The following is a 57,671-nucleotide window of genomic DNA, read 5'->3' on the forward strand; positions in this document are numbered from 1 at the left end:
AAATTCTCAATTTCTTCCTCTGTTGGACGTAAAAAAAGGTGATTGCAAAATAAGTTATGCCATGCTAAAGTATTGATAACGAGAATGTTTGTTCTGTGTTTTTCAGAAGCACAGGCATAAGCGTAACGAGCGTATAGTTTTTTGGTGGCGGCAAAATCAAGCATTTTTTTGTAGAGATTGTCAAATTTATCTGTTTCAAAAGCTTGATTGATTTCGCCCCAAGCTACGGTGTCGGCAGTTTTGTCGTCATAAACCACAAACTTGTCTTTGGGAGAACGCCCTGTGAATTTGCCTGTGTCGCACATGAATGCACCAGTATCGGTCAAGACACCTTCTCTGTTTTGCAAAGCTTCTTCTATCAAAGTTGAAACTCTTAGATTTAGATGAATATCAGCGTGTAAACTGAAGATTGGATGATTGATAATATTGTCCGCAGTTTTGCTTAGGTCGGTCATAAGAATGTCATGTTTCATCGTTTCATTATTTTAGTTTTTACAATTTTTACTGATAAGAAGCTCCTTTCTTGAATTCCTTATGCAAAGATATTGTTGCGTAATTATTAAATCAAGCGAAATTTCGCTAAATATAATATTTTCACAATATTCTTTGAAAAGTGCAAGTATTTGTGGGGTTTGACTGGTTTTGTAATTTTTCAAGAATAAAGAATAGGTTATCAATTGCACTATTTTAATACGCCATTTTTGCGTTTGACGTATAGAGGTTATTATCAATTGATAACAATTAATAACATAGATATTGGAGTATGGCGAACATTAATAAGTTGTTTTAACAACTTTTGTTAAATGGAGTGATGGATTTGAGTGTGTTTTTAGTAGATAAATGATGCTTGAAAAAAATGACAACCTAATAACTTGCGAGTGTCTGCAATTTTCAACGTCAGTACGATTTGTGTTTGAAGGATGCGTATGCTCTTGATATATTTATATTAACACAAAAAAATTTAGGAATTAAACAAGAAAACTGTCTTGATAAATTAATGTTTTTCATTTTGATAATGATAAAAAACCTAAATAATACGTGTTTATTTAACACATTTATTTCAAAACACATAAACGTGGATGTCTTCGTCCGTCCTTAAATTGTATGAATAATTTTACTAAAAATGTCGGCTTAACGTTACTTTTTTTCTTAGTAACCTTTGCTTCTTTTTCACAAGCAAAAATTACAGGTCTTATTACTGATGCTGGTACTGGAGATGCCTTAGTAGGTGTCAATATTACTATTAAAGGAAAAGTGACTGGAACAACCACTAATTTTAATGGTACTTTTACGCTATATACTAATGTTGAGTTACCTTTTAAACTGGCGATTTCGTACGTAGGTTACAAAACACAAGAAATCAGTATTACTAAACCACAAGCCGAAATCAAGATTGCTTTGATAGAACAGGTTACACAAAGTGAAGAAGTTGTGGTGGCGGCAGCTCGTATTGAAGAAAATGTGATGAATTCGCCCGTTTCAATTGAGAAAATTGATAGCCGTGCCATTCAAGCGAACCCTTCGTTCAACTTTTTGGAAAGCCTAAAATATCTAAAAGGGGTAGATTTTAGTACGCAATCAATCACTTTTACGTCTATCAATTCACGTGGTTTTAATGCCAGTGGAAATAACCGCTTGGTACAATTGGTAGATGGGATTGATAATCAGGCTCCAGGTTTAAATTTTTCTATTGGAACAATTGGGGCGACTTCTGATATTGATATGGAAAGTGCCGAATTTTTACCTGGAACGTCTTCAGCTTTATATGGTCCAAATGCGGTAAATGGTATTCTTTTGATGAATACGAAAAGTCCTTTTTTATTCAAAGGCTTGAGTGCAAATCTTAAAACAGGGATGACTCATGAAGAAAATCGTAGTCGTGTCAATTCACCTTTTTATGATTTTAGTATTCGTTGGGCTCAGTCATTTAATGATAAGTTTGGGGTAAAAATTAACTTCTCTTATATGAAGGCTCAAAACGATTGGGCGGCTACCAATTATGGAGATGGCAACAAGAATTTTTTGGCAGGAAGTTCACAACAAAATAATCCTGCTTATAATGGTGTCAATAATTATGGTGACCAAACGGTGCAAGATTTACGTTTGGTGGCTGAACAAATGATTGGTTTAAATTTATTGCCAGCAACGGCTCTGAATTTTATCCCACAAGGTACTTATGTTACTCGTACTCCTTATTCAGAATCTGATTTGATTGCTCCAGAAGCCAAAACGATTAAAGGAAACGTTGCTCTTCATTATCGTTTATCTGAAAACATTGAGGCAATTGGCGTTTTTATGTATGGAACAGGTACAACGGCTTATTTAGGAAATGACCGTTATTCTTTCAATAATTTTACAGGAATGCAAAGTAAATTAGAATTGAGAGGCTCTAATTTCTTTATTAGGGGTTATAAAACGCAAGAAAATTCGGGAGATTCTTTTGCTACCAGTTTGGCAGGACAGTTACTTAATGAACGATGGGGAGGAGGAAGCAGAGTTTGGTATCCTACTTATTTGACATCGTATCTGAAAGCATTACAGACAGGCGTTACGGGTATTGCAGCTCATAATGTTGCTCGTGGAGTGGCAGATACAAATAGACCTTTGCCTAATTCTCAGGCATTTAATGATGCTTTGAATAGTGTTAAAACGCTAAATGTAGGTGATGTTTCTAATCCTTTATATCCTTTTGGTGGGGCTCACTTGCAAGATAATACCAGTTTGTACCAATTTGAAGGAATGTATAATTTCAAAAACCAAGTGAAATTTGCGGAGATAATTATGGGAGGAAATTACCGTATTTATCAACTAAATTCGGGAGGAACTTTTTACCCAGACAAAAATGGTCGTGAAATTTCTGTGAAAGAATGGGGAAGTTATTTACAAGTATCAAAAACATTACTGGATGGTGGTTTGAAGGTGGTAGCGTCGGGACGTTATGATAAAAATGAAAATTTTGAAGGACAATTTTCGCCAAGATTAGCCTTAGTCGTTTCTCCTTGGGATAATCACCATATTCGTACTTCTTTCCAAACTGGTTTTAGAATTCCTCCTGTTCAAAACCAATATATTGACATCAAAACTAATCAGGCTACGTTAATTGGCGGTTTGTCTGAATTTATCACCAAATATAATTTAAGTCCAGACGGAACAAATCCTGCTTATTCGCCTGCCAATGTTGCTGCTTTTGGAGAAGAGGTAAAAACACGTGCAACGGCGGCTGCTCCTGCAATTGCGGTAGGCTTACAAACTGAAGCACAGACGAATCCACAGGCGTTTGCAGTAAAATATGGCGTTGCTCCGACGGCAGCAAATATTGCAACTTTAGTAAGTACATTGTCAACACAACAAGGAATTAAAACGGCTTTAACTTCGGGAGTTTTAAAACCATATCAATTCAAAAAATTCCGTCCAGAATCAGTACAATCGTATGAAATTGGGTATCGTGGATTGATTGGTGATAGATTATTCATTGATGGAAGTTATTTTTATAGCAAATACAAAAACTTTGTGTATTCTGAAATTTTGATTCAATCAACGACTAATAATCCTGCGGGAATTTTGTCAGCAAATACTCGTCAAGTGTATCAATTGCCAGCTTCGTCTGAGGGTGAAACGATTACAGAAGGTTGGTCATTAGGGCTTGATTATCGACTTGGAAAAGGATATTTAATCGGTGGAAATGTATCGTACAATCAGTTGAAGCAATTTGACCAAAATATTATTGCCAATGGCGGAAGACCCGAGTTTAATACGCCTGCTTATAAATTTAATGCCAGTTTTAGTAATCGTAATGTAGCCAATACGGGTTTTGGTTTTAACGTAATTTTGCGTTATCAAGATGCTTTTGTTTGGCAGTCAGCTTTTACAGCAGGTTTTGATGCCAATAGTACAATTGTTCCTGCCTTTTCAACGTTAGATGCTCAGATTTCAAAGAAAATAACCTCTTTAAAATCTATCCTGAAAATTGGAGGAACTAACCTTGTGGGTAAATCTTATGTGACGGCTTTTGGTAATCCAAGTGTTGGTTCGATGTTTTATGTTTCATTGTCATTTGATGAATTGTTGAAATAAAAACGCAACTATACAGGGTTTGTTACAAGACAAACAATAGACCACAGATAGAACGGATTATACTGATTTTCGCTGATTATTATTATTTATTTTATAGACTGCGACATAACTTATGAGAAGTAAAATTTAACGGAATTATCTACTATTTGTCGCAAGACAAAATTAGACCACGGATAGAACAGATAAAACAGATTTGCACTGATTTTTCTTTAAATTTATCCGTGTAAATCAGTTGAATCAGTACAATCTGTGGTCTAAATTTGTCGCAGACAAATAGTTGATAGTGCCGAAATTTAATAATTTGGTTCAACTTCCCGAAAGTTTAACCCCTAACGGAATTATTTCGGGAAGTTCCAATTTCAATAAGTTATGTCATACTCTATATCTGTGTAAATCTGTAAAATCAGTTTAATCTGTGGTCTAAATTTGTCGCAGACAAATAGTTGTGCCGAATAATTATAATACAGACTGAAGTCTGTGTTACAAAAAAAACCTGCTCAATTTTTAGAGCAGGTTTTTGTATTATCCCCAAAACTAATTCTCTACTTATTATTAATGAAATTGTTCTTCTTCGGTCGAGCCTTTTAATGCTCCTGTTGACGATAAACCGCTTGTTACAGTATTCTGAATGGCATCAAAATAACCAGTTCCCACGAAGGCTTGGTGTTTGATGGCTTTGAATCCTTTTGATTGTAAGGCAAATTCTCTTTGTTGTAATTTCGAGAAACCTGCCATGCCATTTGCCACATAGTCAGCCGATAATTCAAACATTGCTGTATTTAAGGCATGGAAACCCGCTAAGGTGATAAATTGAAATTTATAGCCCATTGCCGCTAATTCTTCTCTGAAAGTTGCCATTTTCTCTTCGTCCATAAATTTTGCCCAATTGAAAGATGGCGAACAATTGTAAGCCAACATTTTCCCAGGGAATTTTGCGTGAATACCTTCAGCAAATGCACGAGCCATTTCTAAATCTGGATTTCCAGTTTCCATCCAAATTAAATCTGCATAAGGTGCATAACTTAATCCTCGGTCGATACCTTGTTGCAAACCATTTCTTACATGAAAGAAGCCTTCCGACGTTCTACCTTTTTCATAATCTACAAATGGCACGTCTCTTTCGTCCACGTCAGAGGTAATCAAATTGGCTGCTTCTGCATCAGTTCGGGCAATTACCAAAGTTGGAACGCCACAAACGTCAGCCGCCAAACGTGCCGCTACCAATTTATTGATGGCTTCTTGCGTAGGTACTAAAACTTTACCTCCTAAGTGTCCACATTTTTTAGCAGATGATAATTGGTCTTCAAAGTGAACACCCGATGCACCCGCTTCAATCATCCATTTCATCAATTCAAATGCGTTTAGATTTCCGCCAAAACCTGCTTCGGCATCGGCTACAATTGGCACCATCCAATGAATATCTTGGTCGCCACTAACCGACTGAATTTGGTCGGCACGTAACAAAGCGTTGTTGATTCTTTTTACCACATTCGGAACACTATCGGCAGGATACAAACTTTGGTCAGGATACATATTTCCTGATAAATTGGCATCAGCAGCTACTTGCCAACCACTCAAATAAATGGCTTTCATTCCTGCTTGTACTTCTTGTACGGCTTGATTTCCCGTTAACGCACCTAAGCCAGCCACCCATTCGTCGGTGTGCAATAAATTCCAAAGGCGTTCTGCACCCATGCGGGCAATGCTATAATCAAATTGATACGAACCTGCCAAACGAGCTACATCTTCGGCGGTGTATGGACGTTCTACGCCTTTCCAACGTGGATTTGTTGTCCAATCTGTAATTAATTGTTGAATGCGGTCTTCTTGTGAAATTTTCATGATTTTGTTTTGTTATAAATGCTTGATGTTAATTAGTTGTGAATTATATCTCCACCTCTTCGGTAGATAAAAGTGTTGAATATGCCTCAGTAGTTAGGAATAAATCAAATTTCTTTTGCGTAACCAATTTGTCAAATAGATTAATGGCATCGAAAAATCTACCATTGAAATAATTGTCTTCGCCCACCATATCTTTAATTTTTTGTATTTCATCTGCCAAAAAGAATTTGTACATCGAAATATCAATCGTTACACCATAATAGGTTTTAGCACGGTGATGAAGCCATTGCCAAAGTTGAGCTCTCGAAATTTCAGCGGTGGCAGCATCCTCCATCAAATTATGAATTGCTGCTGCCCCGATGCCTCTCAACCAAGATTCAATGTACAAAATACCCACTTGTATATTCATGCGTATGCCTGCTTCGGTAATGCAAGCATCTGGAATACTGAAATTTGTCAATTCTTCAGCCGTAATATTTTCGTTTTCTAATAATATGTGTTTTTGGTGCGGATTCTCTCTCAAAACCTTGTTGAATGGTTGTAAAGCCACTGGCACTAAGTCGGGGTGAGCAACCCAAGTACCATCAAAACCCGTTGATGCTTCCAATTCTTTGTCGGCATTTACCTTTTCAAAAGCTAATTTATTAATACTTTCGTCCTTACGACTTGGTATATACGCTGACATTCCTCCGATGGCATGAGCCTTGCGTTTGTGACAAGTTTTTACCAAAAGTTTGGCGTAAGCACGCATAAATGGTACGGACATCGTAACCTGTGAACGGTCGGGAAGAATACAATCCGAAAATCTATGAAATTTTTTGATGCACGAGAAAATATAATCCCAACGTCCTGCATTTAAGCCCGCAATGTGTTCACGCAATACGTATAAAATTTCATCCATTTCAAAAGCTGCCGTGATGGTTTCAATCAAAACAGTGGCTTTGATAGTTGCTCTTGGCATTTCTATGGCTTCCTGAGCGGCGATGAAAATGTCATTCCAAAGTTGTGCTTCAAGGTGACTTTCGATTTTTGGAAGATAGAAATAAGGGCCGCTTCCACGTTTTACCAATTCCCAAGCATTATGAAAGAAATACAAACCAAAGTCGAATATTGAAGCAGAAATGGGTGCCCCATCAATAAAAACGTGATTTTCTTCCATGTGCCAACCCCTTGGACGAACTTTCAAAACGGCTACAAATTCTTTCAAAGCATAATTTTTTCCATTATCAGCCGTAAAGTCAATTTGTTTTCTGATGGCATCACGCAGGTTAATTTGTCCGTCCAATAAATTATGCCACGATGGCGTATTGGCATCTTCAAAATCTGCCATAAAAACCTTCGCTCCAGAGTTTAACGCATTGATAACCATGCGTCTATCTACTGGCCCCGTGATTTCGGTACGTCTATCTTGTAAATCAGCAGGAATAGGAGCAACCACCCAATTAATATCACGAATAGCTGCTTTATTCTCAAGAAAATTTAATTTTTTACCTTGATTGATTTCTTCCTGTAAGTCTTTGCGTTTTTGCAAAAGTTGTTTGCGTTGCTTGTTGAACATTCGGTGTAAATCTCGAATGAAAACGATGGCATCTTCTGTCAAAATTTCTTCGTAATGCGGAGTTATTTCTCCTAATATCTCTACGCCGTGAATTGATTTTATCATGTCTTTATTTGCTTTGTTATGTATCCTTATTTATTCTGGAAGAAGTATTCTTGAAATCTTAACCTTGTTCTGATTTCTATGACAAACCTAATAAAGCGAAATTATAAAAACAAGCGAAATTTCGCTAAAAATAAAAATCAGCGAAATTTCTTTAAAAAGTCATACGTTTTTTGGAAAAAGTCTAAGTAATTTTGTTGAAAATAGGTCTTTTAAAGAAAACAACTCAAGCGAATATTCGCTGTTGGTGTTTTTGGGAAGAAAAGTTTAGCGATATTTCACTAATTTTGAAAAAAAATAAAATTATGAGCATTAATACCGACAAAGTAAAAATCATTTTTGGACTGAAAATTAGACAGCTTCGTCTTGATAAAAAATTATCATTAAGTGAAGTCGCTGAAAAATCTAATCTTTCGATTTCTTATCTGAATGAAATTGAGAAAGGAAAGAAATATCCCAAGACCGAAAAAATCATGGCTTTGGCGAGTGCTTTTGAGGTGGATTATGATTCGTTGGTGTCTTTAAAGCTCAATAAACAATTAGAACCCATCGCAGAATTGCTCAATTCTAATATTTTAACGGAACTGCCTTTGGAAATTTTTGGCATTGAACCTTCCGATTTTATTGAATTGATGTCGCAAGCACCCGCTAAAATATCGGCATTTATCAGTACCATTATTGAAATTAGTCGGAATTATGATATGCGAGTGGAGCAGTTTTACTTCTCCGTTTTGCGGTCGTACCAAGAAATGCACGATAATTATTTTGAAGATTTAGAAGAGTCGGCTCAAAAGTTTCGGACTTTATTTGAAATTACGCCTACGACTTCGCCCAACGAAAAACTTTTGAAAGATATTCTCGAAAACTTCTATCACTATCGCATTGAAGAGTTTACGCCTGAGCAATATCCCGATTTAATCACGGTTCGTTCGGTTTTTGACCCTAAAAATAATAAACTGCTTATCAATAAAACTTTGAGTACCGAGCAGAAGGCGTTTTCTTACGGTCGAGAAATTGGGTATCAATATTTACAACTCAAAAATCGCCCAATGATTTCTTCGGTTTTAGAAGTTGAATCGTTTGAGCAAGTCTTGAATAATTTTAGAGCTTCATATTTTGCGGGAGCAATTTTGGTGAATAAAGACATTCTGATTGGTCGTTTGACGTACTTTTTTGCTTCGCCAAAATGGGATGCTGCCATGCTTTTAAACATCATGCGTTTGTTCAGCGTAACGCCCGAAGTATTTATGCACCGTTTGTCGAATGTGATGACGAGCCATTTTAAAATTAAAAATCTATTTTTCCTTCGATTCAATAATCAAGTTGACCATAATTCATTTCATTTGACCAAGGAAATGCACCTGACCAAATTGCACACGCCACACGGAACCGCCATGAACGAACATTATTGTCGGAGGTGGTTGTCGTTAACCATTTTGAAAGATTTGGAAAATGAACAAAAAGCCAATGGATATGATGCTGAAGAGGTTATTTGTAAAGCTCAAATTTCGGAATATATTGATACTGAAAATAATTACTTAGTGATTTGTTTAGCAAAACCTTCACCACCAAACAAAATTGTGAACAGTAGTATTACTTTGGGTTTTGCGATTGATGATAATTTGAAAAGTAGTGTAAATTTTCTGAGTGATTCTGCTTTACTCCATAGAAAAGTCAATGAAACCTGTGAGCGTTGTAGTTTAATGGATTGTAAAGAGCGGGTTATTGAGCCTATAATCCTTCAAAAACGTCAGGCAAGAGAAAAACTGAAAGTAGCGGTGACAAAATTGATAAGTTAATCTTGGATAAATACAACACTTGATAGTGCTTGTTGTACAAAACGAATAATATTTGGCTATTTTTTGGTTTACAGAATTTTATTTTGAAAAATTCGTGTTAAACATACTTAAAGTGCCAATAAATTTTATTTCGAACAAATTTCATTTTGTTGCTTATTTAATATAGATTTGCTAAATGTACTATATCACATTATTTATATGAAAAATCCAAATTGTCCCCGTTGTGATGGTAATAATATAACAAAAAGTGGCGTTATCAATGAAAAACAACGCTTTAAATGCAAAGACTGTAATTATAACTTTACGGTTGAAAAAATGGGTAAAGGCATTTCAACTTATTACGTTATTAAAGCCCTACAATTGTATATAGAAGGTGTGAGTTATCGGGAAATTGAGCGACTTTTAGGCGTTTCTCACGTTTCTGTGATGAATTGGGTAAAGAAATATCAAATAAAAATTCCTAAAAATTCAGAGTATTACCCAACCTATAAAATCATGAATCACAGGGAATTAGTGGCTTTTTATAGCGAAAGAGAAAACCTTAGAGATGCTGGAATGATTGTGACGGAGCTTGGAGATAAATTTATGCTCATTAAATGGGAAAGATTAAAACATTAAGCAGATTATACAATCGTTAAATGTGCCTATTGGGTTATTTTAAAGGTTGTTTTGTTTGAAAAATAGTATAAAACTATACAAAAATAGCAAGAGTATATCATTGCTATTGACTGTATAGTTTTTTTTATGACCTTTGGCTCATCATTGTACAAAAAAATCATTTTTTAGTACAAAATATAACAAAACAAAACCATAAGAAACCATTAGTGTCATGAAGAAAGTAATACTCTGTCTGTTGGGCGGAGTGCTGGCTAATTGCCAGATTTTCGCCCAACAAACTCCAGCAACAACCAGTACAAGTACAACAACTGCTACGCCAGCTCCTGCTCCACCAGCAGAACAAAAAGTGACAGTTTACGGATTTTTGAGAAATGATGTTTATTATAATTCTCGCCGAAATCTGGATTTAAGAGACGGAGTTTTAGATGTTTATCCTTTGGATGCCACCAATCTTCCGACAAGAACTGGAACAACTTTGACGGCTAATCCCAATGATGATGCCAACGCAGTTCCGCAATTAGGGTATTCGGCAATTGTGACACGCTTGGGAGTAAGAATGGGTGGAATTTCTGCTTTTGGAGCAAAAATCTCTGGAACTTTAGAAACCGACTTTTTCGGAATTACCAACGGTACAGGAGGTTCTGGAAGTGGGACAGAGAATTTATTACGTCTTCGTCATGCTTTTGTGGCAATGGATTGGACGAAAAATCAATTAATGATTGGTCAATATTGGAATCCGAATTTTATTCCAAAATGTTTTCCAGGAACTGCCAATTTTAGTACAGGTATTCCTTTCAATCCTTTCTCATTCGTTCCACAAGTTCGTTTGACACACAAATTAGGAAAAGAAATGTCATTGATGGGAATGATTTTCGGTTATGATTTAGCAGGTTTTAGTCCCGCAGGAACATTTGCAGTAGGTTCTGGAGTAGATGCTCAGAAATATTCTACTACTCCAGCTTTTGCGGCTCAATTAGGATATGAAAACAAGAAGTTTTTGGCAACTGTTGGTTTTGAAGGAAATACTTTAACCCCAAAAATTACCGATACAAAAAATACTTCTACGGGAGTTTATGGCGGAACAGGAACAGGTAATGTGCAGAAAAATATCGGTAGTAGTTTGTTTACACTCAATTTGTTAGCGTTTGCAAAATTGACAACTGATAAAGTAACGATGAAATTTCATACTACTTATGGACAAAGTTACACACAGTACGTAGGTATGGGCGGTTTTGCAGAATATAGAGATGCCACAACTGGAGAATGGAAATATTCAGCACAAAATCAATTGAATATGTGGGGAGAATTTATTTCAACAAAATCTAAAAAAGTTCAACCAGCCGTTTTTGTAGGATATTTGCAGAATTTAGGTCTATCTAATGCTATTTCGAGTAGTAGTGTTAGAGCGGGAACTTTAGCATTTCAGGGAAGAGGCATCAGTACTGGTACTGGGCGTACTTTTGATAATTTGTTGAGAATTGCTCCAAGAATTGATTTCTATTCTGGCAAAATGAAATTAGCTCTTGAATACGAATTGTCAATCATGAAATGGGCAGATATTGATGGCAATGTGCCAAATGCAGATGGTTCTTTGCCAACATCTATTTCATTTAAGGCAAGTACAAGTTCATTAGGAAGAGCTTTCGATGCTACCAACGGTCGTGTTGCGGCAGTTATGGTTTATAATTTTTAAAGAAAAACACTCAAAATCACTCAAATAACCCCTTATTATCGTTATGTCAACACATACAGAAAAAACTTCGACTAAAGGATTAGCAGCCATTATTGGAGCATCCTCAGTTGGAACGCTCATCGAATGGTACGATTTTTACATTTTTGGTAGTTTAGCGACTATTATTTCCACTCAATTTTTCCCGAAAGATAACCCAACGGCGGCATTTCTTTCAACATTGGCCACTTTTGCTGCGGGTTTCGTGGTTCGTCCTTTTGGAGCATTATTTTTTGGTCGTCTTGGCGATTTGATTGGTAGAAAATACACTTTTATGGTTACGCTCGTATTGATGGGTGGTGCCACGTTTGCGATTGGTTTAGTTCCCAAATACGAAACAATTGGTTTCTTTGCTCCGCTGTTAGTATTGGTACTCAGACTTTTACAAGGTCTTGCCCTTGGTGGTGAATACGGTGGAGCCGCCACTTACGTAGCCGAACACTCGCCAGCAGGTCAGCGTGGTTTTTGGACTTCGTGGATTCAGATTACGGCAACGGCAGGTTTGTTTATTTCATTGGGAGTAATCTTGGTTACGAAAAACTCAATGGAAAAAGCTTCTTGGGAAGATTGGGGATGGAGAATTCCTTTCTTGGTATCAATCATCATGGTTTATGTGTCGGTTTTGATTCGTAAGAATATGTCGGAATCTCCACTTTTTGCCAAAGCAAAAGCCGAAGGTAAAACGTCTGTAAATCCTTTGAAAGAATCGTTTGGTAATAAATTGAACTTCAAATTTGTATTATTAGCCTTATTTGGAGCAACAATGGGGCAAGGTGTTATTTGGTACACAGGACAATTTTATGCTCAGACTTTCTTATTGAAAATCATGAATATTGACTTTGACCAAGCAAACACACTTTTGATTATTGCCTTGATGTTAGGAACACCGTTCTTCGTATTATTTGGATGGTTGTCGGATAAAATTGGTCGTAAAGGTATCATGTTGACAGGTATGTTATTGGGTGTATTATGTTACCGTCCGATTTACGAAAAAATGTACCAAACCACTAATTTAAAGAATAAAGAAGAAGTTACTGCCAATACGAAAGTTGAGGTGAAGAGAGAATTAGCTCCAAAATCAACAACAGATTCATTGATTACCACAACAACTAACAAATCTTACGTTGACGGAACAACTTACAAAGAAGTTAAAAAATTGACTATCGTAGCAGGAAAAGCAGAAGCTGACCAACCAAAAGCAGAAGTAACTAAAACGGTTAAAATCAATGATTCTGATAAATGGACTTTGATTATGATGGTATTTATTCAGTTGATATTTGTAACAATGGCTTACGGTCCAATTGCGGCATTCTTAGTAGAAATGTTCCCAGTGAAGATTCGCTACACATCAATGTCATTACCGTATCACATTGGTAACGGTGTATTCGGTGGATTGATGCCAGCTATCGCAACTTACTTAGTATCAACGGCTAAAGATGCCAATGATGTAGCTGAAAAAGCAGGACAAGCAATCGTAAATGCACAACCATACTTAGAAGGTTTGAAATACCCAATGATTGTGGCAGGAGTATGTTTTGTAATTGGTTTATTGTATATCAAAGAAGATAAGAGTATCAGAGACTAAAGGAAATTTAGTGATTAGTTACTGGTTATTGGTGATTAGTTACTGGTTACTGGTGGATTAGTTATTGGTGATTAGTTTTATTAGATAAATTAAAAATCTATTAATATCTCAAATCATTCATTCAAGTATTTTAAAATATTATTGTAAATTTTGAACTCAACTGTCTGAAAGTCAATTTCTTTAAAATCGAAAATCGAAAATCGAAAATCGAAAATCGAAAATCGAAAATCGAAAATCGAAAATCGAAAATCGAAAATCGAAAATCGAAAAGCCTTTCAGACAGTCAAAACATAAAAGAAACATGAACGGAATCAAAAAAATATTAGGAGTAGTTTGGATACTCTTAGGTTTAGCGACCGCATACTTTGGAATTACAGTTTTAGGTCTTCCAAAATTTGCTTCGGGCAAACAAGAAGATTTAGTGTTTGGTATTATCATCATGCTTGTGCTTACGCCAATCATTACGGGTGGATTGTTGATTTTTGGAAAATACGCTCTTTCGGGAGAGTACGATTCTGAAGATTAATTAAAGATACTAAAACATAGTTTTAGGGATAGATGTTTAAGTAAAATATGCCACAGAAATCTTTGAGTAATCTGGATTCTTGGCATATTTTCTTTTTAGCTATATTTTCTTAGCAAGTATAGCTGATTGTTTATTAGAATAGCCATAAAAATTAGTTAAATTGTTCAAGAATAGAAGGTGTGATTAAATGGAATCTTATGGTCTGGTCGAGCGGACTCCGTCTGACTATCGTCTGACTTCATAGAACATTACACGTAGTCGGACGATAGTCAGACGGGGTTATGAAGATAATTTATAAGTCTTATTTCTAAGAAATCTCAAAGTTTAAACAGATTTACTAATTCTTCATTAATGGAAACTCACAAAGACCAAAAATTATTAATAATAAGTTGTTTATTTCTGGTGCTTTTTACCTTTCCAGTTTTATCAATTTTTAATAGTGAAAGTAGCATCAACGGAATACCTGTGCTTTATTTGTATATTTTCGCTGTTTGGATTTTGTCTATTATTACCATATTTCGAGTAATCAAAAAGGAAAGTAAAGAAATCAAGAAAGATGAATAGTGTCGTATTAATAATGGTTTCGTTGCTTTATCTGGCATTTCTTTTTGGCGTTGCCTATTGGGCAGAAAAACAATCTGAAAAAGGGAAAAGCTTAGTTACCAATCCGTATATCTATGCACTTTCGCTGGCGGTTTATTGTACCGCTTGGACGTTCTTTGGGTCAGTCGGAAGAGCAGTAACAAACGGTATCGAATTTTTAGCCGTTTTTATTGGTCCAACCATTATGATGCCACTTTGGTGGGTTGTTTTACGGAAGATTATTAGAATTTGTAAAGTGCAGAGAATCACCTCAATAGCTGATTTTATTTCGTCCAGATATGGGAAAAGTGCCACTTTGGGCGTTTTAGTTACGTTGATTTGTATTTTGGGCGTTTTGCCTTACATCGCTATTCAGTTAAAAGCAATTTCGAGCAGTTTTTTGATTGTAGCACATTCTTCGGGTGACCAAAATGCGGATAATTTATTTTGGGGAGACTTAGCCTTTTACATTGCGGTAGTTTTGTCGGTTTTTACCATCATTTTTGGAACTCGTAAAATTGATTCAACCGAACGCCACGAAGGAATGGTAACTGCCATTGCAGCCGAGTCAATTATCAAATTAGCAGCATTTTTAGCAACGGGAATTTTTGTAACCTACATCGTTTTTGATGGTTTTGGAGATATTTTTCAGAGAGCCAGTTTAATACCAGAATTAAGAAAGACATTTGTTTTTAACAATGATTCGGATGCTTCGGGTTGGGTTTGGCATATTTTTTTGTCGATGGCGGCTATCATGTTTTTGCCACGCCAATTTCAAGTAGCAGTCGTTGAAAATGTCAATGAAAAACACCTCAATAAAGCCATGTGGTTGTTTCCTTTGTATTTGTTACTGATTAATATTTTTGTGATTCCGACGGCATTGGGTGGAGAATTACTTTTTACCAATAATACCGTCAATCCTGATAATTATGTATTGGCAATTCCTTTAAAGTTCAATCAGAAAATACTGACTCTATTTACCTACATTGGTGGTTTTTCGGCAGCAACAAGTATGATTATCGTTGAAACAATTGCTCTTAGTGTGATGGTTTCCAATAACTTAGTAATGCCTGTTGTCTTGAAAAGTAAAAAAATACAAGAACATTTTCAAGGAAATTTGAGTGGGTTGGTGAATAATATTCGTAGAACTTCCATTGTATTAATCTTGCTTTTGGCGTATTTATATTACAAAACAATAGCAGAACATTATTCTTTAGTTTCCATCGGAATGGTTTCATTTACTGCCGTTGCACAATTTACGCCAGCTATTATTGGCGGTATTTTTTGGAAAACAGGTAATCGCAAAGGAGCTTTAATTGGTTTAGTTTCAGGGGCAATCGTTTGGTTTTATACACTGGTGTTGCCTTCAATTGTGGGAGCAGGTTTTTTCCCTCAATCAATTATTGACTACGGTTTATTTGGAATGGAATTTCTGAAACCTTTTTCACTTTTTGGGTTGAAAGGAATGGATAATATCTCGCACGGATTATTTTGGAGTTTGATGATTAACGTTGGTTGTTATTTATACTTTTCAATTAATAGTCCTGTTTCCTCAATTGAGCATAATCAAGCGGTAATTTTTGTGGATATTTTTCAATATTCTGAACAATTAGAACCTTCTGCCATTTGGCGTGGAACTGCGTATGTGCATGATATAAAGATACTTTTGAGCAATTTTTTTGGTGAAAAACGCTCTGAAAAAGTATTAAGGCTTTTTGCTCAAAAGCACGGTTTGAATACTAAAAGTGAACGAGCTGACCCTAAATTGGTTGGATACGTCGAAAAACTTTTGGCAGGAGTAGTCGGAACGGCATCGGCTCGGATTATGATTTCATCGGTATCAAAAGAAGAGAAAATTTCTACCGAAGAAGTAATCAGTATTTTGAAATCTTCGCAAGAATTATTATCAGCCAATAAAAGCTTGAGAAAAAAATCAGTTGAGTTAGAAAAAGCGACTTCTGAACTAAAAGATGCCAACGAAATTTTGAAACGTACTGATAAACTGAAAGACGATTTCCTCTCAACAGTTGCCCACGAAATCAGAACACCACTGACTTCTATTCGTGCTTTATCTGAAATTGTTTTTGATAATCCAGATATGGAGCCTGATGAACGAGAGCATTTTTTAGGAACAGTCGTGAAAGAATCCGACCGTTTGGGAAGACTCATCAATCAGGTTTTAGATTTAGAAAAATACGAATCAGGGAAACAAAAATTAGACAAAGAAGAAGTTGATATTCAGGATATTATCAAAGATGTCATTGATACTTTACATCAACAAGTGAAGGAAAAGAGTATCAAATTGGTCTTTATTCCAGACCGTTTTGCCCCAAGATTTGAAGCAGACCGTGATAAATTGACACAAGTGGTAGTTAATTTGTTGTCGAATGCCATTAAATATTGTGAACCGCAAAAAGGTGAAATCATCATTGCAACACATTACGTAGAAGGTTGTATTTATACCAGTGTTCAGGATAATGGTGCTGGTATTGATAAGAAATTCCAACGGCTCATTTTCGATAAATTCTTCCAAGCAGAAGACCAAACCATTAAAAAACCAAAAGGTAGCGGACTCGGATTGGCGATTTCTAAGAAAATTATAGAATTACACAATGGGCAAATTTGGGTAGAAAGTGAAGTAGGCAGTGGATCAAAATTCACCTTTATGATTTCAGTAGTTTAAATTTCGATGCTTGATGTTTGTTATTTGATGTTCGTTTTCTCAAACATTGAAAATCAAACATCGACCATCAAAAATCAAACATCGAAATATCAAGCATCTAAAAAAATGAAAGAGTTAATAAAAGTTTTAATCGTTGACGACGAGCCAAGTATTTTGATGTCATTAGAATTTCTAATGAAAAAAGAAGGCTATCAAGTTTTTATTGCTCGTGACGGCTCAGAAGCGATGGATATTATTGAAAAAGAAGTGCCATCCATTATTTTGTTGGACATAATGATGCCTAATGTTGATGGTTATGAAGTTTGTTATCACGTCAAAAATAGTCTTCGCTTCGAGCATATAAAAGTAATTTTTCTGAGTGCCAAAAATAAAGAAATGGATATGGAAAAAGGATATTCAGTAGGGGCAGATTTGTACGTTACCAAACCTTTTTCAACACGTACTTTAGTGGCAAAAGTAAATGCCTTAGCCATCAATGTAGTTTCTGGCTCGGCTTCTTAAAACCAGTAATTGAGTGATTTTTAATAGTAGGAATGATTATAGGAATTATGAAAAATAATCTGATTTTTCATGAAATACCTAAAATCATTCAGGGAAATCTATTGCCTTTTTTGAAAAATCACTCTGTTAAATCCTTCTAAAATCATGAAATATCAAGAAAAATATAATCATAGTATTCATAATAAAGAGCAATTTTGGGCAGAGCAAGCTGATAAAATTGCATGGTTCAAAAAGCCAGAAACCATCCTGTCGCAAGATGAAGACGGTTTTTATCGTTGGTTTGAAGGTGGAAAACTCAATACTGCTTACTTAGCCCTCGATTATCACGTTGAAAATGGGAGAGGTGAGCAACACGCACTTATTTATGATTCGCCTGCAACCAACTCTGTAAAGAAATATACGTTTAGAGAATTGCGTGATGCCGTAGCAAAATTGGCAGGTGGACTAAAAAGTCTTGGCGTTGAAAAAGGTGATACCGTGGTCATTTATATGCCGATGGTACCCGAAGCAGCCATGGCGATGTTGGCTTGTGCAAGATTAGGGGCAATTCATTCCGTCGTTTTTGGCGGTTTTGCACCGAGCGAATTAGCCATTAGAATTGATGATGCCAAGCCCAAAGTTATCATCTCAGCTTCTTGCGGAATAGAGTTTGATAAAGTAATTCCATACAAACCGCTGTTAGATGATGCCATCGAAAAAGCTGAATTTAAACCAGAATATACCATTGTTTTGCAACGTCCACAAGCACTTGCCAGCATGATTGAGGGTCGTGATATTGACTTTAAAGCATTGCAGAATAATGCTCAATCCGCTGATTGTGTGGAAGTTGATGCAATAGACCCGCTTTATATTCTTTATACATCTGGCACGACGGGCAAACCAAAAGGGATTGTTAGAGATAATGGTGGTCATGCCGTAGCGATGCACTACTCAATGCAAGATATTTATAATGTAAAAGCAGGAAATGTATTCTGGGCGGCATCGGATATTGGTTGGGTTGTGGGGCATTCCTATATTATTTATGCACCCTTAATTTATGGTTGTACAAGCGTCTTTTTTGAAGGCAAACCCATTAGAACTCCCGATGCTGGTACTTTTTGGCGAGTAATTGCCGACCATAAAGTTAATTGCTTTTTTACTGCTCCGACCGCTTTCAGAGCTATCAGAAAAGAAGACCCAACGGTTGAATTAATGAAAAAATATGACCTCAGTTCGCTGAAAAGTATTTTTGTAGCAGGTGAACGTTGCGACCCATCAACTTTATTGTGGCTAAAAGAAATTTCTAATCTTCCTGTAATTGACCACTGGTGGCAAACAGAAACTGGTTGGGGGATTGTTGCCAATATGATGGGAGTAGAGGAGTTTTCTGTAAAAGTTGGGTCTGCCACGAAGCCAGTTTGTGGCTTTGAATTAAAGATTTTGAATGAAGCAGGAGAGGAATTGAAAGCCAATGAAGAAGGATATATTTGTATTAAACTACCAATGGCTCCTGGTAGTTTACCAACACTTTGGAATGATAATCACCGTTTTAAAGAATCATATCTAAGCACTTTTGAGGGTTATTATCTCACAGGTGACGGTGGATATATAGATGAAGACGGCTATGTATATGTGATGGGACGAGTTGACGATGTTATAAATGTGGCGGGACATCGCCTTTCTACGGGAGCGATGGAAGAAATTATTGCCTCTCATCCAGCTGTGGCAGAATGTGCAGTTTTAGGTATTGCAGACGAATTGCGTGGACAAAGACCTATTGGTTTTGTCGTATTAAAAGATAGTCAATTGATTGATGATAAAATACTTGAAAATGAGACAATTACGCTCATTCGTGATAAAATAGGAGCTATTGCCTTTTATCGAAATACCATTTTAGTAAAACGTTTGCCCAAAACTCGCTCAGGGAAAATCCTCCGAAAAGTAATTCGACAATTAGCTGATGGAGAACAATTTACTGTTCCATCGACAATTGATGACCCCGCAATTTTGGAAGAAATAAAGCAAGTTTTATTGAAACGAAAGATTGGAAATGTACTTTAAAATAGCGATATTATTTTAGCAAGATAAGGTATATTATTTTAGCGTAATACTTTCAAACAAGGATAGATTCTGTAATTTTGAGTTGTAATTTTGGGATATGCTTTGAAGGAGAATAAATTGTATTTTTCTTAGTATCGCAGACTTTAGTCTGTAATGATAGTATTTGCAGAAAACCATAATCGACACTCTGCTAAACTTGATTGTCCAGAAGCAACTTTGATAATAAAATCGGTTAGTATTGGATTAGTAATTTTTGTTGAAATGTCATATTTATTTAGATTTAAAAAGATTAATGAAGCTGCCAAGCCAGTGCGTTTATTTCCATCTGTAAAAATATGATTACAGATAATGTTGTAACAATAAATGGCAGCTTTATCGGAAATAGTAGGATAGAGTGGTACACCAAACATTTCAGCTTGGACTGCTTCGATGAGATAATCAAGGTTTTCTTCGTGTAGAAAATTATGAGGAGGCATGAAATTTCCTCCATGTGCATAAAGTGTAGCTTGATTTAACCTGATAATTTGTTCTTTGTTTAAATATTGTATCATGCTAAGGCTCTAAAAGTTTCTCCGAAACGTTCGAAATTTTTATCTATAAGTTTTTCAAATTCGTCATCAGAGTTGGGAGTATGTTCTTCTCTATTTTGAATTTCATTTAGATTTTTTAAAAAAGAGTTTAGAAACTCTAACTCCTTATCTGAAGTATGATTTGGATTATTAATAAAAATTGAGATTAGCGTGTTTTTAAGGGTCACAGATTCTTCATCAATTAATTCACGAAGAGCTTCTTTAACCATATTTTTATTCACTATTGCTGTCATATTATTAACTATTTTATTATAAAACGTTGTACCACATTTATTTTGTTCAATTTAGAAAATTAATGTGAAATAACAAATTACCATTAGAATTACGATTTACTTTGCCTTTGGGTAAAAAACTGATAATCAAAAACCAACAGTACCAAAAAATGAATTTACAAATCTCATCATTCGACGAATACGAAGAAGTTTATAATCAATCAGTTACTGACCCCGAAGGATTTTGGGCAGAAGTTGCTCAGAATTTCCAATGGCGTAAACCGTGGAAAAAAACGTTGGAGTGGGACTTTTCTAAAGCTCATACCAAGTGGTTTGTGGGTGGTAAAATGAATATTACCGAAAATGCTCTCGACCGTCATTTGGCTACTCGTGGCGACCAACCTGCTATTATTTGGGAATCTAACGACCCTGAAGAAGAATCAATCACATTGACATACAAGATGTTACATCAAAAAGTATGTCAATTTGCTAACGTTTTGAAAAAACACGGAGCTAAAAAAGGGGATAGAATTTGTATTTATATGCCGATGATTCCTGAGTTGGCGATTGCGGTTTTGGCTTGTGCCAGAATTGGTGCAATTCACTCGGTGGTATTTGGTGGTTTTTCGGCTCAGTCAATCGCTGACCGTATTAATGATGCTCAATGTAATATCGTTGTAACGTCTGACGGTTCGTTCAGAGGAAATAAAGAAATAGGCTTGAAAGCAACCGTTGACGATGCTTTGATTCAATGTCCGTCTGTTCAAAAAGTTATCGTATCAACCCGTACTCGCACCCCAGTTTCTATGTTAAAAGGTCGTGATGTATGGTGGGAAAATGAAGTAAAAACGGTATCATCCGACTGTCCAGCCGAAGAAATGGATGCCGAAGATATGTTGTTCATTCTTTATACATCAGGTTCTACGGGCAAACCGAAAGGCGTGGTGCATACTTGTGGTGGTTACATGGTTTATGCCACTTATACATTTGCTAACGTTTTCCAATATCAACCTAATCAAGTGCATTTTTGTACGGCAGATATTGGTTGGATTACGGGACATTCATACATTGTTTATGGCCCATTGTGTTATGGTGCAACCAGTTTGATGTTTGAAGGTGTACCAACTTATCCAGATGCAGGACGTTTTTGGGAGGTGATTGATAAGCACAAAGTTGATATCCTCTATACAGCACCAACGGCAATTCGTTCGTTGATGGGCTTTGGCGATAAATTCGTTGAAAATAAAGACCTTAGTTCATTAAAAACGCTTGGTTCGGTAGGTGAGCCAATCAACGAAGAAGCATGGAATTGGTATAATGAGAACATCGGAAAAGGTAAATGCCCAATTGTAGATACATGGTGGCAAACTGAAACGGGTGGTATCATGATTTCACCAATTGCAGGAATTACCAAAACAAAACCAGCTTATGCAACTTTGCCTTTGCCAGGAGTTCAGCCCATTTTAGTGGATGAAAACGGTAATGAAATTAAAGGTAATGGTGTTTCTGGAAACTTGTGTATTAAATTCCCTTGGCCAGGTATTATTCGTACTACTTATGGTGACCATGAACGTTGTATCCAAACGTATTTCTCGACTTACAAAAATCTCTATTTCACAGGTGATGGTTGTATGCGTGACGAAGACGGATATTACAGAATTACGGGACGTGTGGATGATGTGATGAACGTTTCTGGACACCGTATTGGTACTGCCGAAGTTGAAAATGCCATCAATATGCACTTAGGTGTGGTAGAATCTGCCGTTGTGGGTTATCCACACGACATCAAAGGACAAGGAATCTATGCCTACGTGATTTGCGAAAAACATTTGGGTGATTTAGACTTAACTCGTAAAGATATTTTAGCAACGGTTACCCGTGTAATTGGACCCATTGCCAAACCTGATAAAATCCAATTTGTGAGTGGTTTACCAAAAACACGTTCGGGTAAAATCATGCGAAGAATTTTAAGAAAAGTTGCCGAAGGAGAAATAGGTAGCTTAGGCGATACATCAACATTACTCGACCCGACGGTTGTGGAAGAGATTATTGCAGGAGCTTTGTAAGTTTTTTTGCACGCTGATAACGCAGATTTAAGCAGATTTTGTTCTGTTTGAATCTGCGTTTTTTATTGACAAAAATCTGTTTAAATCTGCGTTTGAAAATCAAGGCGTAAGTCAAGTATTATCTGCGAGTCCCCCAAATCCCACCAAACCACTACTTCGTCCCAAATCTTTTCAACTTCATCACTTCCATTTTTAGCGGTGTATTGTTCTACGTAGTTTTGAATCATCAAACAAATCAAAACTAATTAACAGCTATGGAACTTACCTTTACGCTCGCAAATGTATCATGGAATCGCCCGAAAAGTCAGTATAAGCAAATGGTTCACGAATTTTTAAATTACGTCAAAAATCCCAATTACAACGTTGAAGAAAGTACGCTGACTCTTCAAAACAAAATTGCTTCCATTAAACAATTGCTCAAATTCAAATTGAGTCTTTTGCCAATCATATTTTTAGTTATTTTCATTACAAAAAAACTAACAGGTGCTGAAAGTGTTGTATGGGATAAAAACTGGACGAACTATTTAATGATTGTCGCTTTTGCTCCAATTTTTGAAGAACTTACCTTTAGATATGCTCTCAGATATAGTAAAACGGCTATTGCAGTGATGATATTAATGGTTGTTTGGCTAATTGCAAAATTTACCATAAAAGATAACCAAGACATTGCCTTTATTGTTGGTATTACTTTTTCTCTAATTCCAGTCATCAGAATTGCTATGAAACCTTTTGATAACCAACTTGAAAAACAATGGATTCGCTTCTTCCCTTTTATTTTTCATCTCTCTGCTATTATCTTTGGGCTGATGCACCTCACTAATTTTGAACATATCAATAACTATTTTTTAGCCATTCCATTGGTAAGTAGTCAGTTTGTTTCGGGTTATGTTTTGGGTTTTATCAGAATGAAATTTGGACTTATTTATAGTATGGGTTTACATGCTGTTTGGAATTTTATTACAAGTTTTCCTATTTTAATCATGCTAATTGCTAAACTTTTTTAAGATGAAAAATACGACTAAAAATATGCCTGTTGGTCAGCCTAAAAACAAGGCTTTTTTTGATAAATACTACGGGTGGATATTATTAATTACAGGATTATGTGCTTTTGTATTAGTTGAAAGAGGGGAGTTTATCATAGACTTTACTAAAGGAATGAATGATGGATATAATAGAGGATGTAAAGATTGTGAAAATACAATTGGAGTAAATGTGTTAATGATATTTCCTTTATTTTTCATAGTAATAATTTTTGGTTCAGTGATTTATCTATTTGGTGAAGTTTTTTACCGCATTTTCTTCAAATACATTCTTCAAAAAGTAGATACAAATTATATATTAGCTTTTATAATTTGGTTGCTTGTTTTTTATAATTTATTTTGGGAATCAATCTATTGGTTGTTGAACAAAAATAATGCTTTCATTGATAAATTTTCAGAAGTTAAAAGTACTACCTCAAAAGATGCTGTTGGAGCATTGATAAAGGATTATAGGGAAAGAGATGCTACACTTTCAACTGCATTATTTTTTTTACTTATTATCACTTATGGTTTAGTTAAAAACTACGTTAAAAACACCAAAACCCAAGCCCAATTAATCGCCCAAAAATCCCAAGCGGAGCTAACGGCTTTGAAGGCTCAGATTAATCCGCATTTTTTGTTTAATGTGCTAAATAATCTTTATGGCTCGGCAATTGTAGAGGAAAGTCCCAAAACTTCGGAAGGGATTTTACAATTGTCAAGTATTATGCGACACGTGGTGGAGGGGACAAAAAATGAAAAAATTGAGGCGGAAAAAGAGATTCGATTTTTGCATGATTTTATTGAATTGAATAAAATGCGAGTACCAAATCGACCAAATATCAGCATTGAAACAGATATTAATTGGGATGAAAACCCTGCTCAAATCGCTCCTTTATTGGTAATTCCCTACATCGAAAATGCCTTTAAATATGGAATTAGTATCAACGAAGAAAGTTTTATCGAAATGAGTTTTCGGGTTGAAAATCAGCAACTTACTTTTATCTGTAAAAATAGTATTATCAAAGTAAATGATAAATTGGAGGTTGGAACAGGAACGGGTTTAGAAAATACCAAACGACGTTTAGATTTATATTATCCTGCTGGTTATCAGCTTGCTACTAATTCGTCGGATAATGTTTTTACGGTTTCACTTACTGTAAATTTGTAGGACAGGTTTCCAACCTGTCATTCCATAATTTTCAATAGACAGGTTGGAAACCTGTGCTACAACCTTAACTAATGACAGGTTGGAAACCTGTCGTACTCAAAATGCTCAAAGCCATTGCCATTGACGACGAACCGTTAGCGTTAGAAGTTATTAAAGCTCATGCCAAAAAAGTAAGTTTTCTCGACCTGCAATCTACGTTTGTAAGTGCTAAAGAAGCCTTAGAATACATCAAGCAAAATCCTGTTGATTTGGTGTTTTTAGACATCAATATGCCTGATATTACTGGATTGGATTTCTCACAATTATTACCAGAAAATACGTCGGTAATTTTCGTAACGGCGTATTCTCAATATGCCGTTGATGCGTTTAATTTGAATGCCATAGACTATTTGATGAAGCCAATCGAATTTACACGATTTATGAAGGCTTGCCAAAAGGCTTATGACGGAATGCAAGAAGTAAAAGGAAAAGAAGCAGATATGCCTTATTTATTTGTGAAAGAAGGTTATGATTTAGTACGAATTGTGATTGATGATTTGCTCTATGTACAGTCGGAAGGCAATTACCTGACTTTCAAGGAAAAGAACAGAAAAACACTCACTCGGATGACCATGACGGAAGCAATAGAATCGCTACCAAAGCATAAATTTATGCGTATTCATAAGTCATATTTAGTCAATCTAAATCATGTTTTAAAAGTAGAAAAGCATCAAATTAGTGTTACCGATAATGTTTTTGTTCCCATTGCCGCCAATTATCACGCTGATTTGATGGATGCTTTAAAATTACTTTGGAAGGTGATGTAATTTCACCTATTTTCACGAAATCAATTTAATCTCCCTAAAAATGAAAACTTTTACTACTTCCTTAGACAAATTTAATAAAATTACAACTATCGCCGTTTGTGTGGTAATAATTGGAGTTATAGTTTTTGCCCTTACCCTTACCGATGAACTTGTAAATAAACAAAAGGCATTACCTGTTATCCCTATTTCGTTAACATTGATTTTGTTAATTGCCTACGCATTTCGTCCCAATAATTACACTGTTTCTGACGATAAATTAATGATACATCGTATGATAAGTGATGTCAAAATTCTGAGAAGCGATATTAAATCCGTAGAAATGATTGATGAATCTAAAGTGAAAAATAGTATTCGGACGTTTGGTTCTGGCGGATTTTTTGGAAGCTACGGTAAATTTTGGAATTCTACTTTGGGCAGTATGACATGGTATATTACTCGTAAAGAGAATTTTGTATTAGTGACAACAAACGATGAAAAGAAAATTCTTCTAACACCCGACGAACCAGAAGCGTTTGTGGCTTCCCTTTCATCTTAAAATTTGAACATCTACTCTTTATCATTAGTTTTGTAAGAAAACATCAACAAAACAATGTCATTCCAAAACACACTTCAATACGCTCAAGAACTCGACCAAGCGGATACGTTAAAAGACTTTCGAAATCTCTTCCATATTCCTGTTCACGAAGGGAAACAACAAATTTATATGTGCGGAAACTCTTTGGGTTTACAACCTAAATCCGTTCGTCAATGCCTTGATAATGAATTAGATAAATGGCAAAATTTAGGTGTTGAAGGTTGGTTTGAAGGCGAAGATAATTGGATTGGCTACCTCAAACATCTCAAAAAACCTTTAGCTAAAATTGTAGGAGCCAAGCCTTCGGAAGTTTCGGTAATGAATAATTTAACCGTCAATTTACACTTGATGATGGTTTCATTTTATCAACCTACTGAAACCCGATTTAAGATTTTGTGCGAAGGTGGTGCTTTTCCGTCCGACCAATATGCTTTAGAAACACATTTGGAATTTAGAGGGATTAATCCTGAGGAGGCAATCATTGAAATTTTCCCGAGAGAAGGAGAACTTACGCTCCGCACAGAAGATATTTTGCAGAAAATTGAGGAAAATAAAGACTCATTGGCTTTGGTGATGATGGGCGGAATTAATTATTATTCAGGGCAAGTTTTTGACATGAAGTTGATTACGGAAAAAGCACAAGAAATGGGGGCGAAAGTAGGTTTTGATTTGGCTCATTGCGTCGGAAATATTCTCCTACAATTACACGATTGGAATGTGGATTTTGCGGTTTGGTGTTCTTATAAATATCTCAATTCTGGTATGGGTGGCGTTTCTGGAATTTTTGTTCATGAAAATCACCATCAGTCTAATTTACAACGATTGGCAGGTTGGTGGGGTTATGAAGAGAAAACCCGTTTCAAAATGGAAAAAGGCTTTGTTCCAATGAATGGAGCGGACGGCTGGCAATTGAGTACGCCTACTATTTTGGCAATGGCTTGTCATAGAGCAGCTTTAGAAATTACCGAGAAAGCGGGTATTGAAAACCTGAGAGAAAAAAGTATAAAACTGACAGGTTTTCTCAGGTTTATTTTGGAAGAATTTAATCAAAAAAATGAGCAAATTCTCAATATTATTACACCCACAAATCCTGACGAAAGTGGATGTCAATTATCAATTTTGGTAGAAAAAAACGGCAAAGAATTATTCGATAAATTAATAAAAAAAGGAATTATTGGCGACTGGCGAGAACCCAATGTTATCAGATTGTCGCCTGTACCTTTGTATAATTCCTTTGAAGACGTTTTTAGGGTAGGTGAGGCATTAGATTAAAAATCTATTTATTCTAAATCAGGAGGAAATAATTTGCCTGTTTCCTAATCTCAAATAAACTAATCCCTATATATTTAAACTTTCTCTTCTCTCGGGCCTCTCAGATGAATAACTAAGCCATTTAAGAAATTACGAAGAATTTGGTCGCCACATTTCTTGAATTTAGGATGGTCTTCTGCTCTGAACATATCGCCTAATTCAGCATTGGTAGCCGTAAAGCCAACTAATGACAGAATATGAATGATGTCATCATTGCGAAGACTAAGGGCAACTCTCAATTTTTTTAAAATATCGTTATTCGACATATTTACCTTGTTTTAATGTAAAAATTAATCGCTAAATCTATGTAATATTGGCTAATATTCATCTCATAAATGATAGTGTTCACTCATCTATTTTATGATATTTCTGTTTTGTCAGCTTACAAAATTAAGAGAATTAATATTGACACACTAATTTATTTTCGATTGATACTTGATGAGTTTAAGCTGAAAAATGTATTTTTCTTTATGATTGAAAATAAAGGATTAACACCCTATTAAAACGGTAGTTTAACTTTTGAAAACTTAGAAAAGTACAATGTCTGAAAAATAAAATCTAAATAAATATCTAATTTTTAATTTTTATTTATAACTGACAAAAGCAAGGATTGACATTTTTGGGATTTTCAAATTTTATCTGTTAATTGCGAAATAATAAAATAATAATTGCCAATCGTACCCTAAGTCAGAATAATATTTGGTCTTAAGTAATTAATTACTGAGAACAAAATATACTAATTTAGGGTTTGTTATTTTATTTAACATTAACCTTTTCTAATAATCACATGAAACAAATTTTATCATTCGTCCTGATAATGCTCGGGACTGTGGGTACTCTGTTTGCCCAAGAAAGAACAGGAAAAGTTACAGATGCTTCAAGCGGTGCTGTTATTCCAAGTGTCAATGTATCTGTACAGGGTACAAGTCGTGGTGTCGTTACTGATGCCAGCGGTAGTTACAAAATCGTTGCTGCTGAAGGTAGCAAATTAGTCTTCTCTTTTATTGGTTACACTTCAGTAACCCAAACTGTTGGTTCTGCAACAGTTATTGATGTTCAGCTTGCTCCTTCTACTACACAACTTGATGAAGTTGTTGTTTCAACGGGTAGTCGTAATGCTCAAAGAACGGTTACAGACGCTGCTCTTCCAATTGATATTATTGGAGCAAGCGACTTGAAAATGACAGGTCAAACTACATTTGATAAAGCTCTTCAATACAGTGTTCCATCTTTCAATACGGTAAATACGCCTGTGAATGATGCAACTACTTTATTAGACCCTTGGGAAATTCGTAATATGGGACCAAGCCGTACTTTGGTACTTGTAAACGGAAAGCGTAAAAACTTGAGTTCGTTATTGTATGTTCAGTTTTCGCCAGGTCGTGGAGAAACAGGTGTTGATATTTCTGCAATTCCTCAAAACGCAATCAAGCGTGTAGAAATTTTACGTGATGGTGCTTCTGCTCAATATGGTTCTGATGCTATTGCAGGTGTAATGAACATTATTTTGAAGGATAAATACGAATATACTTCGTTAAACTTCAATACAGGAATTACTTCTGCTGGTGATGGTGGAATGTATGGTTTAGCCTTGAATGGTGGAGCAAATTTTGGAACGAAAGGTTTTGTAAACTATACAGTTGACTTTTCTCAGCAAAATTCAGCGGTTCGTTCAGGTATTATTCATGTTCCAACTGAAATTGCAACATTCGGAGGAAGTCCTGCTCAAGATGCTTTAATTACAACATTTTTGAAAGATAATCCAACAGGTGGAAACATTAATGGTACTGCCGAAACTACTGCGGGTAAGTTTTTAGTAAACTTCGGAATCCCTGTTGGTGACAAAAATGAACTTTATGGTAATGCCGCAATGGTTATCAAAAGAGTATCAAGTTTTGCCAATTATCGTACTCCTTATTGGAGACAAGACCGTGGTTTATTACACAGTGTAACTGATAACGGTGGTAAAAATTATATCACAAAAGAAACATTAGCATTCTCAACTGATAACGTAGATACTTATAAAGGTTACGTTGGTTATGTACCAACTTTTGAAGGAGATTTAGTTGACTATAACGCTTCTTTGGGTTTAAGAGGTGAAACTAACGGCTGGAAACATGACGGAAGTTTAACTATTGGTGGAAACACGCAAGGTTATACCGTTGATAATACCGTAAACAGAACTTTAGGAACTGCAAGTCCAACTCGTTTTAAGCCAGGAGGATATGAATTTGGTCATATTGTCGGAAACATTGACGTTTCAAAAGCAATTACTGATAAATTAGGCATTGCTTTTGGTATGGAAGCTCGTTCTGAAAAATACACAATCATTGCAGGTGATGAAGCATCTTATTCTGGCGAAGGGTCAAATTCATTCCCAGGTATTAATGCTATCAATGCAGGAAGTAACCAACGTTTTAACGTAGGTGCTTATTTAGATTTAAGCTATGATGTATCAAAAGATTTCTTAATTAACGGTACTGTTCGTACTGAAAGTTATAGTGATTTTGGTTCAAAAAATGTTTGGAAATTATCTACTCGTTATAAATTTGCTGATGATAAAGTTGTATTAAGAGGTTCGGCTTCAACAGGTTTCAGAGCTCCAACTTTACACCAAATTTATGCTCAATCAGTTCAAGCTGCTTTTGTGGGTGGACAAATTCAATTGTCTGGTTTGTTTAATAACAAAAGTGTTCAAGCAAGATTATTAGGAATTCCTGCCTTGAAACCAGAAGAATCAATGAACTATACATTTGGTTTAGGATTGAACCCAACCAATAATTTAAGTATTACTTTAGATTATTTTACTATCAATGTAAAAGATAGAATTGTATATAGCTCATCTATCTCATCAAGCGATGCAAACAGTGCTTTAGGAAAGATTTTGTCACAAGCAGGTGTTAGAACGGTACAATTCTTTATCAATGGTATCGAAACGGTAAACTCTGGTATTGACTTTGTGATAGCTTACAAAAATATCAATTTAGGACAAGGAAAGTTAGGCGTTAATCTTGCAGGAAATATCATGTTACAAAATGAAATTGTAGGAAATCCAACTACGCCAGATGCTATCAAAGCAGCGGGTTCAAGCATTTTGAATACACAAATCAAGTCTTTATTAACAGAAAGCCGTCCAAAATACAAAGCGATTCTTGCTTTCAATTACGGTGTGAAAAAATGGAATGTAAATTTAGCTAACACATTATTTGGCTCAACTGCTTTCCAAGATTTAGATAACGGTGGTGCTGATATGGAAAATATCAAAGCTGTATTTACACCAGCAGTTGTTACGGATTTGAGCGTAAGTTATAACTTTAGCAAAAATGTTTCTTTCACTGCTAATGCAAACAACTTATTGAATATTTTACCAAAATGGGATTTAGAAGCTCAAAATGCAGCAGGTGCAGCGGCAATCAATACACCTGAGAAAAAAGCATTATTGAGAGGTTTCTTAGGATTTAGTGGTCGTTATGATATTCTTGGATATAACGGTTCACAGTTCAGTCAGTTAGGAACAATGTTCAATGCTAACTTACAGATTCGTTTCTAATCGTTTTAGAATACTTAGATTTTCAAAAAGAGAACTCCGCAAGAGTTCTCTTTTTGTTTTATAAAAACATCTAAAGCTAAAAACGGTTACTATTTTAAATTTAACAATCAATTATCTTGAAAACAATCATTATCGGAGCAGGAATGACAGGGCTTTCAGCCGCCAAAGTTTTAGTAGAAAAAGGACACGACGTAACGATTTTAGACAAAGGTCGTGGCGTAGGTGGAAGAATGTCAACCCGAACTATTGACAACGCTAAAGCCGACCATGGAGCTCAATATTTTTCAGTAAAATCTGCGGAGTTTCAAGCATTAATTTCAGACTTACAAACTGAGCATATTACAAAAGAATGGCATTTGGTTCAAAGACAAAATGTACGTTATATTGGAGCAAAAGGAATGAATACAATTCCCAAGAAAATGGCTTCTGATTTAACAATTCATTTGAATGAAAAAGTAATCTCAATTGGAAATAATGAAGTAAAAACCGAATCAGGGCAAAGCTATTTGTTTGATAATCTCATTATTACCATTCCAATTCCGCAAGTAATTGACCTTTTTGAGGCTTCTCAAATTTCATTTTCTGAAAAGGATAAATCCGTAATCAATTCAATTGAATATGACCCTTGTATGGCAGTAATGGCAGTTTTAAAACAAGCCACAGAAATACCAAGTGGAGGAATTATTTTAGAAAATCAGCCCGTAGCATGGATTGCTGATAATTTTCAAAAAGGTATTACCGAAATCCCAACGGCAACGATTCACGCTTCGGCAGCATTCAGCAAAAAACATTTGGAGGATAATTTACAAGAAGTCGCTCAAGAAATGTTATCATCTGTAAGTCAATGGATTAATCCTGAAAATGTCGTTTCCACACAAGTACATCGTTGGCGTTATAGTCTTGCAAGTAAGCGTTATGAGAAAGAATTTTATCAAATAGAAAACCAAAATATTTATTTAGGAGGTGATGGGTTTGGAATTGGAAATGTGGAGGGGGCATTTTTGTCTGGGTATCATTTGGGGGTGAGTATTTAAAATGAGTAACACGGGAATCTTTCCTGTGAATTAGCTAAAATATTCATGGGAAAGATTCCCGTGTTACAAAACATTTGCAACCTTTTCGCTTACTTTAACATCTAATAGTCATTTGAACCATTAGCTCTTTAAACTAAGCACTATGAAAAATGCCCTTGTTGCACCCAAAGAAAGAATTTTCTTGATTGATGGATTACGTGGTTTTGCCCTGTTAGGAATTATTTTAGCCCATATTGGTGGCTGGTTCATTGCAGGCGGAATTCCCAGTACGGTTTGGCAAAAATACCAAAATGATGTAGGAACTGCCATTGCCAATTACTTTGGAGGAATCTTTATCGATGGGAAATTTTACACCCTTTTTTCGTTTTTATTCGGACTCAGTTTTGCCATTCAATTGCTCCAACGTAAAGAAGATGATACCAATTTTATCCCAAGATTTATGTGGCGTTTGGTGATTTTGTTTATCATCGGTTTCATTCATCATATTCATTGGAAAGGAGATATTTTAGGAATTTATGCCATTTTGGGTTTCGTGATGATATTATTTAGAAATGTCAGCGATAAAATTTTATGGATAGGTATTTTGTTTTTTATCTTGAATGTACCCGTAATTGTTCGAGATGTTGTGCAAACAATGAAGCCCCAAGAAAAACCTAAAACAGAAAAGGAACAAAAAGTTGAAGGAGAAAAGTATGAGAAAGAAACGGCAAAATCTTATAGCATCCTCAAAAAAGGAACATATTCAGAAGTGATAGCTCAAAATTTTAAAGATTTTAAGTCGAAAGCCGACTTTCAGTTTTCGTCAGGTAGAATATATATCACATTGGGGTTCTTTTTATTGGGACTTTGGGTGGGTAAAAAGAGGTTATTTGAACATTTTGAGGAAAGAAAATCGTTTTTCAAAAAAATAATGTGGGCAAGTTTAATTGCGAATGTCTTTATTGTTGCCTTTTTTATTACGATAGAGCAAATGAAATTATGGGAGAAATTGGGTGCTTGGATGAATATAATTGCCAATTCTTTATATACCATTCATTGCATCACCATGACCTTGTTGTACATCACAGGTATATCATTATTACTCAACCTAAAAAGTATGCGATGGGTTTTGGATAAATTTGTGACAGTTGGCAAAATGGGATTGACTAACTATCTGTTACAGAGTGCAATAGGTGTTATTTTGTTTTATGGAATTGGCTTTGGTTTGGCAGGAGAATTTAATGCAGGTTGGTGCTATTTAATCGGAATAGGGATATTCCTTTTACAAATTATTTTCAGTAAATGGTGGCTCTCAAAATTCAATTATGGGCCAATGGAATGGCTTTGGCGTTCGGCTACCTATCTAAAGTGGCAACCAATGCAGAGGTGAGATATTTGAGATAAATATTAATTAACAATTAACTATTCTACACGTTGGCAGAATAAACTTTCTTGCCTAATTTTGTATGGATTTAAAGTTTGTGAATAATTGAGTAAAATGCTATCTTAAATTTACTTTATGTGATAGATTCTTGCTCAATAGTCTTACAGTCATAAACTTATAAACTCATAAACTGACAACTTTAAAATGAGAGAAATACAATTTAGAGAGGCACTTCGTGAAGCCATGAATGAAGAAATGCGTAAAGACGCATCGGTTTTTTTGATGGGAGAAGAAGTAGCCGAATACAATGGTGCTTATAAGGTTTCGCAAGGAATGTTGGACGAATTTGGTCCAGAAAGAGTAATTGATACGCCAATTGCTGAGTTAGGTTTTGCAGGAATTGCCGTTGGTGCGGCAGCAAATGGTCTTCGTCCAATTGTTGAATTCATGACTTTCAACTTCTCGTTGGTAGCCGTTGACCAAATTATTAACTCGGCTGCCAAAATGATGTCAATGTCAGGCGGGCAGTATTCTTGTCCAATTGTATTTCGTGGGCCAACTGGTAACGCTGGACAATTGTCTTCTCAACACTCATCAAACTTTGAAAACTGGTTTGCTAATACTCCAGGTTTAAAAGTAGTTATTCCTTCAAACCCTGCTGATGCAAAAGGTTTATTGAAATCAGCTATTCGTGATAATGACCCAGTTATTTTCATGGAATCAGAATTAATGTACGGCGATAAAGGTCTTGTGCCAGACGGAGAATATTTAACTCCAATCGGAAAAGCAAATATCGTGAAAGAAGGTACAGACGTTACAATTGTGACTTTTGGTAAAATGCTTTCGAGAGTAGTGATGCCAGCCGTTGCAGAATTAACGAAAATGGGAATCAACGCAGAAGTTATTGATTTAAGAACTGTTAGACCAATTGATTACGAAACAATTCTTAACTCTGTAAAAAGAACAAATCGTTGTGTGGTAGTTGAAGAAGCGAACCCAATTGCAGCTCTTTCTTCTGAAATTGCTTATAACGTTCAACGTTTTGCTTTTGATTTCATGGATTCTCCAGTTATTCGTGTAAACTCAAAAGATTTACCTTTACCTTATGCTGCAACACTCTTAGAAGCAATTCTTCCAAGTGTACAAGGAACAATTGATGCTGTTAAAAAAGTATTATACAGAGCATAGTAAGTATATCAATATAACTGATTGGGTTATACATCAAAAGCCTTCTGGAGTTTAATTCAGAAGGCTTTTATATTGGAAATGTTTTAAATTTTAACACAAATCGTCATGCAACTGTTCAAACAAAATATCGTTCTATTTATCCTGCTTTTAATATCAGGAGCTTGCCAATTTCAAGAAGCTACTCCCATTGATGTAATTCCTGTTTCAAGACTTCCGAAAACGCTTTTGGTGGAATCTTACAATCAAAAAAATCCAACTACTTACGCTTATACTTGGCAAGCAGAGACGTTGACTTCTTTTTCTGAAACTACGCTCAATACCACAACCAATAAAGATTTTGTATTGACTTATGACATTACAAGAAACTCAAATTCGTTGGTGCAGAGTATCAAATACAGCTACAAAGGAGCAAATTATGCTGATGGTAGCCAAATTTGGAATTATACTTATAGTACAGACGGTTTACAAATCAGAAATTCGGGAAATAATACTTGGACTTATAATAGTGCAGGCAATTTGTTGAGTTTGGATTATGGAACTGGAACAACCAATAATCTTTTGAGTCTTCAATATAACAATGCCAATTTACTATCTAAGTTGTTGTGGAAAGAAGGTTCGTATTTAGATAAAACCAATATCTTGGGCGAATATACTACAGTGGAAAACCCTCTGCACATTTTAGCAAAAAAGACACAGTTTTTGAATATGCCCTACAATGATGCAGTTATGACTTTAGCTTGTTCGGCAGTCATTCCGAAATCATATAATAACGGTGCCATTGACAATTTTGTTACTTATGATTTGGATGCTCAGAATAGAATCAACTCAATTACGATAAAAAATAATGGTATTGTATTGAAGAAATTTATCTTTGGATATTAAGTTTTTTGGGAAATAACTAAAAAATCTGTTCAACCTCAAAAATTGAGCGTTAGTTGTTTCCCAATCATTTCATCTGCAAATTCTAAATTAGAAAGTGAAATACCCAATAATCTGACACCCTTCGGTACGGGTAAAATTTGCTCTAATAAATCATACGCAATTTTCTCGAAAAATGATTTATCCATAATGGCTGACAAAGTAGTTTTACTTCGTGTAATTTGTTGAAAATCAAGGTATTTTACTTTCAAATTGATTGTTCTACCATAGACGTTAGTACGATGGCAATAACGCCAAACGTCTTCTATTAACGGAGCTAAACCTGCTTCTAATTCTATTTTTGTTTCTAAATCATGATTGAAAGTGTTTTCAGAGCCAACTGATTTACGAATACGGTCAGGGTTTACAGGACGATTATCAATGGCACGAGCAATGTCAAAATAATAGCCACCCGCTTTTCCAAAATGTTTGCGGAGGAAGGCTTCGTCTTTTTGTCGTAAATCTAAACCCGTAAAAATCTCCATTTTATTCATTTTCTCAGCCGTCACTTTACCAATTCCGTGAAAGCGATAAACGTCTAAATCTTCCACAAATTTCTCTCCCTGATTGGGTTTTATTACAAATAATCCGTCGGGTTTATTGTAGTCGGAAGCTAATTTTGCCAAGAATTTATTGTAAGAAACTCCCGCAGAAGCCGTTAGTTGAGTGCGTTCTTTTATCTTGATTTTTATTTCTTGGGCAATTTGTGTTGCTGATTGAATTCCCTTTAAATTTTCAGTAACATCAAGATAGGCTTCGTCCAAAGAAAGAGGTTCTACGAGTGGAGTATATTCTAAAAATACCTCTCTGATTTGATTAGAAACGGCTTTGTAGGCTTCAAATCGTGGTTTTACGAAAATCAAATTCGGACATTTACGAGCTGCAATAATAGATGACATTGCCGACCGAACGCCAAATTTGCGTGCTTCATAACTGGCGGCAGCTACAACTCCACGCTCACGAGAACCACCCACCGCCACAGGTTTTCCACGCAAATCGGGATTATCCCTTTGCTCAACGGAAGCATAAAATGCGTCCATGTCTATGTGGATGATTTTTCTCATGGTTACTTAAATCATGGAACACAGATTGGACAGATTAGACACAGATTTTAATGAATTAATGAAGTTTATTTAAGATTTGACTTTTAAAATAAATATCTAATCCGTGTCCAATCCGTTTAATCTGTGTTCTATTTTATTTAGAAACTCATCGATAACCTTCCGCTTGCAAATTAAATAATTCTGCGTAACGTCCGTTTTGGGCTAATAATTCTTCGTGCGTTCCGATTTCTAATATTTGCCCTTTGTCTAATACCAAAATTCTATCCGCCATTCGTACCGTTGAAAAACGATGGGAAATCAAGATTGCCGTTTTCCCTTTGGTCAAATCTGCAAAACGCTTGAAAACTTCATATTCCGCTCGGGCATCAAGTGCTGCCGTTGGTTCGTCTAAAATCAATACATCGGCTTCACGCAAATACGCACGAGCAAGAGCCACTTTTTGCCATTCACCTCCCGAAAGTTCAACACCTTTGGCAAATCGCCGTCCGAGTGGTTGTTGATAATTGAGTGGTAATTTTTCAATTACTGTATCAGCTAAACTTTGGTGAGCGGCTCTTTGTAATTCGGGCAAAATTTCCCTTCTTGAAATATCTCCAACGGCAATATTATCCCCCGCCGTGAACTGAAAACGCTGAAAATCTTGGAAAATAACCCCAATTCTTTCTCTGAGTTCTGATAAATTATATTCTTTTAAATCGTAACCATCTAAATAAATTGTGCCTTCGTCGGGGTCGTATAATCTCCCTAAAAGTTTTACGAGTGTGGTTTTTCCTGCTCCATTTTCACCCACTAAAGCTAATTTTTCTCCAACTTTCAAGGTGAAATTCAAGTGACGATTTGCCCATTTATCGGAGTTTGGATATTTAAAACCAACATTTTCAAAGCGAAATCCTTCTTGAATTTCTTTTGGAAAAGGTCTTGCAATGATAGGAGACGTGATTTTGGGTTCAATTTTATAAAATTCAAATAAATCGTTCAAATATAAAGCTCCTTGCGAAATACTGTTGAAACGCCCCAAAATTCCTTCTAACAAAGCACGTAATTGTCGGAAAGAACCCGCCAAAAATGTTAAACTACCAATGGTTACTGCACCATTAATAGTTTGAAAAATGATGATTCCATAAGCTGCAAAATACCCTAATGTGCCAATGGCTAAAAGCAAACTTCCCCATGAGGCTCGTTCGATGGAAAGTTTACGATTTTCTTTGAAATATTGGATTGATAAAGTCTGGAATCGGTCAATTAAAAAATCTGAAAGTCCGAATAATTTTACTTCTTTGGCGGTATCGTCACTTGCCCCGATAAAACGGTAATAATCTAACTCTCTACGTTGGGGAGTCCAGCCATATTGCAAAGAATAGCTTTTGGCATTGAAGTGTAATTCGCCTAAAAAAGAAGGAATAACGGCGACTAACAAAAGCAAAATTAACCAAGGATTGAAGGCAATTAAGCCAATCAGTAATAATCCCATCGTGATGGCATCTTGCCCTTGTGCGAGCGTCTGAGAAAGCAAAACCGTACGACCAGCGGTTTGTTGTCTGGCACGTTCAAGTTTATCATAAAAGGTAGCATCTTCAAATTGTGCCAAATCCAACGATGCTGCGTGCTTCATCAATTGGACTGATGTTCTATTGGCGAATAAATCTCCTAAAAGGCTGTCAGTCAGACTAATACCTCTTGTTAGTAAATCACCAACAATTGCCAAAACGAGTTCTATACCAATCAATAAATACAAATGATGAAAGTCTTTTGGTGTACTGCTGACCTGTAAAATCACCTCATCAATAATCAGTTTCGCCACATATAACGACGACACGGGCATTAAAGAACGCAATAAACGTAAAATGGTATTGCCAATTGTCAAGCTTGGAGAAGTCTGATAAACTTCCTTCAAGAAAGCTGGTAAATTGGCTAAGGCTTTCAGCCGTTCACGAATATTTGGTTTATTTTCTGAGAGATTATTGGGGGAGTTTCGAGCCATTGAATGGTTGTTAATTAAGTCGGTAGTTAAATTTAGGTTACTTTTCAGGAAAACCAATTTGTGTAGGGGCGAATAGCATTCGTCCATTTTCAGAACGATGGACGAATGCTATTCGTCCCTACACAAATTTTCAAATCCAATTGAATAACGGAGACAATTAAAATTGGGTTCATACAACAAAATAGGCGAACATTTCTGTTCGCCTATTTTGTTGTAATGAGTATAAATATTGAGATTTAGCATAAAAACTAAGACCTAAATCCTAATACTTCTTATTTCGCTTGCTCTTTCAATTTTGCCAATTCTTTTTCAGCCGCTTGAATTTTGGCTTCAACATCTTGGCGTAATTTATCAGCATTTTTAGATTTCGCAAAGAACTCTAAATTGTTTCTATAAGTAGCAATGTCGTTTTCAATGTTTTGAATTTTACGACGAGCATCATTATTTCCACCGCCAGCATTGTTATTTGAGCTATAATCTCTATTTCCGCCTCTATCGTTGCGGTCATAATTGCGGTCGCCTCTTTCTGTACGCTCACCACGTTGTGGACGTGGACTGTCAGTCATGGTCAATTGTTCTTTTTCCTTACTTGAAAGTTTGCCCATTGCACTTACGTACTTATTGATAGCATTGATGTAACGCTTACCAATGGCTTGCATATCTTTCTTTGGAACAAAACCGATGGCTGTCCATTCAGACTTAAATTCAGCTAATCTTGCCGTGTTTGCACCTTCTACCGATTCAGCTTCGATTAAGTCGCAAAGAGCCGTTTTCTTTTCTAAATTAGCTTCAAAATCTTTTTCAACTGTTTGATTTTTAGCACGTTTAGCATTGAAGAACGCATCACAAGCAGTTTTGAATTTTTCGTAAATTGAATCTTTATCTTTTTCTGGAACATGACCAATTTCACGGAATTCTTTTTGTAAACGAATTACGGTATTGGTTGCTTCTTGCGACTCGTCTCCGCTCGCTAAAAGTGTTTCAACTTCAGTAATAATGGCTGTTTTAGCTACTAAGTTTTCTTCACGTTTTGATTCTAAAACTTTAAAGAACTCAGTTTTATTACGGAAGAAAGTTTTGATATCAGCCCAGAATTTATCGCTCAATTCTTTGCCTTTTTCTTTCGGCATGAAACCTTTTACATTGTTCCATTGGTCTTGAAGAGCCAAAAGAGCTTTTGTACGGTCGTTCCATTCTGAAATTGAGCTTGAATTGAAACTTGCAAACGGTTCAATCAATTCAGCAATTGAAGTTTTCAAAGCAAAAACTTGTTCTGCCTCTGCTTTTGATGCTTCCGATTGTTCACGGCGTTTGCCATAAATTACGTCTAAAGCATCTTTGACACGTTGCCAAATTAATTCGTTTTCTTCTTTTGGAGCTGGTCCAATGTGTTTGTATTCTTCAAAAGCCGCAACAGCTTCGTCCAACATTTTACCTGTAACGGTTTCTGTTTTAGAGGCTTCCGAAATTTTTTCAATCTTGGTACAAAGTTCAATCTTTTGTTGAAGATTGCGTTTGCGGTCAAGTTCTAATAATTCGAAATAGATACTGCGGTTACTATAAAATCTATCAACTAAGGCGTGGAAAGTTTGCCATAAAGTGTTGTTGTGCGGAGAATTGATGTTCCCTGCGGCTTTCCATTCGTCTTGAATTTTCTTGAATTCGTTAAAGCCCGATTTGATGTGGGCAGGGTCGCTACTATCTTCACCTTCTACCAAAGTACGTAGGCGATTGATAAGCTCGGTTTTTTGATTGAAGTTTTTGTCTTTTTCTTTCTCAATACTTTGGAAATACTTAGAACGTTCATCTTTCAAGGCTTTGAAAAGAGAATCAAACTGTTCTACATCAGCATCAAATTTAAAATCAAAACCTTCTTCTGAATTTTCATTTTCAGCTTTGAATTTGGCAAGAGCTTCTGCTTTTTCAGTTGCTTTGATTTGCTCAAAAAGTGGACGAACTTCTTTCAAAGTATCTTCCGAACGTCTGAAAGAACCCACTGAAGGCGTTTCTTTTACTTCTGCCAATAATTTTTCTAATGTTTGAACGAAATCTTTTTTGCCAAAATTAGAATAATCAACGGCTGGAGTTTCTGCAACTTCTGCTTCTGGGGTTGCTACTTCAATTGGTGTAGTTTCAATTACTGGAGCTACGGCTTCAACTGTTTCCACAACTGGCTCAGCTTCAACTTCTGCAACTGGCTCTGATACTGTTTCCGTAGCAGTTTCTGTAACTGTTTCAGCAATTACTTCTTGTGCAGGTTCAGAGGCTTCTAATACCTCACTTACTGGTGTTTCTACTTGCTCAGTAGCTTCACTTGTTTCGATAGCTTGTGCTTCGACTTCTTCTTTAATTTCTTTTGCTTCTTCGTTAATCATGCGTTCTTTTGACGGTTTATCGGTATTCTTGACCAAGACCGTTAATTTGAGATAAACATTATTATCAGGCTTTTTTAGTGGATAATATTTAATTATTCTCTACTTTAAATAACCTGCTGACATACAGTTAATTATTGTGGTCTCTTTATTTCGCTACAAAAATATGTAAAATACTTTCTTAATCAGTAATTTAACCGAAAGAGTTATTCCTTTACAAAGTTAAAAGATTGTTAATAAGGTTGTATGTATTTTGTAAAATATTGGTAATGAATTTATTAAGGCTTTTTTTAAGAATTAAATGATACTTAAATCTTTAACTCTTTTGGGTAATAATTATTGATTCTATTCTGTAAAATTTTTGCCCAACCCAAACCAAGATTCTCAAATGTCATTAAAGACCAGCCTTTTTGAGCTTGTTCAAGTGTGAAATCATCTTTTCTTAAATATGAAATAGCTTCTTCCCGAGTTAGTTCTCTACGATTGATATTTTCAGAAAGATACAAACTCAGTGCCAATTCATGGTCAGGAATTAAATCTTTTCCTGCAATTTTCCCCATTTTAACTCCTGCTTTTCGGATAGAAAGGCTTGATTGTAATAACCTTATGGTATGTTCGTGTTCGGGATTGATTAAAAAATAATCTTCATTTTTATCAAACCACGTAAAATTATCAATATCGTCAACCCATGTTCTGAAAATTTCTCTTTCAGTTCTTCGACTATTATTTTTAATGGGTTTTCCTGAACGAACGAAGGTTTCTTTCTCTGGATTTTGCTTTTTTAGAGCAGCAATAAAAAAGCCTTCTCCTTTGATTTGGTCAGGATAGAAACGGAAAGAACTTTGTGTTAAAGATGCTTCTGCGTTTAATCCTGCTTGCAAAATGGGATTATCAATATTTATCGTCAGGTTTGATGCTCCCAATTCTTCACAAATCCAGTCTATAATATCTTCATTTTCGGCTTTTGAATAAGAAGCCATTGAATATATTAATGTTCCTCCATCTTTTAAACTTGCCCAAATATCGCCAATAATCCTTTTTTGACGTAAAGCACAAGTTGTAACATTTTCTAATGACCATTCTTTAAGTATTTCGGATGATTTCCGAAAAAGACCTGAGTCCGAAGAAGGTGCATCAATGACCAAAACATCAAAAAAGCCCGTTAACCTTGCAAAATCTTTGGGGTCATTATTCGTAACAACGGTGTTCATCGTTCCCCAGCGAGTCAAATTATCCGATAAAATATTCGCTCTCGACCTAATAACTTCATTACTTATCAATAAAGATTCTGGCGTTAAGAGGCTGTTAATCAGTGTGCTACTTCCACCTGGAGCAGCACAAAGGTCTAATACTTTAATGTCTTTCGATAAATCAACGGTTTGTTTTAGCACCGTTTCCAAAAACATAGCACTTGCCTCTTGCACAAAATATGCTCCTGCGTGTAAGAGTGGGTCGAAAGTGAATTTTGAACGAGTTGCTAAATAACGTCCTTTTTCGCACCAAGGTATTTGAGAAACTACTTCTCCAGTTGGTTCATTTGCTCCTAAATCTCTTTCTTGTTGAGAAGGAGAAGCATCTCCGTTTTTCCATTTTTCAATTGGTTTAAAAGGACTTAAACGAATAGAAGTAGGCAACACTGTTTGTTGATGAACCTTCATGAAGGCTTCTTCTTGAAAGTCCTTCATGTTTTGAAGAGAATCTATTAATGCTTGTGGAATTTTCATTATCCAAAATTACAGAAAAACCTTTTTGTAATGGTAAAAATTAAAAGAACCTTTTACGAGAGAATTACTTGCGTGGTATTTTGTATAGGAATAATGACGATTTAGGATTATCATTAGTTTGATTTTCAATGATTTGAGGAATTTTAAACAGCTTCAGTGCTTTATTTTATTCCATCACTTATCTTTGAGGTAAAAATTTAAAATCAGTTTTATGTATAAAATCAGTTTATTCTTTGTGTTTATTTTTTCAGTGTTTTTGGTGGCTTGTAATAGCGATAATGAGGCATTAGGACCAGAAGAAGACCAAATTAAAAATTATATCAAAGCCAAGAAATTGGTTGTGACGGATTCTTCAACGACGGGCTTGTATTTTATTCTAACAAAAGCGAATCCTTCTGGTGCTGTTTTACAAAATAGCCAAACTGTTACAGTTAACTATGTTGGGAAATTTATCGCAGGGAAAAAGATGGATAGCGAGTTTGATTCGGGCAATTTTAGTTTTATGCTTGGGCAACAGCAAGTAGTAGAAGGTTTTGATAAAGGAATTGCTAAAATGCGAGTAGGGGAGAAGGCAACGATTATTTTTCCTTCTTCAATGGGCTATGGTTCGTCTGGAGCTGGGTCAATTTCTGCCAATACGCCTTTATTATTTGAAATTGAGGTTGTTTCGGCGAAGTAGTTTGTCTGAACTAAGATTTGTTGGATTATGAGATTTTATGATTTCTGAAAGAATCTTAAAATCTTTTTATCGTGTAAGTCTTAGTTCAGATTTTCGTTATTCTTGATACGTTTTTACGGTCAATTCTTTAATAATATTTTCCAATTGTTGTTTTTGAACAACACCTGAAGCACGCCATAAAATTTGTCCTTTCTGAAATAAAATCAAGGTTGGAACGCTTTGAATTTTATAAGTTGCTGCTGTATTGGTTGCTTTATCCACGTCAATTTTAATGACTCTTACACGGTCGCCCATTTGTTTAGAAAATGCTTCTAAAATTGGCGACATCGTTTTGCATGGCCCACACCAAGTAGCGAAAAAATCTACTAAAACGGGCGTATCTCCATCAATTATATCTTGAAATGTTTCTTTCTTGTTCATCTGAAAATTATTTTGTGAATGGTGATTTAGTGATTATAGAATAAGGACTCGTTACTTTTATAGAACAAAAGAATCTGAATCAAAGGTTTCTTTTGTTATTTCTTTTTTTCTCTCCAATTTTTCTGTTGTTCTTCATTCCAAAAAGTCCATGCTACAAAGCGACTCACTTTTTGCCCTTGAGCCATTTCAATCGTTTGAAAATCAAATACTTTTGCTTGTTTTAGAGCAAGGTAAATACTTGGTAAATTTTCTTTTTTAGAAACCAGACTGGTAAACCAAAAACATTGATTCCCCATTGAAAAACTTTCTTTTATCATTTTTTTGATGAAAGCTATTTCGCCACCTTCGTACCAGAGTTCGGTGTTTTGTCCGCCAAAATTTAGGGTTGGTTTGGGTTTATTGTCGAGTTTTAGGTTTTTTAATTTTCGTTGCGTTCCTGCGGTTGCTTCTTCGAGTGATGCGTGAAATGGAGGATTACAAATTGTTACGTCAAAAACTTCATCGGGTTGAATGATTCCTCTGAAAATATTGGTTGAATATTTTTGCAAACGACATTCGATATTTTGGCTCAAAGATGGATTTTCTGACGTAATCTTTTGGGCAGATTTTATAGCAATTTCATCAATATCTGACCCCACAAATTGCCAGCCGTAAGTTTTTGTACCGATGATTGGATAAACACAATTTGCCCCTACGCCAATATCAAGCACTTTTACGGAGCATCCTTCAGGAATAAGGTCTTTGTTGTAAGCCGCCAAAAGGTCGGCAATGTAATGAATGTAATCGGCACGTCCCGGAATAGGCGGACAAAGATAATTGGCAGGAATTTCCCAATAATCAATCTCATAAAAATGCTTCAAAATGGCTTTATTGAGCATTTTTACGGCTTCGGGATTGGAAAAATCTATCGTTTCAGAATTATACTGATTAACAAAAACGTAGTTGGCAAGTGCTGGACAACTTTGGATAAGTTGCGGAAAATCGTATCGAAAACGGTGTGGGTTTCGTGGATGAAGATTGTTCTTTTCTGTTGGAGTATTTTTCAAGGGAAATGCTATTTTTCCTGCAATTTAATGAATTTTATGCTTCATGTTAGATTTGGCGAAGTGTAAAATAGACCACTGATTAAACGGATGATACAGATTTTCGCTGATTTTTAATTTTCACAAGAACGATTTAGAAAAGCAAAAACGTCGGTAGAGTTGAATGAAACCTTACCGACGTTTTATAATGACAACTGAATTGCAGTGAAATTAATCACTAAATCACAAATATTATCGCCCCATCCAGCCACCATCAACTGTGATGATTGAGCCATTGATATAGTCTGAAGCAGGAGACGATAAGAATACATAAGCACCCGTTAAGTCAGAAGTTTCTCCCCAACGACCCGCTGGAATTCTTGATAAAATGGCAGAACTTCTATCAGCGTCTGCTCTTAAAGCCGTTGTGTTGTTGGTGGCAATATACCCAGGAGCAACGCCATTTACTGTAATATTAAATGGAGCCCATTCGTTAGCGAAAGCCTTTAATAATGAAGAAACTGCACCTTTACTTGCAGCGTATCCTGGAACGTTGATACCACCTTGGAAACTCAATAATGAGCAAGTGAAAACAATTTTACCATAATTTTGCTCAACCATACGCTTACCAATTTCACGAGTAATGATAAATTGAGCGTTAAGGTTAATATCAATAATTAAATCCCAATATTCGTCTGGGTGTTCGGCCGCAGGCTTACGCATGATATGTCCTGCATTGTTAATTAAAATATCAATTCTTGGATGTTCAGCTTTTACTTTATCCAAGAAAGCATAAAGAGAATCTCTATTAGAAAAATCGGCAACGTAAGGGTAGAATTTTTTACCAGCCGCTTCTACTGCTTTCGCAACATCGCTTCCTGTTTCTGGTAAATCAACCGCTACGCCAATAATATCCGCACCAGACTGAGCCAGTTCAATGGCAATTGCCATTCCAATTCCACTACTACAACCTGTTACTAATGCAACCTTGTTTTCAACTTTGAAGTTTAACATCGTCTTTTATTTTTGATTAAATTAATTGTCTGTCCTTTCAATTATACTTTGACAATTAAAGTCTCAAACGATGTTTTTCTACTTTTTGACCCTTCATTTATTTGAATTTGAAGCGGAAATACTGTTAAAATCCAACTTTTACTTTACTATCTACCCGTAAAACGGACTCTTGTTGGAAGTATTTTTTGTATTTATCTCTTACCATTTCTATCTTCTCCGACTGCTTCTTATCCATTTTAGATACCAAAACTAACACTTTTGAGGACTCTGAAACTAACCTTCCATCATTGCCCAACCATTGTCCTTTAGCATCAATAATGGTTGAACCTTCTGTGAAGTTTTTGGTAATGACGGTATCCGAAAATGCTTGAAAATCTGACGAAGAAACCGAACCACCATTTGCTTTGGCTAAACCAAAAAACAATTCCGTCCGAGTCATAGTTTGGCTTGGGAAATGACTGCATGAAGTTAGGAGAACTCCCAAAAATAAATATTTCATATTTTACGATAAATTTTGTTCAAACCATTTTACCCTCTCTTTCAACTCCTCAATTGTTTCTCGATATTCTTCTCCCGCTTTGAGGTATTCGTTTGGATATTCATCTTTTAAATATTCCATAGTTAGGTAGTAGATGGGTTTTAGGCGGTCTTTGAGTTCTGGGTAGTCTTGAAAGAGTTTATTAGCGGTATGATATTGTTTTAACCTTATTAATGAGAAAAAATAAGTTGTTAACAATTCTGTCCAATATTCATTAGAGTTTTCCCTATCGTATAAAATTGCAAACGATTTTAATGATATTTCTACTTTATCTGATAGTAACCATCCGATTGTAGTTGTTATGAAACTTAGTTCGTAGAAAAAAGTAGAAGAATGAACGGTTTTTGCTTTATTACTTGCCTCTTCTAATAAAATTCTAATTACACGTAAATTAAATAAACTCAGTTCTTTGAGTGTATCATTTAAAATATTCTCTACACTTCTAAATGCTTGATTTATTAATAAAGTAGATGCTTCTTTTTTCAAATAATCAAGTGATTTTTTATCATAATTTCTTAATTCGAGAAAAGAGATTGCTTTCATTATTAAATCTATTTTTTGTTTATTCACTTCATCATTATCCACCATCGAATAAGCCAAAGCTCTATCAAAAACTGTATTAAGTTCATAAGTTCCTCTTTCTAAGTTATTATCAAAACGCTCAAAGAGTTGTTTCAAATCATTGGTATTGCACCAGCCTTCCAAAAACTTCACAAACCAAATTACTCGCTGTTTGTCTTGGCGGGTAGAGTAACGCATCAGGTACCAAATGTTAAAAAAACGTTCCTGCAAACGATATAAATTAGTGCGTCCTGTGGTGCGTGGCTCAATTTCAATGATACCATTCTCTACTAATTGCTTTAACTGAGCGGATATTTGGTTGGTTTTTAGTCCTTGTCTTTCGGCACGGCTTAGTTCGGCAATTTCGCTTACGGTTACGGCATCCCAAGCACGAGCAACGGCATCCACAATTTGTTGTTGTTGGGGTTTCAAATCGTCCATGCGATGCTTGTAGAGGGGCGTAACACGGTCTAAAATTGCCTCCAAATCTTTAAAACTATCTTGTTTTTCGTTGTCGATAAACACATCAAAAAGCATTACCATCGTGCGTATCACGCCACCCGAGAGCTTACGCATTACATCTATACGTGGGCGTTCGGTTTGTAATATTTCTTTGAATAAATCTGCTTTTCCTTCGTTTTCGGCTAATTTTTCAAAGAGCAAAATCGTTTCATCGGAAGTCATTCCTTTGAGCCTAATTTGATAGAAAAAATCGAAAAAGGGTTCTTTGTAATTGAAAGTGTGTTCTAATAAAGTAGCAGATGCACCCACTAAACGAATATGCGTTGAGTTCATCAGAATATTTCGTAAGCGATGAGTGGCTACCTTACCAATTTTTTCTAAGAACTGCCCGAAATTATCGTGAAAGACAATTATTTTTTGTTCATTTTTCTTTAAGTATTCTACTAAAATCTCAAATGCTTTTTGGTCATAGTCATTCTCAAATTCATACTTTCGCATTTCTTCCAAAAGGCTTTCATACGATGATGGATGGTCTTCGGCAATAATTTGGGCAATATGTTCAAAAAACGAAGCCAAATCAGACATAGCGTACTGTTCTTCGTTGAAAACCACGGGTAAAAGCCATTGTTGTAGATTTTCGTCATCTTGAACTGCATATTTTATCCGTAATAAAAGGGTAGTTTTTCCCATGCCTCTCTGCCCCAATATCATGTAGTGTTGAGGAGGCTTTTGCATAGCATCTTCTTGAATATCAGTGAAAATCTGATTAAAAATTGCCGTTCTTACAACAAACTCTGCTTTGAGTTGTCGGGCATCCTTTTGAGTGGGATTGAAGAGATATTTTAGTTTAGTTTCAGACATTTTTTGACCACCATTTTTTAAGAATTGGAGAATAAAATCGCCACTTTTTATCGGAATACTCTACGATATACCCATCGTATTCTAATGTGAGAAGAATATTCTTGAATGAATTTTCCAGATGATGTTTAACTGCTAAATCGTATAATTCTGCTTCATTGACAGTTTGCTGTTCAGTTAATTTTTTCAAAATACCATGTACTAATGTTAGTTCATCACGATTGAAAACCTTACTTAGACGTCCTCGGTAATGGTCTAAATAAATATCTCCATTTAGAATAAGCTCATTGAAGGCTTTATCAATAAATTCTGAATTTACCTTTTGGGGGGCAATACGAAATAAATCACGAATTTCTTTGATAGATAACTGAATATGGAATGGAATCAACCACTCGATTTTGTCTTTCAGTAGATATTTCAAGACGTTTTCTTCAATCTCAATTTTATAAGTTTGTAGTAAATTTTGAGATAGCTCAAGCCCTTCTGTCAGCGTAAGAGGTTTTAGTTTGTAAGGTAGAATATCGTTAACATCTACTGTGGCATTTAACTTTTTTACAACTGAAAGTAAACCAATAGAGCCTGTGTATATGAATTTTATTTTCTGATTATACTTATCATTTTGACGAATTGAGCGATTTTGTTTTAAGAAGTTTCGAGCCGCTTGTTCCCCTTGTTCGTCTTTGATGTGTTCGATAGTTACGGGGAATTCATCAACCATCAAAAGGATTTTCCTGTTGTCTAAATCGACTTTTTCTAAAAAATCTTTGAATTTTTCATAGTAGTCAATGCTTTCATTATCTTTTCCACTAAAATCAATTGAGAAAAATCCGCCAATATCAACATTATCAATTTTATCGAAAAAACCTTTGATTGTTTTTCCAGCTTTTTCAATACTTTTCTGATAACGACTTTTATTTTCAATATCAAAAATGGCTTTTAATAATACTTTGAAGAATGTTTGGCTGTCCGTAACATCTTCAGTATCAACATAGACACAATAGTAATCTTCGGTTGGATTATCTTTGATGTAGTGAATAATAGAAGTTTTACCTACTCTTCTTGGTGCAGAAAGTAGCAAATGATTCCCTTCATTAAGTGCTTCGTAGATTTCGGCTACAACATCATTGCGTAAGAAGAAATCTTCTCCAGTAGCTGTTTTACCAATGCTTAATTTCATTTTTATTCAATTTTTGTAAGGTGATACTTGGTAAAGCCTCTTATTTATAACTTAACCAAGTAAAAGAATTTAGACTTATTTGTAATGATATTTTTACGCAAAGGTGTGTTGCATTTTTTTTATTGCAAAATATAATAGCAATTATTTTATTGCAAAAAAAGACACTTACTCTATTTGAATATAGAATAAGTGTCTTGATAGAGTAATTTATTAATATTTTTATCAATGTGCCTCCAACCAATTCAATCCAACACCCATACCCGTTTCCATTTTTACAGGGAAAGGTATTGCATTGACCATCAGTTCGTTGACTTTGGTTTTCATGAGTTCTAATTCAGATTTATGTACGTCAAACACTAATTCGTCATGTACGGTTAGGATGATGCGAGATTGTAGTTTTTCTTGCTTGATGAAATCGTTTACTTTTATCATCGCAATTTTTATCATGTCTGCTGCCGAACCTTGAATTGGAGCATTCACGGCGTTTCGTTCGGCAAAACCACGTTCTACCATATTTTGAGAATTGATGTCTCGGAGATATCTTCTGCGTCCCAAAATGGTTTCTACGTAGCCGTTGTCACGTGCAATGATTACGGCATCATTCATGTATTTTTTGATGGCTGGAAATTCCTTCCAATAATTATCAATCAATTCTTTGGCTTCGGTTCTACTTACGCCCACTTGCTCTGCTAAACCAAATGCTGAAACGCCATAAATAATCCCGAAATTGACCGTTTTAGCTTTTCTACGCATTTCAGAAGTCACTTCGTCTAAACTCACATTGAATACTTTTGCGGCAGTTGTAGCGTGAATATCTCGCCCTTGATTGAAGGCTTCAATCATGGATTCGTCTTTGGCAAAAGCCGCCATAATGCGTAATTCAATTTGCGAATAATCGGCAGAAAGGATTAAGAAATCATCATTTTTAGGAATAAATGCTTTCCGAATTTCACGTCCACGAGCGGTACGAATTGGGATATTTTGTAAGTTCGGATTGGTACTTGACAAACGTCCCGTTGCGGTAACTGCCTGATTGAAGGAAGTATGAATACGTCCTGTTTTTGGCGAAATCAATTGTGGTAAAGCATCTACGTAAGTTGATTTTAACTTCTGTAATTCTCTGAAATCTAAAATCTTACGAGCAATTTCATGATTTTGTAATTCTAACTTTAATAAAATATCTTCACCCGTCATGTATTGACCAGTTTTGGTCTTTTTGGCTTTGGAGTCGAGTTTGAGTTTATCGAATAAAATTTCACCTAATTGCTTCGGTGAACTCAAGTTAAATTCTTGTCCTGCCAATTCAAAAACACGAGTTTGTACTCCTAACATATCTTTCTCCAAAACCTTTGACATCGTTGCCAAAAATTCAACGTCCAATTTTACGCCTTCCATTTCAATATCGCAAAGCACTTGCGTTAAAGGCATTTCTACGTCTTCAAATAATTTCACCGCACTTGGATTTTGAGCTAAAATTGGATGCAATTTATCTCTCAATTGTAGCGTAATATCCGCATCTTCAGCAGCGTATTCTTTCACCTTCTCAATATCGGCATCACGCATATTTCCTTGTTTTACGCCTTTTTTACCGATAATTTCCTCAATAGACACTGGCGTGTAATTCAAGAACTCTTCTGCCAAAATATCCATTCCGTGACGTTTCTCTGGCTCAATAATGTAGTGAGCCAACATCGTATCGTAAGTTTTTCCTTTGATTTCTACGCCGTATTGTGTCAAAACCATCAAGTCATATTTAATATTTTGAGCAATTTTTTCAATCTTTTCGTTTAAGAAAATCGGCTTAAATTCATCTACAATTGCCTGAGCTTCTGCACGATTGGCAGGTACGGGAATGTAATAACCTTCGCCCGCACGATACGCAAATGACATTCCGACCAATTCCGCTTCAACGGCATCGACGCTGGTAGTTTCGGTATCAAAACAAATGGCATCTTGCAAACTCAAAAAGTGAATCAACGACTGACGTAATTCTGGCGTGTCGATGAGGTGATATTGGTGAACGGTGGTGTGGATGTTGGCTTTTTGAAGCTCGATATTCGATGTTTGATTATCATCATTTGAACTAAATATATCCAATTGTTTCTCAGGGGCTAAACTGCCAAACATATCCATTTGTCCCGTTGTAGCTTTCGGCTTTCGGTTTTCAGCTTTCTGACTACTGCTTACTGTTGACTGTTCACTGTTTGTTTCGTCTCCTAACAGTCTTCTGCGTAAAGTTCTAAACTCCAATTCATCTAAAAGCGGTGAAAGTAATTCTTTATTTACTTCCGACAATCGCAAACTTTCTTCGTGAAAATCAACGGGAACAGAGAGCATAATGGTCGCTAATTCTTTTGATAAAAGCCCTTGTTCTGCGAAATTTCTAACATTTTCTTGTTGTTTGCCTTTGAGTTTATCCACATTGGCAATCAGATTTTCTACCGAACCATATTCTTCAATGAGCTTTTGAGCAGTTTTTTCTCCAATGCCAGGAATTCCAGGGATATTATCAGAAGCATCACCCATTAATCCCAAAATGTCAATCACTTTCATCACATCATCAATGCCCCAACGCTCGCATATTTCTGCAATTCCCAACACTTCTACGCCTTTACCCATGTAGGCAGGTTTGTACATAAAAATACGTTCCTCGACCAACTGACCGTAATCTTTATCGGGAGTCATCATGAAAATTTCCATATCTTCATGTTCACGGGCAGCAAGTTTGGCAATTGTTCCAATTACGTCATCGGCTTCGTATCCCGGCATAATCAACATCGGAATATTCATGGCTTCACAAAGGCGTTTTATATACGGAATTGCAATCGTAATATCTTCTGGTTGTGCCTGACGCTGAGCTTTGTATGCTTCAAATTGTACATGGCGAAAAGTGGGAGTTGGCGTATCAAAAGCCACGCCAATATGGGTAGGTTTTTCTTTGGAAATAACTTCTAAAAGCGTATTGGCAAAACCAAATACGGCACTGGTATTCATGCCCGTAGAGGAAATTCGAGGAGTTTTTTGAAAGGCAAAATGGGCTCTATAAATCAACGCCATTGCGTCGAGAAGAAATAGTTTTTTCATTGGATAGCTTTTGAGCTATGAGTTATGAGCTATGAGTTATAAGCTATGATTTTTCAACTATCACGGCTTATAACTCATAGCTCATCACGCATAGCTAAATAAATGATTTTCAAAAATACGGAAAAGGGAGGGGATTTTTTAGCAATGGTTAAAAGAGAATTGCTATAAATTTAGATTGGCTTGTTGAATATGTCTTTCATTATGGACGATTAAAAACTGTAAAGCATCGCCAAGATTCAATTTAAGAAATTTTGCAATAGAAATTGGAATTTTAATTTGCTGAATGTCTTTAGATTGGGCAAGTCTGATAATTTGTAAAAGCTGTTCTTGTTGGTTGAGAAATTCGGCGATAACCGCCTGAGCTTCTAAATTAGCGACAGGAATATGATTTTTAAGAGCTTTAAACTTTTTCTTCCCTGTTTCTGGGTTCATAGATTCAATGGATTTTCGTCCCAACCATGAACTTTTTATATAATTGGCTTCAGGTTTATCGGGGCTTTTAGCAATTTCTTTTTCAAATAAAGGCAGGTAGTAATTGCCATAAGTGTTGAGATGTTCCAAACATTGAGCAATGCTCCAACCACCAGTATTTGAAGGTTTTAGTAGATTTTCATTACTCGCATTTTGAAATTTGAAGAGGACTTGTTGCAAATGATTTTCAACTTGATTTTCTAACTGATTGAGAAGCGATATTTTATCCATGATTTTGCGATTGATTAGCTTTTGATTTCACAAAATTGGGCGATTAGAATTTAAGAAATATTGGTTTTTACCAAGATTTATATTTTGATACTGTTTACCAATTTACTGAAATTGCTGGCATCAATACCGATATAATTGGCTAAATATTTATGAGGAACAATCTGTAAAATGTGCGGACTACGTTGTAATAATTTCTTGAATTTTTCTTCTGAAGAAAAGCATTGTAATTCCACTAAACGCTCCATAATGCCAGAAAGAGCATTTGTTAAACCTTTACGAAGTAGTAATTCAATATTAGGATTATTTTGAGCGAGTGTTTCAATTTGTGCAAACGAAGCTCTCAAAAAAGTAGAAGGCGTAAGAGATTCGTAATAAAATCTTGATGGCGTTTGGTTCATCATCGAATCCAAAACACCACCAAAATTTCCTGCATAAGAGAATAATAGAGTTGCTTCTCGGTTTTGTTCATCTAAATAATAAACTCTTTGTAAGCCATCCAAAACAAAATACAAATGCTTTTCTATTGAACCTGCTTCGGTTAAAACTTCCTTTCGTTTGGCAGAAAAGGGTTTTAGCAGAGCAGAAAATGCCTCAAACTCCTCATGGGTTATTGGATGGATTTGGTTTATGGTTTTGTGGAGGAGCATTTTTCTGTATTTAACTCTCCCAAGGGTTTCAAACTCTTGGGAGAGTTGCTATTAGGTTAATCTCTACTTCCCACCCAAAACCGTAACCGTCTTTTTATCAACGCCTACGCCTGTGATGGTTAATGATTTCCAAGTTTTAGGGAGTTTAATATCTTTTAGCTGAATGATTCCTTCTTCTTCGATGTCTAAACCGCCAAAACCGTTTAAGATGGTTTGCAAAAATCCACCTGCACCCGTCGCAAAATATGGATTTGTTCCGCCTGCCGTTTCTGCTAAAACACCAAATGGGGGAACTTCGTTGGGTTTATAACTCTTCGTGAAAAGTTCGGCTGCTTTGTCGGTATTGTTTAATCTTGCGTGAAGAATACATAAAATGGCTTGTGACATCGCTGGCCCATCCGCAGACATTCTCGCTTCGTAATAATCTAAATCTTTTTTAATTAACTCTTTTTCAGTTACTTGGTGCATTGGATATGACAATAAGTTTACGTCAGCTTGTTTGATGGTTTCACCGTTGTAAGTGGCGTGTTCTTTGGTTACGCCGTCGGCATTTCTCAAAATTACTAAGCCTGTCATCACTTCTTCCCACTTCGGATTGGCAGGTATTTTCAACTCATCGGCTGCTTCCGTTGCGAAGTCTAAAACTTCTTTTACCATGCCGTTTGTATAGGCGTTATCGTCCACATTTTCAGCCCATTCGTCGGCACAAACTACGTTGATAATGTGATATTTTCCGTCTGTTCCTTTTTCGGCACGACTTATCCAAAAATCAGCAACTTCTTTTAACATTGGATAACCACGAGTTTTTAACCATTCTTTGTCGTGTGTTACTTGATAATATTTCCAAAATGCCCAACCAATATCTGCTGTAATATGATGTTGAAAAGGTCCCGTTAATGCCCAAACTGGCGTAGCTTCTTGTCCTTTATCGTCAGACTCCCAAGGAAACATAACGCCTTGATAACCATGTGATTTGGCATTGGCACGTGCGGCTTCCATTCTTTCAAAACGGTATTCTAAAATGGATTTTGCCATTTCTGGGTGTAAAACCAATATTGCAGGATACATCCAAATTTCAGTATCCCAAAATACGTGTCCGTTGTAACCTAAACCCGAAAGTCCCATTGGTGAAAGGCTATACGCTTGTCCTTCACGGCAGAATGAATACAAATGATACAGGGCAAGATGAGCTGCTCTTTGGGCATCTTCATCACCTTCAATTTTAATATCTGATGTCCATAATTTCTCCCAACCTTCTTTGTGGCGTTTCAATAAACGGTCGTGTTTTTCTAAAGCGGCATAAATTGTCAAGCGTTCTGCTTCGTTGAGTGGGTCGGGGGTTTGTTCCGTAGAAATTGTTGAACCAACTACACTAAACGAGTACGTTTCATTGGCAATCATTTTTTTCGAGAACTTCAAACGGTGCATTCCATAATCCCATTCTTCATGAATTAATTGTGGTTCTTTGCCACGTTCTTCGGCAAAAACAAAAGTATTCGATGCCGCCAAAGTGTGCTTGCCCGTTGGAGATTTCGCTACGGAAGTCATCAATGGAATTAAAGCGTGCGGACGGTCGATGAGGGCATAAGAGTTTTTGACATCACGCAACATATCAGGAGCAGACATTACGCTGTGAGGTGTAATTTCACAGTCTTTTTTAGCTTTAACTTCCACATCAATCATCATGGTATAAGGCAAATGACGCAACGCCATCACCGAATATTTTACCGCAACTTTATCAGAATAGTCGAAAGTTGTCGTCAAAATGGCATTTTTCATGTCCAAGACTTGTTTGTAATTGCTGATGTCAGCACGTCCCAAGCGACGACCATCAACTTCTAAATCCATATTGGCAAAGTCGAAAGTTTTTAAGATATTTGACACTCGTCCACGTCCGTAAGTGTCAAAAGCACCGTTCAAAACTACGTCTTTTACTTTCAATGGTTCGGGCGAAGACACAATGCCAATCATGCCATTGGCAACAGTTACTCCGTAATAATTATTTGGATTAATTTTGTCGGCAGTAACTAACCAAGGGTCTTGGGCAAATAATATTGAGCTTTGGGCTACAATTGAGGTTAATAGCAATAATAATTTTTTCTTCATTGTTTTTGTCGTTAATAAAAATGGGTGAAAGGATTGTCTGCCACTGAGATTTTTAAGATTAGGTGATTCTATGATTTTTTTTAATGTTTTTACAAAGAAGCTGTTTAAACTTTCGCAATTATGTCAAGTCTTAATTAAATTGAATCTCATCGTCTGGTGGAGTTACCCCGTCTGACTATCGTCCGACTGCGTAGAACTTTACAATGTAGTCAGACGGGGTCACTAAGACGATTTATAATTCCTATTTCTAAGAAATCTCAAAAGTTTAAACAGCTTTAAATCTTACAATCATTAAATCTAAAGAAACGTAGTTCAGACAAATTACGAGTTACTGTACGCACTCAGATTTTTAAGATTAGGTGATTCTATGATTTCAAAATCATGTTACTACAAATCTTACAATCATTAAATCCAAAGAAACACAGTTCAAACAAAATATCCATTAACCGAAATTATAAAAAATCTTTAACAAATCATTAACACAATACCTTTAGGGGATTTAGTTATGGGAAATGTCTTGGTTTTACAAAGTCAAATTAGATATTTGCAGTAGTATTAAAACAAACATAACTAAACCATCAAACACATGAAAAACCACATGAATCATCTCACAAAATCACTACAATTTATTTGTATTATTGTCCTTTTTAGTGCGTGTAGTAGCGGCTTAAAACAACTCCAAAAAGGAAACTTCGATGAAGCGATTTTTACTTCAGTAGAACGACTACAAAAAAGCTCAGATAATACAAAAGCTCTTTCTGTTTTGCATGAGGCTTATCCTTTGGCAGTTGAAAATCACAAACGAGCTATTAGAAGTTTTGAGAATTCTCAAGAGCCATTTCGTTGGGAAAAAGCTTTAGCAGAGTATCAACAATTGAATAAAATCCATGATATGATTTCTCGTTCGCCAGTAAGTATGCGTGAAGTTGGAATGCCTCAAAATTATGTCAGAGAAACAGAATCTGCTCGACAATTGGCGGCTGATGAACGTTATCAAGCGGGAATGATGGCAATGAATAGCAAAGAAAATCGGATGGCTGCCAAAGATGCTATTAATCATTTTCAAAGAGTAAATGACTTGATTCCTAATTATAAAGACGTTAATCAAAAATTAGACGGAGCGTTTCAATACGCTACTTATCGAGTAATTATTGAGCCTGTCCATGATGTTTTTCGTTTAAGAAGTAATGAATATCAGACATTGCAAGAGGCTTTTAATCGTGAGATTTTTCGTTCAAAATCACCCAGTCAATTTGTGAAATATTACACTACAATTGATGTTCAGAAAGAGATATTTCCAATACATGAAATTGTAAAATTATCTTTATTGAATATGAGTTTGCCGATTAAAAACGTAAATTCTTCAGTTGAAAATTTTACAAAATCTATCAAAACAGGAACAAAACGAAACAAGGATTCAACCGTTGTAGATGTTTATGAAGACGTAAAAGCCAGAATTACCACTTATACCAAAACTATCGTGATGAATGGCACAGTTGAAATGAAGGTTTTTGATTATAAAACCAACGCTTTAATTACACAAGAAGTAAGAAATGAAGCCTATACTTGGACTGATTCTTGGCAAAAATTTGAAGGAAATACAGAGGCTTTGAATGGCAAAAAAGTGCCAAAAACTACGGGATATTCCAATGTAGAGCCAAGTGAGTTTACTTTCTTTACCAATATTAGTAATCAATTTGCCAATTATTATCAAGGTCGTTTGAGAAAAGCGTACAAGGATATGTAAAACGTATTTAATTCAATAAATTGCCTAAGTGTCTGTAAATGAGCAGATATTTAGGCATTTTGTTTTTTATAG

General features: G+C 35.7%; 43 protein-coding genes (1 of these 43 only partly in view). 22 read left to right on the forward strand and 21 right to left on the reverse strand.

Features of this window, described 5'->3' with window-relative positions:
• Window positions 1–473, reverse strand: the start of a protein-coding gene (gene pckA / locus VB796_RS07455) for a phosphoenolpyruvate carboxykinase (ATP) (protein WP_323345895.1). 1,105 nt of this gene lie to the left of the window's left edge; the window shows 473 of its 1,578 coding nt (coding positions 1–473); the start codon lies at window positions 471–473; the stop codon falls past the left edge of the window.
• 631 nt (window positions 474–1,104) lie between these two features.
• Here pckA and VB796_RS07460 point away from each other — a divergent pair.
• Window positions 1,105–4,074, forward strand: a complete 2,970-nt coding sequence (locus VB796_RS07460) for a TonB-dependent receptor (RefSeq protein ID WP_323345896.1) — start codon at window positions 1,105–1,107, stop codon at window positions 4,072–4,074.
• 552 nt (window positions 4,075–4,626) lie between these two features.
• Here the strand turns inward: VB796_RS07460 and aceA are convergent.
• Both aceA and aceB read right to left on the reverse strand, forming a co-directional pair.
• Entirely contained in the window at window positions 4,627–5,916 is a 1,290-nt protein-coding gene (gene aceA, locus VB796_RS07465) for an isocitrate lyase (protein WP_416233517.1), read from the reverse strand.
• Between the two features lie 43 nt (window positions 5,917–5,959).
• Window positions 5,960–7,579, reverse strand: coding sequence for a malate synthase A (gene aceB / locus VB796_RS07470; RefSeq protein ID WP_323345897.1), 1,620 nt, complete (start codon window positions 7,577–7,579; stop codon window positions 5,960–5,962).
• A gap of 302 nt (window positions 7,580–7,881) precedes the next feature.
• On the opposite strand from aceB, the gene VB796_RS07475 reads away from it, so the two are divergent.
• The 8 genes from VB796_RS07475 to VB796_RS07510 all read left to right on the forward strand — a co-directional run bounded on the left by VB796_RS07475 (window position 7,882) and on the right by VB796_RS07510 (window position 19,639).
• Entirely contained in the window at window positions 7,882–9,375 is a 1,494-nt protein-coding gene (locus VB796_RS07475) for a helix-turn-helix domain-containing protein (protein ID WP_323345898.1), read from the forward strand.
• A 198-nt stretch (window positions 9,376–9,573) separates the two neighbouring features.
• Complete coding sequence (locus VB796_RS07480; RefSeq protein WP_323345899.1) at window positions 9,574–9,993, forward strand: transposase-like zinc-binding domain-containing protein; 420 nt, start codon at window positions 9,574–9,576, stop codon at window positions 9,991–9,993.
• A gap of 211 nt (window positions 9,994–10,204) precedes the next feature.
• A complete protein-coding gene (locus VB796_RS07485; protein ID WP_323345900.1) occupies window positions 10,205–11,686 on the forward strand; it encodes a hypothetical protein in 1,482 nt (493 codons plus the stop codon).
• A gap of 43 nt (window positions 11,687–11,729) precedes the next feature.
• Complete coding sequence (locus tag VB796_RS07490) at window positions 11,730–13,307, forward strand: MFS transporter (protein WP_323345901.1); 1,578 nt, start codon at window positions 11,730–11,732, stop codon at window positions 13,305–13,307.
• Window positions 13,308–13,608: 301 nt separating this feature from the next.
• Complete coding sequence (locus VB796_RS07495) at window positions 13,609–13,833, forward strand: DUF6814 family protein (protein WP_323345902.1); 225 nt, start codon at window positions 13,609–13,611, stop codon at window positions 13,831–13,833.
• A 556-nt stretch (window positions 13,834–14,389) separates the two neighbouring features.
• Entirely contained in the window at window positions 14,390–17,098 is a 2,709-nt protein-coding gene (locus VB796_RS07500; protein WP_323345903.1) for a sensor histidine kinase, read from the forward strand.
• Window positions 17,099–17,203: 105 nt separating this feature from the next.
• Window positions 17,204–17,599: a response regulator gene (locus VB796_RS07505; RefSeq protein ID WP_323345904.1), complete on the forward strand. Its 396-nt coding sequence runs from the start codon at window positions 17,204–17,206 to the stop codon at window positions 17,597–17,599.
• Between the two features lie 144 nt (window positions 17,600–17,743).
• Complete coding sequence (locus VB796_RS07510) at window positions 17,744–19,639, forward strand: propionyl-CoA synthetase (protein ID WP_323345905.1); 1,896 nt, start codon at window positions 17,744–17,746, stop codon at window positions 19,637–19,639.
• Between the two features lie 143 nt (window positions 19,640–19,782).
• On the opposite strand, the gene VB796_RS07515 is transcribed toward VB796_RS07510, so the two are convergent.
• Complete coding sequence (locus VB796_RS07515; protein ID WP_323345906.1) at window positions 19,783–20,190, reverse strand: type II toxin-antitoxin system death-on-curing family toxin; 408 nt, start codon at window positions 20,188–20,190, stop codon at window positions 19,783–19,785.
• Window positions 20,187–20,462, reverse strand: coding sequence for a hypothetical protein (locus VB796_RS07520; RefSeq protein ID WP_323345907.1), 276 nt, complete (start codon window positions 20,460–20,462; stop codon window positions 20,187–20,189). The genes VB796_RS07515 and VB796_RS07520 overlap by 4 nt, the downstream gene beginning before the upstream one ends.
• Window positions 20,463–20,611: 149 nt before the next feature.
• Here VB796_RS07520 and acs point away from each other — a divergent pair, with 149 nt between their 5' ends.
• Window positions 20,612–22,507 carry an acetate--CoA ligase gene (acs, locus tag VB796_RS07525; RefSeq protein WP_323345908.1) on the forward strand — a complete coding sequence of 632 codons (1,896 nt, stop codon included), beginning with the start codon at window positions 20,612–20,614 and terminating at the stop codon, window positions 22,505–22,507.
• 80 nt (window positions 22,508–22,587) lie between these two features.
• On the opposite strand, the gene VB796_RS07530 is transcribed toward acs, so the two are convergent.
• On the reverse strand, window positions 22,588–22,734 hold the full coding sequence (locus tag VB796_RS07530; RefSeq protein ID WP_323345909.1) for a hypothetical protein: 147 nt from the start codon (window positions 22,732–22,734) through the stop codon (window positions 22,588–22,590).
• Window positions 22,735–22,761: 27 nt separating this feature from the next.
• Between VB796_RS07530 and VB796_RS07535 the strand changes: the two genes are divergently transcribed.
• The 5 genes from VB796_RS07535 (at window position 22,762) to kynU (ending at window position 27,349) form a co-directional block, all read left to right on the forward strand.
• Window positions 22,762–23,511 (forward strand): CPBP family intramembrane glutamic endopeptidase, encoded by a 750-nt coding sequence (locus tag VB796_RS07535; protein WP_323345910.1) that lies wholly within the window; start codon window positions 22,762–22,764, stop codon window positions 23,509–23,511.
• Window position 23,512: 1 nt separating this feature from the next.
• A complete protein-coding gene (locus VB796_RS07540) occupies window positions 23,513–24,697 on the forward strand; it encodes a sensor histidine kinase (RefSeq protein ID WP_323345911.1) in 1,185 nt (394 codons plus the stop codon).
• A gap of 71 nt (window positions 24,698–24,768) precedes the next feature.
• Entirely contained in the window at window positions 24,769–25,503 is a 735-nt protein-coding gene (locus tag VB796_RS07545; protein ID WP_323345912.1) for a LytTR family DNA-binding domain-containing protein, read from the forward strand.
• Window positions 25,504–25,543: 40 nt separating this feature from the next.
• Window positions 25,544–26,038, forward strand: a complete 495-nt coding sequence (locus tag VB796_RS07550) for a PH domain-containing protein (RefSeq protein ID WP_323345913.1) — start codon at window positions 25,544–25,546, stop codon at window positions 26,036–26,038.
• Window positions 26,039–26,092: 54 nt separating this feature from the next.
• Window positions 26,093–27,349, forward strand: a complete 1,257-nt coding sequence (gene kynU / locus VB796_RS07555; protein ID WP_323345914.1) for a kynureninase — start codon at window positions 26,093–26,095, stop codon at window positions 27,347–27,349.
• A 74-nt stretch (window positions 27,350–27,423) separates the two neighbouring features.
• Here kynU and VB796_RS07560 read toward each other — a convergent pair whose 3' ends face one another.
• Complete coding sequence (locus tag VB796_RS07560; RefSeq protein ID WP_323345915.1) at window positions 27,424–27,654, reverse strand: DUF1456 family protein; 231 nt, start codon at window positions 27,652–27,654, stop codon at window positions 27,424–27,426.
• Between the two features lie 521 nt (window positions 27,655–28,175).
• Between VB796_RS07560 and VB796_RS07565 the strand changes: the two genes are divergently transcribed.
• The 5 genes from VB796_RS07565 to VB796_RS07585 all read left to right on the forward strand — a co-directional run bounded on the left by VB796_RS07565 (window position 28,176) and on the right by VB796_RS07585 (window position 35,405).
• Entirely contained in the window at window positions 28,176–30,938 is a 2,763-nt protein-coding gene (locus tag VB796_RS07565; RefSeq protein WP_323345916.1) for a TonB-dependent receptor, read from the forward strand.
• Between the two features lie 116 nt (window positions 30,939–31,054).
• Window positions 31,055–31,972 carry an NAD(P)/FAD-dependent oxidoreductase gene (locus tag VB796_RS07570; RefSeq protein WP_323345917.1) on the forward strand — a complete coding sequence of 306 codons (918 nt, stop codon included), beginning with the start codon at window positions 31,055–31,057 and terminating at the stop codon, window positions 31,970–31,972.
• Between the two features lie 142 nt (window positions 31,973–32,114).
• Window positions 32,115–33,341, forward strand: a complete 1,227-nt coding sequence (locus tag VB796_RS07575) for a DUF418 domain-containing protein (protein WP_323345918.1) — start codon at window positions 32,115–32,117, stop codon at window positions 33,339–33,341.
• 198 nt (window positions 33,342–33,539) lie between these two features.
• Window positions 33,540–34,523 carry a pyruvate dehydrogenase complex E1 component subunit beta gene (locus VB796_RS07580; protein ID WP_323345919.1) on the forward strand — a complete coding sequence of 328 codons (984 nt, stop codon included), beginning with the start codon at window positions 33,540–33,542 and terminating at the stop codon, window positions 34,521–34,523.
• Window positions 34,524–34,628: 105 nt separating this feature from the next.
• On the forward strand, window positions 34,629–35,405 hold the full coding sequence (locus VB796_RS07585) for a hypothetical protein (protein WP_323345920.1): 777 nt from the start codon (window positions 34,629–34,631) through the stop codon (window positions 35,403–35,405).
• Between the two features lie 35 nt (window positions 35,406–35,440).
• On the opposite strand, the gene dinB is transcribed toward VB796_RS07585, so the two are convergent.
• The 4 genes from dinB to VB796_RS07605 all read right to left on the reverse strand — a co-directional run bounded on the left by dinB (window position 35,441) and on the right by VB796_RS07605 (window position 42,582).
• Entirely contained in the window at window positions 35,441–36,505 is a 1,065-nt protein-coding gene (dinB, locus tag VB796_RS07590) for a DNA polymerase IV (protein ID WP_323345921.1), read from the reverse strand.
• A gap of 145 nt (window positions 36,506–36,650) precedes the next feature.
• A complete protein-coding gene (locus tag VB796_RS07595; RefSeq protein WP_323345922.1) occupies window positions 36,651–38,486 on the reverse strand; it encodes an ABC transporter ATP-binding protein in 1,836 nt (611 codons plus the stop codon).
• 272 nt (window positions 38,487–38,758) lie between these two features.
• Window positions 38,759–40,897: a DUF349 domain-containing protein gene (locus VB796_RS07600; protein WP_323345923.1), complete on the reverse strand. Its 2,139-nt coding sequence runs from the start codon at window positions 40,895–40,897 to the stop codon at window positions 38,759–38,761.
• Between the two features lie 269 nt (window positions 40,898–41,166).
• The gene (locus tag VB796_RS07605; protein ID WP_323345924.1) at window positions 41,167–42,582 is read right to left on the reverse strand and encodes a methyltransferase RsmF C-terminal domain-like protein; all 1,416 of its coding nucleotides are present in this window, start codon (window positions 42,580–42,582) and stop codon (window positions 41,167–41,169) included.
• A 211-nt stretch (window positions 42,583–42,793) separates the two neighbouring features.
• On the opposite strand from VB796_RS07605, the gene VB796_RS07610 reads away from it, so the two are divergent.
• Entirely contained in the window at window positions 42,794–43,261 is a 468-nt protein-coding gene (locus VB796_RS07610; RefSeq protein ID WP_323345925.1) for an FKBP-type peptidyl-prolyl cis-trans isomerase, read from the forward strand.
• A gap of 96 nt (window positions 43,262–43,357) precedes the next feature.
• Here the strand turns inward: VB796_RS07610 and trxA are convergent, their stop codons facing one another.
• The 10 genes from trxA to VB796_RS07660 all read right to left on the reverse strand — a co-directional run bounded on the left by trxA (window position 43,358) and on the right by VB796_RS07660 (window position 55,852).
• Window positions 43,358–43,681, reverse strand: coding sequence for a thioredoxin (gene trxA / locus VB796_RS07615; protein WP_323345926.1), 324 nt, complete (start codon window positions 43,679–43,681; stop codon window positions 43,358–43,360).
• 95 nt (window positions 43,682–43,776) lie between these two features.
• On the reverse strand, window positions 43,777–44,727 hold the full coding sequence (gene rlmF / locus VB796_RS07620; RefSeq protein ID WP_323345927.1) for a 23S rRNA (adenine(1618)-N(6))-methyltransferase RlmF: 951 nt from the start codon (window positions 44,725–44,727) through the stop codon (window positions 43,777–43,779).
• A 228-nt stretch (window positions 44,728–44,955) separates the two neighbouring features.
• A complete protein-coding gene (locus VB796_RS07625; RefSeq protein WP_323345928.1) occupies window positions 44,956–45,717 on the reverse strand; it encodes an SDR family NAD(P)-dependent oxidoreductase in 762 nt (253 codons plus the stop codon).
• A 124-nt stretch (window positions 45,718–45,841) separates the two neighbouring features.
• Complete coding sequence (locus VB796_RS07630) at window positions 45,842–46,216, reverse strand: DUF3574 domain-containing protein (protein WP_323345929.1); 375 nt, start codon at window positions 46,214–46,216, stop codon at window positions 45,842–45,844.
• 3 nt (window positions 46,217–46,219) lie between these two features.
• Window positions 46,220–48,139, reverse strand: a complete 1,920-nt coding sequence (locus VB796_RS07635) for a helix-turn-helix domain-containing protein (RefSeq protein ID WP_323345930.1) — start codon at window positions 48,137–48,139, stop codon at window positions 46,220–46,222.
• Entirely contained in the window at window positions 48,132–49,313 is a 1,182-nt protein-coding gene (locus VB796_RS07640) for a hypothetical protein (protein WP_323345931.1), read from the reverse strand. Before VB796_RS07640 ends, VB796_RS07635 begins: the two co-directional genes overlap by 8 nt.
• Window positions 49,314–49,535: 222 nt before the next feature.
• Window positions 49,536–52,397, reverse strand: a complete 2,862-nt coding sequence (gene polA, locus VB796_RS07645) for a DNA polymerase I (RefSeq protein ID WP_323345932.1) — start codon at window positions 52,395–52,397, stop codon at window positions 49,536–49,538.
• Between the two features lie 162 nt (window positions 52,398–52,559).
• Entirely contained in the window at window positions 52,560–53,099 is a 540-nt protein-coding gene (locus VB796_RS07650) for a DinB family protein (protein ID WP_323345933.1), read from the reverse strand.
• A 77-nt stretch (window positions 53,100–53,176) separates the two neighbouring features.
• Window positions 53,177–53,746 carry a Crp/Fnr family transcriptional regulator gene (locus VB796_RS07655; protein WP_323345934.1) on the reverse strand — a complete coding sequence of 190 codons (570 nt, stop codon included), beginning with the start codon at window positions 53,744–53,746 and terminating at the stop codon, window positions 53,177–53,179.
• Window positions 53,747–53,809: 63 nt separating this feature from the next.
• The gene (locus VB796_RS07660; protein ID WP_323345935.1) at window positions 53,810–55,852 is read right to left on the reverse strand and encodes a glycosyl hydrolase family 95 catalytic domain-containing protein; all 2,043 of its coding nucleotides are present in this window, start codon (window positions 55,850–55,852) and stop codon (window positions 53,810–53,812) included.
• A gap of 586 nt (window positions 55,853–56,438) precedes the next feature.
• On the opposite strand from VB796_RS07660, the gene VB796_RS07665 reads away from it, so the two are divergent.
• A complete protein-coding gene (locus tag VB796_RS07665; RefSeq protein WP_323345936.1) occupies window positions 56,439–57,599 on the forward strand; it encodes a hypothetical protein in 1,161 nt (386 codons plus the stop codon).
• The last annotated feature ends 72 nt before the right edge of the window (window positions 57,600–57,671 follow it).

The organism is Arcicella sp. LKC2W, from assembly GCF_034931005.1.
Classification (GTDB): domain Bacteria; phylum Bacteroidota; class Bacteroidia; order Cytophagales; family Spirosomataceae; genus Arcicella.

What these genes read in the sequence shown, in the direction of transcription:
- VB796_RS07460 (WP_323345896.1), top strand. Translation starts at nt 1,105, where the DNA reads ATGAATAATTTTACTAAAAATGTCGGCTTAACGTTACTTTTTTTCTTA.
- aceA (WP_416233517.1), bottom strand. Translation starts at nt 5,916, where the DNA reads ATGAAAATTTCACAAGAAGACCGCATTCAACAATTAATTACAGATTGG.
- aceB (WP_323345897.1), bottom strand. Translation starts at nt 7,579, where the DNA reads ATGATAAAATCAATTCACGGCGTAGAGATATTAGGAGAAATAACTCCG.
- VB796_RS07475 (WP_323345898.1), top strand. Translation starts at nt 7,882, where the DNA reads ATGAGCATTAATACCGACAAAGTAAAAATCATTTTTGGACTGAAAATT.
- VB796_RS07480 (WP_323345899.1), top strand. Translation starts at nt 9,574, where the DNA reads ATGAAAAATCCAAATTGTCCCCGTTGTGATGGTAATAATATAACAAAA.
- VB796_RS07485 (WP_323345900.1), top strand. Translation starts at nt 10,205, where the DNA reads ATGAAGAAAGTAATACTCTGTCTGTTGGGCGGAGTGCTGGCTAATTGC.
- VB796_RS07490 (WP_323345901.1), top strand. Translation starts at nt 11,730, where the DNA reads ATGTCAACACATACAGAAAAAACTTCGACTAAAGGATTAGCAGCCATT.
- VB796_RS07495 (WP_323345902.1), top strand. Translation starts at nt 13,609, where the DNA reads ATGAACGGAATCAAAAAAATATTAGGAGTAGTTTGGATACTCTTAGGT.
- VB796_RS07500 (WP_323345903.1), top strand. Translation starts at nt 14,390, where the DNA reads ATGAATAGTGTCGTATTAATAATGGTTTCGTTGCTTTATCTGGCATTT.
- VB796_RS07505 (WP_323345904.1), top strand. Translation starts at nt 17,204, where the DNA reads ATGAAAGAGTTAATAAAAGTTTTAATCGTTGACGACGAGCCAAGTATT.
- VB796_RS07510 (WP_323345905.1), top strand. Translation starts at nt 17,744, where the DNA reads ATGAAATATCAAGAAAAATATAATCATAGTATTCATAATAAAGAGCAA.
- VB796_RS07515 (WP_323345906.1), bottom strand. Translation starts at nt 20,190, where the DNA reads ATGATACAATATTTAAACAAAGAACAAATTATCAGGTTAAATCAAGCT.
- VB796_RS07520 (WP_323345907.1), bottom strand. Translation starts at nt 20,462, where the DNA reads ATGACAGCAATAGTGAATAAAAATATGGTTAAAGAAGCTCTTCGTGAA.
- acs (WP_323345908.1), top strand. Translation starts at nt 20,612, where the DNA reads ATGAATTTACAAATCTCATCATTCGACGAATACGAAGAAGTTTATAAT.
- VB796_RS07530 (WP_323345909.1), bottom strand. Translation starts at nt 22,734, where the DNA reads ATGATTCAAAACTACGTAGAACAATACACCGCTAAAAATGGAAGTGAT.
- VB796_RS07535 (WP_323345910.1), top strand. Translation starts at nt 22,762, where the DNA reads ATGGAACTTACCTTTACGCTCGCAAATGTATCATGGAATCGCCCGAAA.
- VB796_RS07540 (WP_323345911.1), top strand. Translation starts at nt 23,513, where the DNA reads ATGAAAAATACGACTAAAAATATGCCTGTTGGTCAGCCTAAAAACAAG.
- VB796_RS07545 (WP_323345912.1), top strand. Translation starts at nt 24,769, where the DNA reads ATGACAGGTTGGAAACCTGTCGTACTCAAAATGCTCAAAGCCATTGCC.
- VB796_RS07550 (WP_323345913.1), top strand. Translation starts at nt 25,544, where the DNA reads ATGAAAACTTTTACTACTTCCTTAGACAAATTTAATAAAATTACAACT.
- kynU (WP_323345914.1), top strand. Translation starts at nt 26,093, where the DNA reads ATGTCATTCCAAAACACACTTCAATACGCTCAAGAACTCGACCAAGCG.
- VB796_RS07560 (WP_323345915.1), bottom strand. Translation starts at nt 27,654, where the DNA reads ATGTCGAATAACGATATTTTAAAAAAATTGAGAGTTGCCCTTAGTCTT.
- VB796_RS07565 (WP_323345916.1), top strand. Translation starts at nt 28,176, where the DNA reads ATGAAACAAATTTTATCATTCGTCCTGATAATGCTCGGGACTGTGGGT.
- VB796_RS07575 (WP_323345918.1), top strand. Translation starts at nt 32,115, where the DNA reads ATGAAAAATGCCCTTGTTGCACCCAAAGAAAGAATTTTCTTGATTGAT.
- VB796_RS07580 (WP_323345919.1), top strand. Translation starts at nt 33,540, where the DNA reads ATGAGAGAAATACAATTTAGAGAGGCACTTCGTGAAGCCATGAATGAA.
- VB796_RS07585 (WP_323345920.1), top strand. Translation starts at nt 34,629, where the DNA reads ATGCAACTGTTCAAACAAAATATCGTTCTATTTATCCTGCTTTTAATA.
- dinB (WP_323345921.1), bottom strand. Translation starts at nt 36,505, where the DNA reads ATGAGAAAAATCATCCACATAGACATGGACGCATTTTATGCTTCCGTT.
- VB796_RS07595 (WP_323345922.1), bottom strand. Translation starts at nt 38,486, where the DNA reads ATGGCTCGAAACTCCCCCAATAATCTCTCAGAAAATAAACCAAATATT.
- VB796_RS07605 (WP_323345924.1), bottom strand. Translation starts at nt 42,582, where the DNA reads ATGAAAATTCCACAAGCATTAATAGATTCTCTTCAAAACATGAAGGAC.
- VB796_RS07610 (WP_323345925.1), top strand. Translation starts at nt 42,794, where the DNA reads ATGTATAAAATCAGTTTATTCTTTGTGTTTATTTTTTCAGTGTTTTTG.
- trxA (WP_323345926.1), bottom strand. Translation starts at nt 43,681, where the DNA reads ATGAACAAGAAAGAAACATTTCAAGATATAATTGATGGAGATACGCCC.
- VB796_RS07625 (WP_323345928.1), bottom strand. Translation starts at nt 45,717, where the DNA reads ATGTTAAACTTCAAAGTTGAAAACAAGGTTGCATTAGTAACAGGTTGT.
- VB796_RS07630 (WP_323345929.1), bottom strand. Translation starts at nt 46,216, where the DNA reads ATGAAATATTTATTTTTGGGAGTTCTCCTAACTTCATGCAGTCATTTC.
- VB796_RS07635 (WP_323345930.1), bottom strand. Translation starts at nt 48,139, where the DNA reads ATGTCTGAAACTAAACTAAAATATCTCTTCAATCCCACTCAAAAGGAT.
- VB796_RS07640 (WP_323345931.1), bottom strand. Translation starts at nt 49,313, where the DNA reads ATGAAATTAAGCATTGGTAAAACAGCTACTGGAGAAGATTTCTTCTTA.
- polA (WP_323345932.1), bottom strand. Translation starts at nt 52,397, where the DNA reads ATGAAAAAACTATTTCTTCTCGACGCAATGGCGTTGATTTATAGAGCC.
- VB796_RS07650 (WP_323345933.1), bottom strand. Translation starts at nt 53,099, where the DNA reads ATGGATAAAATATCGCTTCTCAATCAGTTAGAAAATCAAGTTGAAAAT.
- VB796_RS07655 (WP_323345934.1), bottom strand. Translation starts at nt 53,746, where the DNA reads ATGCTCCTCCACAAAACCATAAACCAAATCCATCCAATAACCCATGAG.
- VB796_RS07660 (WP_323345935.1), bottom strand. Translation starts at nt 55,852, where the DNA reads ATGAAGAAAAAATTATTATTGCTATTAACCTCAATTGTAGCCCAAAGC.
- VB796_RS07665 (WP_323345936.1), top strand. Translation starts at nt 56,439, where the DNA reads ATGAAAAACCACATGAATCATCTCACAAAATCACTACAATTTATTTGT.